Genomic DNA, 55,389 nt, shown 5'->3' on the forward strand with positions numbered 1-55,389 from the left:
CGCCCATCAGCGGGCGGTTTCGCGGATGACGTCGCCGCTGCGGTTCAGTTCCAGCCGGACGGTTTCGCCCTGCGGGTTAGTGGCGTCAACGGTGGCGCGGCCTCGGTTCTGCTGCACGGTGCCAAGGTTCGAATAACCGGCGTCCTGCAAACGCTGAACGACGGCGGCGGTGTCGAAATCGGCGCGCATCTGGCGTTCGCCCCGATCGCCGCGTTCGCCCCGGTCACCGCGCGGGCCACGGTCGCCGCGCTTACCGGCATGGTCTTTGCCGCCATGGCCGCGCATCTCGCGGCGGTCATCATCGCCGCGGGCAAAGCGCATCACCCGCCCCGCATCGTCAAACATCGCGCGGATCTTCTGGCCCGAGCCGTCAACGCCGCGCAACCCGAACCCCTGATCGCCCAAACCCACAGCGTTGATCACGCTGAACTGAGCGTAAATATCCGCGTCCCGCACGGTTTGCGGCAGAAGCTGCGTCAGGGCAAAGTCGGGCATCGCGCCCTCGCCCGCGTCAATGCCGCGCAGCGCGCCGTCGCGCGACACAATCGCGGTCACGGCGGTGTCATCGGCCAGCGTGCCGGTCAGGCGGCGGTCGCCCCGGCGGGTGGTGTCGTCGCCCGTCACGGTCAGGCCCAGCACGGTCAGTTGCGACGGCAGCGCCGTGGTTTGGCTCTGCGCCGGTGCGGGGGCCGGAATCACCGGTGCGGTTTGCGCGAATGCGGTGCCAGCAACAGCGATGATCAGGGCGGCGGTGCCTGCGATGTGTTTCATGCTCATGTCTTTTCCTTTTTCGGTTTTGGCCCTGTCTGGGCCGGACGAATCGCTTTTACGAAACGACAACCGAATGAATCGCCAATATCCTGTTAGGGTTTCGTTTGGTTTTTCGTGCCATAATGGCGGCATGTTACGCGCAATTGTGATTCTGTTGGCCGTTTTTCTTGCCCCGCCACTGGCGGCGCAGGATGGGTGGGATCATGCGTTCCGGCCTCTGCCCTTTCACGACGCGGCGGTGCGGGTGACGGCGCGGTATCAGGGGCGCTTGATTGCGGCAGCGCCCAAACCGCCAACCCCGGACGAAATGGAACTGGGCGCACAACTGGTTTACGAATTCCGCCTGCTGACCCCTGCGCGGCATCTGCTGGTGATCCGCATGGACGCCCGCGACGGGCGGTTTCTGGATGTAGCCGGTCAGGGCCAGCTTCAGGCACGACGCAAAGGAACATAAATGCGCGCTTTGATTGTTGAGGATGATCCGGTTCTGGCCGGGCAATTGGCGGATGCGATGCGCGCGGCGGGCTTTGTCACCGATCACGCGGATGACGGCGAACAGGGTGAATTTCTGGGCGCGACGGAAACCTATGACGTGGCGATCTTGGATCTGGGCCTGCCGGGGATGCCGGGATTGCAGGTGCTGACCCGCTGGCGCGATCAGGGGGTGACCATGCCGGTTCTGATCCTGACCGCCCGCGGCGATTGGAGCGATAAGGTCGCAGGTTTCCGCGCGGGCGCCGATGATTACGCCGTCAAACCCTTTCGTCTGGACGAAGTGGTTCTGCGCGCGCAAACCCTGATCCGGCGGGCGGCGGGGCATGTGCGCCCGGTCATTCCGGCGGGGCGGCTGCAACTGGACAGCCAGTTAGGGGTGATCACGCTGGACGGCATGGCGCTGAAACTGACGGCGTTTGAAGCGCGGATCATGGCCTATCTGATCCACCATCAGAACCGCGTGGTCAGCCGCACCGAATTATCCGAACATTTGTATCAGGCCGACACCGACCGCGATTTCAAATCCATCGAGGTGGTGATCGGCCGCCTGCGCCGCAAAGTGGGCGACGGCGTGATCGAAACCCGCCGGGGCGAAGGTTACATCCTGCGGTCGGGGGCCTGATGCGGTCGATCCGGGGGCGGCTGTTGATCCTTGGCGGGGTGTGGCTGGCGGTCGCGCTGATGGCCGCGTTTCTGGTGATTGCTGGGCTGTTGGAACGGTTTGTGACCGCCCGCTTTGACGCGGAAATGGAGGCGGCGGCGGATGGGCTGATGGTGGCGCTGAACGCGCAGGGTGGAGCGGTTGCGCTGACCCATTCGCCCGATGATCCGCGCTTTTCGCTGCCCTTCAGCGGCTGGTATTGGCAGGTCGCGGCGGATGACCGGGTGGTGGCGCGGTCCGCGTCTTTGCTGGATGGGCAGCTCAGCGGGCCTGAGGGGGAATACAGCGGCGGCACCGGCGCGGGGTCGGATGGTGCGGCGCTGCGGGTGCTGCGGCGTCAGGTGACGATCCCCGACAGCGACGCGGTGATTGCCCTGACCGTCACCGCGCCGCAGTCCGACATCCGCGACAGCCTGCGCCAGATTATCCCAACCTTGGCCGCAGCCTTGGCGGTTTTGGGCATCGGGCTGGCACTGGCCAGCGTCATTCAGGTGACCGCGGGCTTGCGCAGTCTGGACCGGGTGCAGGCCGATCTGCGCGCCGTGCGGGCGGGCGCGCGCGACCGGCTGGCGCTGCCCGATGTGTCCGAACTGCGCCCGCTGACCACCGAAATCAACGCCGCTCTGGATCAGAACACCGAATTGCTGACCCGATCCCGCCAGCATCTGGGCAATCTGGCCCATTCGCTGAAAACGCCCTTGGCGGCGCTGTCGAATGAATTGCCGCCCGGCGATCCGGGGCAGGCGCTGATTGCGCGGATGGATCGGCTGATCGGCTGGCACCTGCGGCGCGCACGCAGTTCCGGCGCGGCGGTATTGGGGCAACGAACGCCGGTGCGCCCGGTGATCGACGACATTCTGATGGTGCTGCGTTGGCCGATGCAGGATCGCGGCATGACCGCCGAAGTCATCTGCACGGGCGACGTGACCTTTCCGGGCGAGCGTCAGGATCTGGACGAAATCATCGGCAATCTGTGCGAAAACGCCGCGAAATGGGGGCGCAGCCGGTTGCGCATCACCGCCACGAATACAGCCCTGAAAATCGAAGATGACGGCCCCGGCCTGCCCCCCGAATCCGCCGCGCAGGCGATGACACGCGGCGCGCGGCTGGACGAACACGGCCCGCCCGGCACCGGGCTGGGGCTGGCGATTGTCGCCGATCTGGCCGCGCTTCATGGGGGCGAATTGCGGCTGGAGCGGTCCGATCTGGGCGGGCTTTCAGCGGTTGTGACATGGCCTAGGCCCAGATCAGCTTAGCCGCAATCAGCCACATGACTGCGCCCACCGCCGCATCCAGCACCTGCCACGCGCGGGGCTGGCGAAACAGCGGCTGCAACAGGCGCGCGCCATAGCCCAGACCAAAGAAAAACACGAATGACCCCGTCATCGCCCCGGCGGCAAAGACCCAACGATCCGGCATCTGCGCCGCGATGCTGCCCAGCAAAACCACGGTATCCAGATACACATGCGGGTTCAGCCAGGTCAGCGCCGCAATGGTCATCAGCGACGTGGTCAGGCTGGTGACGCTGCCCGAGGCCTCCAGCGACTGGCCGCCGCGCCACGCCGCCAGAAACGACCGCGCGCCATAGGCCAGCAAAAACGCGGCCCCACCCCACCGCATCGCGGGGATGATCCACGGGATCGCGCGTTCCAGCCCCGCCATTCCGGCGACGCCCAAGCCAATCAGAAACGCATCCGACACGGCACAGAACAGGCAGATCACAAACACATGCTGCCGCAGCAACCCCTGTTTCAGGACAAAGGCGTTCTGCGCGCCAATCGCCATGATCAGCGACAGCCCCGTTCCAAAACCTGACAAAAACGTGACCATGCGCCCCCCTATGACAATAACGGCGTTTATGCGCGTCATCGCGCGCCGGTGCAACGGGGCGCGGTCCCTTGCGCAGGCCGCAGTGCAAACCTAAATTGACGGCAAGCAAAAGGATCACGCCATGTTCGCCATTCCCGGCACCGTCCCGGTCACCATCACCCCCGCCGCCGAACGGCAGATCGCGCGCCTGATGGCGGGCAAAAACGCATTTGGCCTGCGCATCGGGCTGAAGAAAGGCGGCTGCGCGGGCATGGAATACACGATGGAGCTGGCCTCTGCCCCCGCCCCCAACGAAGAAGTCGTCGAACAGGGCGAAGCCCGCGTCATGATCGCCCCGATGGCGCAGATGTTTTTGTTCGGGACCGAAATTGATTATGAAACCGGGCTGTTGGAATCCGGGTTCAAATTCCGCAATCCGAATGTCACCGATGCCTGCGGTTGCGGGGAATCGGTGACCTTTGAACCCTTGCAGGGCAGCCGCGTGGGGTCGTGATGGCTGTTGGCGCTATCGCTGTTGCACGCGCGGGCCGGGGCTTTTAAGCCATCCCAAACCTTAGGAGGGATGACATGGCACCGCGCAAACTGGCCGCTGGCAACTGGAAAATGAACGGAGATCTGGCGTCGCTGGATCAGATTGATGCACTGGTGGCGGCGCATGGCCGCGCGGGATGCGACGTGCTGATCTGCCCGCCCGCGCTGTTGGTGCATCCGATGGCCGCGCGCGCCGGCAGCGCGATTGCAGTCGGCGGTCAGGATTGCCACGCCAAATCGTCGGGCGCGCATACGGGTGACATTGCCGCAGGTCAGTTGCGGGATGCGGGCGCGTCCTATGTCATCATCGGCCATTCCGAACGCCGCGCCGATCATGGCGAAACCGATGCCGATGTCACGGCCAAGGCGCAGGCCGCGCATGACGCGGGTCTGATCGCGATTATCTGCGTCGGCGAAACCGAAGCGCAGCGCGATTCCGGCGATACGCTGGACGTGATCGCGGGCCAGCTGACGGGCAGCATCCCGGCGGGCGCGACGGCGGCGAACACCGTGATCGCCTATGAACCCGTCTGGGCGATTGGCACCGGCCGCACCCCCACCACCGACCAAATCGCCGAGGTTCACGCCCTGATGCGCGCCCATCTGGATGGGCTGGTCGCGGATGCGGGGAATGTCAGCCTGCTCTATGGTGGCAGCGTAAAGCCCGACAACGCCGCGCCGATCTTTGCGCTGGCGAATGTGGACGGCGCACTGGTTGGCGGCGCCAGCCTGAAGGCCAGCGATTTCGGCGCGATCATCACCGCCTTGGACGCGGCCTGACCCCTAACGGCAGTTGGCGGCGTTCCCGCCGACTGCCCCAATCGCCCAGGCGTTCATCTGCCCCACCAGCGACAGCGCCGCCGCGTCAAAGGCCGGGATCAGTTGCGCCGTTGCCGTTCCCGCCGCCGGGGCGCTGACCGCGAATTGCCGCCGCGCGATGATCCGGGCATCCATTTCATTCACGATCTGCGCATTGACCCGCATCACGATGCGCGTGCCGTCTTCGCCGGTTACCGCGTTGAAATCGCTGATTTCCGTCAACATCGCGTAATCCCCCGACAGGCCCAGCGGTTCGCGCCCCACATGCGTAAACACGTCATAGGCGCCAAGGCTGCGCACCAACAGCGTTTGCAGCATCACCGGCGCGCTGTCGGACCAACGGGCATCGGGCAGATACTGCACCTGCAACGCATTGGGGCGAATCATGATGCGGTCGGTGTCCAGCACGCCGCCGGCTTTTGGGACCTCGACCACCACTTCGCCGCGGCGGCCCTGCCCGCATTGGCGCGGCGTATCGACGGGCGCGCGCAATTCAAACACATCGCGCGCGGGTTCGCCCTGCAACGCCGACAGCGCCGCGCAACCGGGCAGAGCCAGAACCAGACCAAGGGCGGCAAAGGTGGTTTTCATCAGCGGTCCTTTCAGCGGCGGAATTCAGGCTGGCGCGGGCCGGTCAGCACCTGTGACGGGTTGCGGCGCAGCGTGGTGACCAATGCATCCATATTCTGCACAAGCGCGCGAATGTCACGCCCTGCCTGTCCAAATTGCGTCAAACCGTCGCCCAGAAAGGATTGCAGCGGTGCCTGCGCGCCGTCAACCATGCGGCGCAGGCTGGCAAACGCCCCCTCGGCGGAACTGGCGGCGTCGCGCAGCTGACCCGTGATCGCGGGAATATCGGCGCTGACCTGTTCAACGGCGGTGTTCAGCGTGGCCAGCGATTGCCGCAGATCGCCGATGACCGGGCCGATATCGGTGTTCAGCATCCGATCCGCCCCGTCAAAGGCGCGCGTGGCCGAAGTCAGCGCCGCATCGGTGCCGTCCAGCGTCTGCGCCAGCCGCGCGGTCAGCGTGGACAGATCGCCCTGAATCGACTGTGCCGCCGCATCCAGATTGCGCGTCAACGCCGCCAAATCCCCCGCGACATAGGTGTTCACGGTGTCCAAAACCTGCGTCCCGGATGCCAGCGTCTGATCCAAACCGCCCGCCGTTTCGGTGACCTTATCCAATGCGGCGGTCGCGCTGTTCAGGGTATCTTGCGCGGATGCCGACAATTCTTGCATCTGATCGCCAAAGCCCTGCATCCCCGCCGCGACGCTGGACACGGCGGCGGTCGCGTGGCTGACATCGGCCAGAGCCTGATCCATATTCGCGGTTGAATTTTCGACGTTTTGTAAGATCGCCTCGATCCGGCGCTGATTGTCGTCGCCCAGAATGTGCGACAGGCGGTCGCTGACCTCGACCAGACGTTCGATGATTTGCGGGGCGTCTTCGCCCAGTGCTTGCAGGGTGGACCGGGCGGCGGGGATCACCGGGATGCCGGATGTTTCCGCGCGCAACAAGGGCGCGGTCGGAGTGCCTGCGGTGATGGCGATGTTGGCCACGCCGGTCACGCCCTGCATTTCCAGCGTTGCCTGCGAATCCGTGCGGATGGGGGTGCCTTGCCGCACCTCGACCCGGACGCGGACGGTGCCGTCGCCCGATGGCGACAGGCCCATATCGACCACCTGCCCCACCGGCAGGCCCGCAAAGCGCACCCCCGACGCGACGCCAAGGCCCGACACTTCGGGGAAATGGATGTCGTAATATTCGAACTGGCGGTCAACCTCGAACCGGGCGAACCACATCAGAAATGCCAGTAACGCAACAAAGCCCGCGATGACAAAGCCGCCGATCAGCATATAATTTGCCCGTGTTTCCATACCCTTACCCCCGTCCCGGATTGGTCTGCGCCGCCCGTGCGCGGGGACCGTGGAAATAATCGCGCACCCAAGGGTGATCGACTGTCAGCATATCGGCCATCGTCCCGGTGACAAGAACCCGCCGTTCGGCCAGCACCGCGATACGATCACAACAGACGTGCAGCGTGTCCAGATCATGCGTGACCACAAAAACCGACAGGTTCAGCGCGTCGCGCAGCGCCACGATCAGCCGGTCGAAGGCATCCGCGCCGATCGGGTCCAGCCCCGCCGTGGGTTCGTCCAGAAACACGATTTCCGGGTCCAGTGCCAAAGCCCGCGCCAGCCCCGCGCGCTTGCGCATCCCGCCGGACAAATCCGACGGGTATTTCGCATTCGCGTTCCACGGCAGGCCCGCCATGCTGACCTTAAGCTGGGCCAAGGCTGCGCGGTCGCTGTCAGACAGGCCGGGGATGGCGCGCAGAGGAACCTCGACATTTTCCTGAACGGTCAGGGCGGAAAACAGCGCGCCGTCCTGAAACATCACGCCCCAGCGTTGTTCCAAAGCCGCGCGGTCGGGGCCGGTCGTGTTGTTCACATCGACGCCAAACACGCGGACCGTGCCGCCTTCGGGGCGTTTCAGACCAACAATGGTGCGCAGCAACACCGATTTGCCGGTCCCTGATCCGCCGACCACGCCCAGAATCTCACCCCGGCGCAGGTCCAGATCCAGACCTTCATGGATCACATTACGCCCGAATTGCGTGCGCAGACCCCTGATTTCGATGACGTTTTCGGTCATATCCCCACCAAGGCAAAAAAGATCGAAAACAGCGCATCCGCCATGATCACCGCGAAAATCGCCGCGACAACAGCGGATGAGGTCATGCGCCCCAGACTTTCGGTGTCTTTGCCAACCCGCATCCCGGCGTGACAGCCGATGACGCCGATCAGCAGGGCAAAGACCGGCGCCTTAACCAAGCCCACAATCGCGTGGTTCAGGTTCGTATCGACGACCAGCCGCGCGCGGAACATCGACGGCGACACGCCCAGTTCGACCCATGACATAATCGCGCCGCCGACCAGCCCGGACAGATTGGCGACCAGCCCCAGAATGGGCAGCGTGATGATTAACGCCAGCACGCGCGGCAAGATCAGCACCCGATCCGGGTCCAGCCCCAGCGTGCGCATGGCGTCGATTTCTTCGCGCATTTTCATCGCGCCGATGGATGCCGTCAGCGCCGATGCCGTGCGCCCCGCCACGATAATCGCGGTTAACAGGATGCCCAATTCGCGCAGCATGGATATGGCGATCAGGTCCACGACGAACACCTCGGCCCCGAATTGGCGCAGTTGTGTGGCCCCCTGAAAGGCCAGCACAATGCCGATCAGAAACCCCATCAGCGCGACAATCGGCACGGCCTTCAGCCCGGTTTCCTGCGCGTGATAGACCAGCGAGGTCAGGCGAAAATCGCGCGGATGCCGCAGGGCGCGCAGCAATGCGACGATAAAACGGCCCAGATATTCAACCAGTTGCGCCAGAATCTGCATCGCGCCCGCCGTGGCGCGCCCGATCTGTTCGACCGCCAGCCGCCACCCCGGTGCGCGCGCGGGTTCAGGGTCCGGCGTGGGGATGGCGTCGCGCACACGGTCCAGAAAATCGCGTTGATCGGGCGACAGGCCGGCCAGTTCGGCCCCTTGGGCGATCAGAAACCACGCCCCCGCCGTGTCCATGCGCGACACATCCGACACATCCAACACCCGCGCCCCCGCCACCTGCGGCGCAAGGCCCGCAATGCTGCGCACGGTCAGCGCGCCCGACAGATGCAGGGCATCCCCCCGGCGCGTCAGCGTCAGGGGGGCGGAGTCATCGGATGGCGGTGCGTGATCCAAAGGCGGCCTGTCACAACGGTTTCGTCATCCTAACCCATGACAGATTAAGATAAGATTAAAAACCACTTAGCCCCGCTGATCGTCCAGACGTTCGGCCAGAGCCTCGGCGCGGGCGGCCAGTTCGGCCATGGCCTCTTTCAGGTCCGCGGGGATCACCGGAACCTCGACCCGCTGGGGGTTGGTTTGCAGGCGGTTCAGGGCGCGTTCGGCCTTATCCGCGCGTTCTTCGAGCGCGGCGAAACGGTCGGCCAGCATCAGCCCAGCCAAGAGCAACAGGCGCGGTTCGGGAACGCGCCCCGCCTGCGACAGAATTTGCTGCGCTTCGTCGTTCAGAATGGCGGCGGCGCGTTGCAGCAGACGTTCTTCGCCATCGGCGGCACCGACGCGATATTCTTTGTGTCCGATGGTGAATTCGACTTCGGCCATGGCTTACGCGCCCCCCTGTTCGTTGTGCGAATGTTCCGCAACCGGCGCGCGTTGATCGCCCAACAACCGTTCCAGTTCCACCATAATGTCCCCCATCCGCGACATCTCCGCCGCGCGCGCGGCGCGCAACGCATTGATTTCGGCCTGCATCGCCGCGCGAACATCGTCGTCGCTGGCCGAACCCTGCGCATCTGTCAGGTCGCGATTGGCGGTCATCAGGTCTTCGTTAGCAGAGGACAGTTGAGCGGCCAGTTCGACAGCCTCGGCCAGACGGGCGCGCAAATCGCCGTCATCAGTCGCCTGCATATCGGCCAGCATCGCGGCCATGCGGTTGTTTTCAGCCTCGGCCATGTCCAGTTGGCGGGTCAATTGTTCGACCACCTGCGGATCGGCGCCGGTGGTGGGATGCGGTTGCGGTGCCTGTTCCAGCAGTTGGTCGATGCGGTCAAGCGCGGCCGACAGGCGGCGTTCACTGGCGAAAATATCGGTCATTCCAATTCCCTGATCGGTTCATCGCAAAGATTGCACCCCTGCGCGCCCATGACAAGCACACAGAAAAACGGGCGGGGATGCCCCGCCCGTTTTTGTTTATATCAGTTCGCGGCGTTCGGCCATCAAGCCTTTGACTACCGCAAAGCCCGCGCCCAGCAGGACAAAGGTAAACGGCAACCCGGTGGATACGGCCATGGCCTGCAACCCAGCCAGACCGCCGCCGACCAACAGGGCAATGGCGACCGCGCCTTCGATGCTGACCCAGAAAATGCGCTGCGGGATGGGGGCGTTCACCTTGCCCCCGGCGGCGATGGTGTCGATGACCAGAGACCCCGAATCGGACGAGGTGATAAAGAACACCACCACCAACACGATGCCCACAACGCTGGTGATCGTGGCCAGCGGCAATTGCGACAGCATTTCAAACAGCTTCAGTTCCAGTGCCGCATCAACCACGCCCGTGAACCCGGCGGCGGTTTGCGCAATCGCGGTGCCGCCCATGGCCGTCATCCACATCACGCAGACCAGCGACGGCACAATCAGCACGGCGACCAGGAACTGACGCACGGTGCGGCCTCGCGACACGCGGGCAATGAACATACCGACAAAGGGCGACCAACTGATCCACCACGCCCAATAAAACGCGGTCCAGCCCTGACGGAAATTGTCGTCATCGCGGCCAAACGGATTCGACAGCGGCACGATTTCGCGCGCATAGGCCCCCAGATTGCCCAAGAACCCGCCCAGAATCGCCAGCGTCGGCCCCATGATGATGACGAACAGCAACAGCAGAACGGCCAGAGCCATATTCGCTTCGGACAGGATTTTGACGCCTTTTTCAACGCCGGTCACAACCGAAATGCCCGCGATAATCGTGATCACAACGATCAGCACGATGCGCGTGGTGTTGCCGTCACCGATTCCGAACAGATAGGACAGCCCCGCCGTCGCCTGCTCTGCTCCAAAGCCCAGCGAGGTGGCCAAGCCAAAGATCGTCGCCAGCACTGCCATGATGTCGATGACATGGCCCGGCCAGCCCCAAATCCGTTCGCCAAAGATCGGGTAAAACACCGAACGCAGCGTCAGCGGCAGACCTTTGTTATAGGAAAACAACGCCAAGGCCAGTGCGACCACCGCATAAATCGCCCATGGATGCAGGCCCCAGTGATAAATCGTCGCGGCCATGGCCAGACGTTCCGCCGCCTGCGGATCACCGGCAGCACCGCCCAGCGGCGCCCAATCGCTGCGCAGGCCATCCGCGCCCGTCACCACGCCGCCGATGGCGGTTTCATAATGGCTTAATGGTTCGCTGACGCCGTAAAACATCAGCCCGATGCCCATACCGGCGGCAAACAGCATCGAAAACCAACTGATCAGGCTGAAATCTGGGCTTGCCTCGGGTCCGCCCAAACGCACCGACCCCAGCGGCGACACAATCAGCGCCAAACACAGGATCAGCAACGCATTGCCGGACAACAGGAAAAACCAGTCAAGATTGCTGGTCAGGCCGTCGCGGATGCTGGCAAACAGCGGCTCGGACTGCCCCGGAAACATCAGCGTGATGACCGTGAACAGCACGATCCCCACAGCGGAAATCCCGAAAACCGGGTTGTGAATATCATAGGGGACGGGGCCGGCGGTGCCTTCGATATTGTCCTGACCGACGCTGTAATCGGTGTCGATAATCTCGGTCGGGCCTTCGGGTTCGGGCAGAGCCTCGACCGCTTCGGAAATGTCGGTTTGATCCGCGCCCTGCGGCGCGGTTGGTTCATGTTGTGTCATTCTGTCCCTTTGGTTTCGTTCGGATCAGGTCGGATCGGGCCACGCCATACGCAGCCGCCAAGGCGCAAAACCTGCGCGCGACGGGTAAAGAATGTTAAACCCTGCGTGATGGTTCCCCTTATCGCGGATGACGTAGCGGAACCCACCGGCAAAAGCGTGGCTTTCCAAGGGGACGCGCCGCGCCTATAACCGCGCCACCAACTGCCCGAGGTTCCCATGCGCCAAGCCACCATCACCCGCGCCACTGCCGAAACCCAGATCGAGGTCACGCTGAACCTTGACGGCACCGGCGTTTATGACAACCAGACCGGCGTGGGTTTCTTCGATCACATGCTGGATCAGTTGTCGCGTCATTCGCTGATTGACATGACCGTGCGCGCCACCGGCGATCTGCATATCGACGACCACCACACGGTCGAGGATACCGGCATCGCCATCGGTCAGGCTCTGACCCGCGCGCTGGGCGATAAAAAGGGCATCCGCCGTTACGGCTCCTGCCATCTGCCAATGGATGACACGCAGGTGCGCGCGGCACTGGATCTGTCGGGGCGGCCCTATCTGGTGTGGAATGTCGATTTTCCGACGCAGAAAATCGGCACCTTTGATACCGAACTGGTGCGCGAATTTTTTCAGGCGCTGTCCACGCATGGCGGCATCACGCTGCATATCGACCGGCTGCACGGGTTCAACAGCCACCACATCGCCGAAGCCGCGTTTAAGGCCGTGGCCCGCGCGCTGCGTGATGCCGTGGAACCCGACCCACGCAGCGACGCCCTGCCGTCCACGAAAGGCGCGCTGTGATGCAGGTCGCACTGATTGATTACGACAGCGGCAACCTTCATTCCGCTGAAAAGGCGTTGCAATTGATGGGCCGGGATGAGGGCGCGACCGTCATCGTCACCGCCGACCCCGAAGTGGCGGCGCGCGCGGATCGGATTGTTCTGCCGGGCGACGGTGCCTTTCCGGCCTGTCGCGCCGCTTTGGGTCAGGTCGATGGTATGGCCGAGGCGCTGCACGACGCCGTGCTGAACCGGGGCGTGCCGTTTCTGGGCATCTGCGTGGGGATGCAGATGCTGGCCACAACGGGCCATGAATATCGCGAAACGCCGGGGCTGGACTGGATCGGCGGGCAGGTGCGCGCCATCGACGCACCGGGGCGCAAGGTGCCGCATATGGGCTGGAACGATCTGGTCATCGACCACCCCCACCCGGTTCTGAACGGCATCACTTCGGGCGATCACGCCTATTTCGTTCACAGCTGGCAGTTCCAGGTGGATGACCCCGCGCATCGTCTGGCCTGGACCGAATATGGCGGGCCGGTGACGGCGGTGGTGGGGCGCGACAACATCATCGGCGCGCAGTTTCACCCCGAAAAATCACAGGCGGTCGGGCTGCGGCTGATTGGCAATTTTTTGCGTTGGAAGCCATGAGGAAAGGCCGGTTTGCGGCGGCGTGGGTTTTACAGCGTCGCTGCAGCGCCGCCAGACGATCTGGCTAACAACGCCCGTCCCGCCAGATTAAAGCAGGCCGGTAGCGGCAGTTGTGGGGAATGACACCATCTTCGGCCCCGCCCTCAGATTACGAAATATCACTACCGTTAGGGTTGCGGCAAATCGGGAACTTTCGTCGCCGGAAACCATAACCAAGGGCCTATTTGCGGCGGCGCGGCTTTCACGGCATCGCTGCAACGTGGCTAATAACGCCCGTCCCGCCCGATTAAGGCGGGCCAGTGGCAGCCGTCGCGAGGAATGGCACCTTCATCGGCCCCGCCAGTAGATGGCGAAATATCACTACCGGTAGGGTTTCGGCAAATCGGGAATTTTCATCGCCGGAAGCCGTAAGGGAAAGCGGATTTGCGGCGACCCGGTCGAGATGGTGACGCTCATGTCGAAACGCTCAACGCCCCCGCGGCCTTAGATCAGCCGGCCCATGAACCAATACCACCTTCCGACCGATTGGCCGCACGTACCAGATCGTCGCAGCCACCCATGGCGACACCGCGATCAACGCCGGTCCACCTTGACGCCGAACAGCAGCTTCCTTCGCAGCAACCCGCCGCGACAAAACACCGAATCAATAGATGCAAAACGCCGGGATCAGGGATGGATGACCGAAGAAAATCCCCCCTATGACGGGCATCTGGACGGTGTTCCCATCGACCGCCACGCCTTGCTTATCCCCCAACCTGCTAATCGCATTCCAAAACAACTCGACCGCTACATCCACAGGTCAATAGCAATTGCCCGAACCGCTCTCATATCTTCTGTGCATAAATATCCCGCAGGGGGTCTGGGGGATGCGACATCCCCCAGCGGTGACATCACACACCAACGGCGCGGCTTTCATCCAGACAGCCTTAGCGCAAACGAGCTGCAACCCGTCCGACCTGCCCGTCCCACATCCGTGCATTTGGTGGAGCCAAGGGGCACGGCACCTTCGGCAATATTCTTATTATGATGTTGTAAATAAATCAAAACACCCAAGACTGCCGCTGCGGGAATTGCCGGATTTTGAACATGCGTCAACCCATGCATGGGCTGCGTATATTGATTCTATTGGATAAAAAGCGATTTCACGGAGGTGAGTTTGGTGGAGCCGAGGGGAATCGAACCCCTGGCCTCGTCATTGCGAACGACGCGCTCTACCAACTGAGCTACGGCCCCATATCGTTCGTTTTACGCATCGCGACAAAGCTGTCAAGATGACGGGCGCCCTGCCCCGTCATCTGATGTTATCACGCCATTTTCCGCAGATAGGTCCATGTCGGCACGCGGGCGTTGCGGGCGACGGACCAGCTTTCGGCGTCGCCCAGATAGACAAAGCCAGAATTGGTCAGCACGCGGGCGGAACCGGGATTGTCCTGAAACGCCTCGGCGAACAGGGTGCGGGACTGGTGCGGGTTGGCGGCGACCAATGCGGCCACAGCTTTGGTCGCGATGCCGGTGTTCCAGAACCCGGCCCCGACCCAGAACCCCAATTCCGATTGCGCGCCGTCAATCCGGGTCAGCGACACCACGCCCAACAATTCGGCCAGCTTATGCGCAGACCCGTCAATCGCCCAAACATCTTCGGCGCGATCCGCAGCCAGTGAGCGGGCCACAAAACTCTCTGACGCGCCGGGCGGCAACGGATGGGGAATCGCCCGCGTTCCTTGCGCCACGCGCTGATCGGCGGTGTAATGCGCAATCAGCCCCGCATCCGACGGACGCAGCGGGCGCAGAACAAAGCGTTCGGTTTCGATAACCGGCTGATCCAGCGTCAGCCCATCATGCAGATCGTCCAACGGTGTTCCCCCTCTCATGGGTGCTGAAATGACCATGATTCCCCCCGGAATTGGCAAGGGGACCGGCTTGCGCCGATCCCCTTTAACATCATTATGTTAACAGCGGGTTACTCGGCTGCGTCGAGGCTGGCGGGCACCACCGAAATAAAGGTGCGGCCTTTCAGACCTTTGCGGAAGTTGACGTGACCATCGGTCAGCGCGAACAGCGTGTGATCGCGGCCCATGCCGACATTGTCACCCGGCCACCATTTGGTGCCGCGCTGACGCACGATGATGTTCCCGGCAATCGCTTCCTGACCGCCAAACAGTTTCACGCCCAAACGGCGACCAGCAGAATCGCGACCGTTGCGCGAAGAACCGCCTGCTTTCTTATGTGCCATGCGTTATCTCCTCAGGCTTGGGTGGCTTATCAGGCCGTTTCGGTTTCAGCGGTGCGGGTGCGTGCGCCGACAGCGGCTTTGACGCCGGTTTTGTCTGCGCCCGTTTCCAGCACGTCCGTGACGCGCAGCAGGGTCAACTGCTGACGGTGGCCACGGGTCCGCTGCGAGCTGTGTTTACGGCGGCGTTTCACAAAGGTGATCACCTTATCCGCTTTGATCTGGTCGATCACTTCGGCCTGAACACATGCGCCGTCAACCAGCGGAGCGCCAAGGGTCGAACCGACCATCAGAATATCGTTGAACTGGACTTTGTCGCCAGCGACGGCGTTCAGCTTTTCCACGCGCAGGACATCGCCCGCCTGCACTTTGTATTGCTTGCCGCCCGTTTTCAGAACTGCGAACATCGCATTTTCCTTTGTCATCCGCGTTCTGTGGCCACATCTGTGTTTCTTGGGTTGCCCCGCCGTCGAACTGCGCATCCTTTTCGGATGTTATTGAAAATAATGACCGGCCAAGGGCGTTCACCCGGCCGGTTCATGCGCATATGGCAAATCAGCATCCCAAAGTCAAGCAATTCACGCCCGCGCCTTGGGTAAATTACGCTTTATCAGCCCGGCCGACGGTTTTCGCGGGGGCGGTTCTGGCCTAATCTGCGGTCAGACATATCGCCCAAAGGTCGCCTGATGCAACGTTTTTCCTGTCCCAATTGCGGGGCGCATCTGTATTTTCACAATCTGGCCTGCCTGTGTGGCTGCGAGGTGGCGTTTGACCCCGAAGCCGCGCAGATGCAGCCTTTGACCAGCCCTTGCGCGAATCGGGACGCGCTGCGCTGCAATTGGGCGGGGGATGGTGCGCTGTGCCGGTCTTGTGCGATGTCGCAGGTGGTGCCGGTGCTGCATGTCGGCGATAACGAAGAATTATTGGCCCGCGCTGAACGGGCAAAACGCTGGGTTCTGGCGAATCTGGCCCGGTGGAATTGGTTTACCGACGCCGATACGGGCCGCCGCCCGCATTTTCTGATGCTGTCCGAAGATACCGGCGGGCGCAGTCAGCAGATCATCATGGGCCATGCCGCCGGGGAAATCACCATCAACGTGACCGAGGCCGACGCTCTGATCCGCCTGCAACGTCAACAGGATCTGGGCGAACAATATCGGTCCATGGTCGGGCATTTCCGGCATGAACTGGCGCATTTCCTGTTCGACCGGCTGGCGGTTGCAGATGGGTTTCTGGATGACTTCCGCGCGGTTTTTGGCGATGAACGCGCCGATTATGGCGCGGCGTTGCAGCGTCATTATGCCGAACCGCGCGATCCGGGGGCGGCGTTTATTACCCCCTATGCCACGGCGCATCCGCATGAAGACTGGGCCGAAACCGTCGCGCATCTGCTGCATCTGGTTGATTTTACCGACAGTTTTGTCAGCGCGGGCCTGTCCATGGCGGGGGTGCCGGATGGTTACGACCCCTATACCGACGCGGACACGCCGCATCTGCTGCTGATCGCGTCCGAGGTCGCAATCGCCGTCAATGACATCAACCGGGCATTGGACAACAACGACCTGTATCCCTTTGTTCTGACGACAGAAATCCGGGCGAAAATTGCGTTCGCGCATGGTTGGCTGCGCGACCATATTCAGCGCGGCGGGTGATTAACCCGCCTTTTCCTCAAGCGTCAGCCATTCTTCTTCGGCGGCGTCCAAGGCAGCCTGACGTTCGGCCAAAGCCTCGGTCGCCTTTTGGAATTTGGCGGGGGCGGTTGCGAACAGGTTGGGATCGGACAGAAATTCGGTCAGCTTGGCCATTTCTGCCTCAAGCCGTTCGATGATGCCGGGCAGCGCCTCAAGCCGGTGCTTTTCGGTAAAGGACAGCCCCGATTTCGCGGGCTTGGCGCGTTCCGGCGCAGCTTTCGTGACCGGCGCGGGCGCGGCCTCCACGGGTGCGTCGGGCGCGCGTTGATCGCGGTAATCGGACCAGCCACCGGCATAGACGACGGCGCGGCCGTCCCCTTCCATGGCGACGGTCGTGTCGGCCACGCGGTCGATAAAGTCGCGGTCGTGGCTGACCAGCAGCACCGTGCCGTCATAATCGCCCAGCAAATCCTGCAACAGATCCAGCGTTTCGACGTCCAGATCGTTGGTCGGTTCGTCCATCACCAACAGGTTTGACGGCTTCGCCATCAGCCGCGCCAACAGCAACCGCGCCTTTTCCCCGCCCGACAGGCTGCGCACCGGCGCGCGGGCCTGCGCGTCGTCGAACAGAAAATCCTTTAGATAGGCAACGACGTGCTTCGGCTGGCCGCGGACCATGACCTGATCGGCGCGGCCCGATACGCGCATATCCGGGTCGCCGGTCAGCGATTCCCACAGCGTCTGATCCGGGTTCAGCGCCGCGCGCGCCTGATCGAACACCGCGATTTCCAGATTGGTGCCAAGACTGACCGTGCCGTCATCGGGCGCAATTTCGCCCGTCAGCATTTTAATCAGTGTGGTTTTCCCGGCACCGTTCGGCCCGACAAAGGCCACACGGTCTCCCCGCAAAATCCGCAGATCAAACGGGCGCAGAATGACACGATCCCCGAAACGCTTGGAAATGCCGGTCGCCTCGATCACCTTTTTGCCGGATGTCGGCCCGGAATCCAAAGCCATAGCCGCCGTTCCCTGCCGCCGGATTTGCCCCGCACGTTCGGCCCGCAGCGCCGCCAGAGCGCGGACACGGCCCTGATTGCGTTTGCGGCGCGCGCTGATGCCTTCGACGGCCCAGCGGGCTTCGGCTTTGATTTTGCGGTCTAATTTGTGGCGGGCGTCGTCTTCGGCGGCCCAAGTGGCTTCGCGCCAATCCTCGAACGCCTCGAACCCCTTTTCCTGACGCCGCACATCGCCGCGATCAATCCACAGGGTCGCGCGCGTCAGACGGCGCAAAAAGGCCCGGTCGTGGCTGATCAGCACAAAACCCGCGCGGGTCTGCGACAGGTGTTCCTCCAGCCAGCCAATCGCCTGAATATCCAGATGGTTGGTCGGTTCGTCCAGCAACATCAGTTCCGGCGCCTGCGCCAACAGCCGCGCCAAAGCAGCACGGCGGCGTTCGCCCCCCGACGCGGTATCAACCGGGCGGGCGGGGTCGAACTTCAACCCCTCGGCCGCCATATCGACGCGGTATCCTTCGCCATCGGGCAGGCCCGCACGGGCGAAATCGCCCAGCGTGGCAAAGCCCGACAGGTCAGGATCCTGTTCCATATAGCCGACCGACACCCCCGCCGACAAAACCACCTGCCCCCGATCGGGTTCGACCAGCCCGGCCATCACCTTCATCAGCGTGGATTTGCCGGACCCGTTACGCCCGACCAGTGCCACCCGATCACCGGGCTGCACCGTCAGCGACAGGTTATCAAACACAGGATCGCCGCCATAGGTCAGCGAAATATCGGTCAGTTGTAACAAAGGAGCGCGTGCCATGCCTGCGCCCTAACCCAGCACCCGGCGCGTGGTCAATGGGGTGGGTCAGGACGGCGCGCCGATTTGTTCTTGACTGTTATTATCAGGAATGACACAAGGGCGCCATAACCGACCAAAGGAGTCAACAATGCGCACAGTGATCATCGCCGCCCTGATGGGCGCCACCGCCCTGCCCGTCCTAGCGCAAGAGGTGAACGTCTATTCCCACCGTCAGCCCGCATTGATCGAACCGCTGTTCAACGCCTTTACCGCCGAAACCGGGATCAAGGTGAATTCGTCCTTTATCAATCAGGGCATGGTCGAACGTCTGACCGCCGAAGGATCGCGCACCCCCGCCGATCTGGTGCTGACCGTGGACATCGCGCGTCTGGGTCAGGTCAAAGATGCGGGCCTGTTGCAGCCGGTCGAGCTGGACGCGCTGAACGTGATCCCCACCGATCTGCGTGACGCCGAACATCAGTGGTTCGGTATCACCACCCGCGCCCGCATCGTCTATGCCAGCAAAGACCGCGTGGCCGATGGCGAGGTCACCACTTACGAAGATCTGGCCGACCCGAAATGGAAAGGTCGCATCTGTTCGCGCAGTTTCACCAATGATTACAACATCGCACTGGTCGCCGCCTATCTGGGCCATCACGGCCCCGAAGCCACCAAAACCTGGCTGGAAGGCGTCAAAGCCAATCTGGCCAAACGCCCCGAAGGCAATGACCGCGATCAGGTCAAATCCATCTGGGCCGGCGAATGTGACATCAGCATCGGCAACACCTATTACATGGGCGTGATGCTGAAAGACCCGGAACAAAAAGCATGGGCGGAATCCGTGCGCATCGTGTTCCCGACCTTTGAAAATGGCGGCGCGCATGTGAACGTGTCGGGCGTCGGTCTGACCGCTCATGCCCCGAACAAAGACAACGCGCTGAAGCTGATGGAATGGATGGTCAGCCCCGAGGCGCAGCGCATCTATGCCGAAACCAACAACGAATTCCCCGTTGTGGACGGCGTCGAGCGGTCGGAGCTGGTGGCAAGCTGGGGTGAGTTCACGCAGGACAATCTGGCCCTGTCGGATATCTCGGCGCTGCGTCCGCAGGCTCTGACGCTGATTGAACAGGTCAATATCGACGGGTGATTTCCGTTGGAGAGGCTGGGGGCTTTGCGCCCCCAGACCCCCGCAGGATATTTAGGCACAGAAGATAAGCGGGCGCGTTTTTTTGCGCCCGTTTTATTTTACGGCAGCGGCGCGCAACCAGCGGTTCGTTCTGTCCGATCAGAGTGCCGCGATGTCAGCCCGGGGGCGATTGACGGTTACGTCAAGCCGCCAGATATACCGAAATTGTCAAAAAAAACCTGACACATACGGGCGTTGCGATTGGCTGACATCGGCCGCCGCGATTTCGCGGATGATCGCTGTGAACCTTGCCAACTCACGCCCTTCGATTTGCTGGAGGGATGCGGCGACCGATTCCATCAAAGCCACAGCAAAATCGCTGTTTATCTGCGAGGCATCAGCCTTTTCCAGCTGATACAAGAGTTCGACCAGCGTTCGCGTCAATGCCTGTTCCAGTGAAACTGTCATTCTGGCACCACCCTCACGGTTATGTTGCGGCATTCTGATCGCGCGAAGGGCGGGCACCCGTTTTATTTTACGGCAGCGGCACGGCGTCCTTGCCGTCGCCTGTCTGATCATTCACCGCGTCGATCAGGGGTTGCGTGATGTCGATGCTTTCCAGCGACACAAAGATCGTGCGCCGGTCCAGCACCACAGCCGCACCCCGTGCCTGCATTATGTCCCCCATCACCGGCAGCGCCGCGCGGAAAAAGGCGGCGCGGTCGGCATCGGCCCATGCGTTCAGATCCTGCACCGCCTGCGCGCGTTGACGGCGAATATCGGTGGCGCGGCGGTCGAAATCTTCGGCCAGAATACGAAATTCAGCCGGGGGCAGCAGGGGGCGGCGGGCGGTCAGGTCGGCTTCTTCGGCCGAGAGTTCGCGCGTCAGGCGGTCGTTTTCGGCGGCGATGATCCGGCTTTGCGTTTCCAGTTGCGATTGCGCGCGGATGCCCCAGGCGGAATCCAGATACAGCATATCTTCGTCAACGGTCAGGATCAGGCTGTGACCGGCCGGCGCATCGCCGGGGATTGTGGCGTCCGGCAGGTCAGCCCCTTGCGCCCAAACACCATGCGGCAGGGACAACGCCCCCGCCGCACAGAATGTCAGAACCCGAACCAGCATCAGAACCGGGTCGACAGCGTCAGGTCGAAATTCTGCCCTTTGTCGTAATCTTCTTTGCGCACCGGACGCGAGAAGTTAAACCGCAGCGGGCCAATCGGCGTCGTCCAGAACACCGATGCCCCGACCGCCGCGCGCATTTTCATGCCGTCATCGACGATATGACCGCCCGTGCCGGTGCGATTGTCCAGCCCCCAGACCGACCCCATATCGGCGAACAGACCGCCGGTGATGCCGTATTCTTCGGGCAGGCCGATGGGGAATTGCGCTTCGGACCGGATGGCCCAGTAGTAATGCCCGCCGACCGCGTCCCGGTTCGCCGCGCCCAGATCGCGCGGGCCGATGCCGTTCGGGGCAAAGCCACGGACCTGCCCGGTTCCCCGGAAACGGTCAAGAATCCACGTGTTGTAACCGCCATAGGCGTGAACCGCGCCCAGATCCAATTCGCTGCGCAGCGTGATGTCTTCGTTCCAGGCATTGCTTTCGACGCCGGCATTCAGGGTCGAGGTGATGGTTTTCGTATCCCCCCCAAGACCCGCGAAATCCTGCGAGAAGCGGAACCGATAGGCCGTGTTCGGGTCCAGCCCCAGCCGGCGGCTGTCCCAGCTATAGCCATAGCCGATGGCCGATGACAGGCGCGTTCCTTCTTCGTCGCGCAGCAATTGCGAGCTGGTGCCGGGAACATCGGTCAGGCGGTTTTGCGCTGCGCGATAGCGCAGTTCCAGACGGCCCTGTTCCGAAATCGGAAACTCCAGCGACGGGGCCAGAACGATTGACCGGGTGTTGTAATCAGAATTCAGACCTTTGGTTTCGTTATACCCGGCCTCCAGCCCGAAGCGCAGATCACGGCCCAGAAACGCGGGTTCCGAGAAATTGAAATTCGCCGCGCGGTCGCCTTTGGCCGTGGACAGGTTCACCGACAGCGCCTGACCCCGACCCAGGAAGTTCGATTCCGACAGGCTGACATTGAAACCAACCCCGGAATTGACGCCATAGGACGCCCCGAATTGCAGCGCGCCGGTGGGCTGTTCTTCGACATTGACGCCGACGATCATCTGATCGGGCGCGCTGCCCTGACGGGTATCGACCTGCGCATCGGCGAAATAGCCCAAGGCCCGGATGCGTTCCGCCGCGTTGCGGATTTCGCGCGGGTTGAACGGGTCGCCTTCGACCGTGGTAAACTGACGGCGGATCACCTGATCCAGCGTCGTGGTGTTGCCTTCGATGTCGATACGTTCCACGAAAATGCGCTGACCACGGGTCAGGGCAAAGGTCAGGTCCAGCGTCTGCGTCTGCGGGTTGCGGGTGATGCGCGGTTCCACATTCACAAAGTTCAGGCCCTGCTGGATGGCGATCACCTCCATCCGGCGGATGCTGTTGTCGATGATGGCGGGGTTAAACACCTGCCCCGACCGCACCCGGTTTTGCGCCGCAAAGGCCGCCGCATCCACGCCCGGAATTTCGGAAATCGTGTCCACCCGGCCAAAGGTGTAACGCGGCCCTTCCTGAATGTTAAAGGTGATATAGAACGCATCGCGTTCGCGCGCGATTTCCGGCGCCACGCCCTGCACCCGGAAATCGGCGTAACCGCGCGAGCGGTAAAAATCGGTCAGCAGCCGTTCATCCAGCGGGATACGGTCCGGCGCAAAGGTATCACGGCGGATAAAGTTGCGCAGGATCCCCGCCTGTTTCGTGTCCAGCACATTGCGCAAACGGCGGTCGCTAAAGGCGCGGTTGCCGTTAAAGCTGATGCGTTCGATTTCGGTCAGATCGCCTTCGCGGATTTCAAAGACCAGATCGACGCGGTTATCGCTGCGGCGGATGATCCGGGGATCAACGCGCGCGGCCAGACGGCCTTCGGACGCGTAAAGCTGGGCAATGGTCTGCGCATCCTCGATCGCTTGGGACGGTTGGTAAACGCGGCGGGCCTGGCTGCGCACGACTTCGGACAGGCGGGCGTCGCGCAGGCGGCGGTTGCCTTCGAAATTGATGCGGTTGATGGTGGGGTATTCGCTGACGCGAACGATCAGCTGATTGCCCTGCGGGATCACCTGCACCGTTTCAAACAGCCCGCTGTTTTGCAGGCGCTGCAACCCGTCATTGATCTGACCGGCGCTGACATTCTGGCCGCGTGGCAGGTTCAGATGCGACAGGATGGTGGCGTTTTCGATCCGCTGGTTCCCCTCGATCCGCACATCGTTGAACACATAGGCCGCCGCAGGAACCGGCATGGTCACAACCGGAACCGTCACCGCCAAGGCCGTCATCAGCGCAACCGCGCCCTTACCGAATTTCTGTGTCATCGCTGCCCCCATTTGTCAGCCTGCGCCCGTTCGGGCCTTGCTTTTGTTTTTCCATTACCCGCGCAGGCGCGGCCTGTCAAAACCGCATCGCCATCACGGGCAGAAAAGATCGTTCGTCAGACCAAAAAGCATCAGCGACAGCACCGCCGCCATGCCAATCATGGTCAGCACATTCAGGATGCGGTCGGATGGCGGGCGGCCGGTCACGGCCTCAAAGGTGTAAAACATCAGATGCCCGCCGTCCAAAACCGGGATCGGCAACAGGTTCAAAAACCCAATCGCCGCCGACAAAACCGCAATCCACCACAGGAAATTCGCGCCGCCCGCACTGGCCGCCTGCCCGGTGCTTTCGGCAATCGAAATCGCGCCGCCCAGATTGCAGGTGTCGATCTGACCCGTGATCATCGCCCACAGCCCGGTCACGGAACTGGCGACAATCGCCCAGGTCTGACCCACGCCAATCGACAGCGATTCCACCAGACCCGCGCGGCGGGTGTCGGGTTCGAAATAACCGCCGCCCCCCGTGACGCCGATCATCCAGCGTTGTTCAAACCCACCACCGGCGGTCGGCACATCCGATTGACGCGGGCGCAGCGTGACCTGACGGTCGCCCTGCCCCGGACGCCACAGGTCCAGAGTCAGAGGCTCGCCCTGCGTCGTGCGGACGATCTGCGACAATTCGCTGAAACGCGCGACCGGGTCGCCATTGATCGCCGTGATCACATCGCCTGCGCGCATCCCCGCCGCCGCCGCCGCGCTGCGTGGGGCAATGCCGCTGATGCGCGCGGGTTCGGGGTCCGGCCCCCAGACCGTCAGCCGCCGCCCGTCGCGGTCCACCACCCATTCATGGCGCGGCGCGGGCGGCAGGGCATCCGACAGATTGCGCATATCGCGCCAGTTTTCAATACGTTGCCCGCCGACCGACAGCACCAGATCGCCGCGCTGCAACTGGTTTTCAACGCCCGGCGGCGCGTCCACGATGCGGCCCACCCGCACCTGATCCGACGGCAGCCCCTGCACCATCGCAAAGCCGCCAAAGATCACAATCGACAGGATAAAATTAAACACAGGCCCCGCCAGCAGCGTGGCAAAGCGCGCCCAGAGCGGCGCCCCGTGCAGGGTTTGGCGGCGCAAAGCGGGATCAACCGCGCGCCCCGGCCCGGCACTCGCGGCGTTGTCATCGCCCATGAACCGGACATAGCCGCCCAAAGGCACCGCCGCCACCTGCCACAGCGTCCCCCGCCGGTCGCGCCGCGACAGCAGGCGGGGACCAAAGCCGACCGAGAACACCTCGGCCCGGATGCCGGACCAGCGGCCCACGATGTAATGACCATATTCATGCACCGTCACAATGACCGCCAAGGCAGTGATGAATGACGCCAGCGTCCACAAGGTGCCAGCGGTGCCAAGAATCACATCCGTCATGCTGCGGCCTTTCGTCGGGCAAGCCCATCCCAATGTAAAACGGTTTCCAACGTGTCAGGGTCGGTGCCGAAGCCGGGTTCCGCCGACAGCGCGGTCAGCGCCATGTCCACGCGCGCGGCCATATCCGTGAACGCGATCCGACCGGCGATGAAATCGTCCAGAGCCTGTTCCTTGGCCGCGTTGAACACCGCACCCGATGCGCCGCCCGCCGCCATCACCTCACGCGCCAGACGCAAAGCGGGCCAACGGGTTTCGCAGGGCGCGCGAAAGGTCAGCTTGCCCAGTTCCGCCAGATCCAGCGGCGCGACCGGCAGTGCGGCGCGGCGTGGCCAATGCAGCGCGTAACCGATGGCGTGGCGCATATCCGGCGCGCCCAGATGCGCGATGCTGCCGCCGTCGATATGGTTCACCATGGCGTGAATGATGGATTCCGGGTGAACCAGAACCTTGATCTGATCGCAGGAAAGGCCGAAAAACTCCTTAGCCTCAATCACTTCCATGGCCTTGTTAAACATGGATGCGCTGTCGATCGTGATGCGCTGCCCCATGGCCCAGTTGGGATGAGTCGACGCCTCGGCCACAGTTGCGGCGGCCAGCCGTTCGATGGGCCAATCGCGAAACGCGCCGCCTGATGCGGTGATGGTCACATCGCGCACGGATTCCAAACTTTCGCCGCTAAGCGCCTGAAACAGCGCGGAATGTTCGGAATCGACCGGCAGGATCGTGGCCCCCGCCGCATCCGCGGTTCCCCGCAGCAACGACCCGGCGCACACCAAGGATTCCTTATTCGCCAAGGCCAGAACCGACCCCTGCGCCATAGCGGCCAGACCGGGGGCCAGCCCCGCCGCGCCAACAATCGCGGACAGCGCCCAATCGGCAGGACGGGCCGCAGCCTCGCACAGCGCCGCATCGCCCGCCGCCGCCTCAACCCCGCTGCCGGCCAAAGCGTCGCGCAGATCGCCCAGCAATTCGGGATGCGCGGTCACGGCGATTTCGACCCGCAGGTCGCGCGCCATCTGCGCCAGACGCGGGATGTTGCGCCCCCCCGTCAGGGCCACGACGTGAAACGCATCCGCCCCGCCCGCATGGCGGATCAGATCAACGCCATTCGCGCCCACCGAACCCGTCGCCCCAAAGATCGAAACCCGCCGCATCACATCTATCCCACATCCGGCAGCGTGGTGAACAGCCCGATCAGCATGGCCGCCAGAACCGCCCCCGTCACCGCGTCGAACCGATCCATGAAACCGCCATGACCGGGGATCAGGTTCGAACTGTCTTTGACCCCCGCGCGGCGTTTCAGCCCGCTTTCGGCGATGTCGCCCATCTGACCGGCAAAGGCGACCAGCGGTGACATCCAGATCAGAGCCGCGTGGCCATGGCCCAACGACCACATCACCACACCCAAAATCGCCGCTCCGACCCAGCCCGCGACCGTGCCGGACCAGGTTTTTTTCGGGCTAAGACTAGGCCAGAATTTTGGCCCGCCCATGACGCGGCCGACGAAATACCCCGCCGTGTCGGATATGATGACAATGCCCATCAGCCACAGCACAAAGGGCAGACCAAAGGCCGTGCGGAACCCCACCAGCCCGAAACCGGCCAGCATGATCGCCGCGCCAAAGATGACCAGACCGGCCCGGTCGCGCACCAAAAACGCGCCCACCAACAGCGGCAAGACCAGCATCAGCGGCCCGCCCACGGTCAGCGCCGCGACCTGCCCCGCAAAGGCCAGCCCAGCCAGCAACAGCGACCGCCGCGCATCCGCGCCGGTCATCATCGCCAATTCCCAAAACGTCACCGCCGAAATCACGGCCATGCCCAGCACCAGCCAGATGCCCTGTGCGGTCGCCAGCAGCACCCCGATGCCCAGCAAAACCACGGTCGAGGCCACGCGGCGCGACAGATCGCCCCACTTACCCGGCTGTGCCGCCCCCGTCATACGCCGCCAAAACGCCGTTCACGCAGGCCGAAACGGTCCAGAATGGCGGCCAGATGGTCGGGCGAAAAATCGGGCCAATGCGTCGGCGTGAATTCATATTCGGCATAGGCCGCCTGCCACGGCAGGAAATTCGAGGTCCGCGTTTCCCCCGATGTGCGGATCACCAGATCGGGGTCGGGATGGTCTGCGGTGTCCAGACAGGCGGTAAAATCCGCCTCGGTCGGGGTGGCCACCTCGCCCGCAGCGATTTTTGAGGCCAGACGCGAGCTGGCGCGCAGCAATTCATCACGCCCGCCATAATTGATGGCGACCGTCAGATTCAGGCGGGTGTTGCCTGCGGTCCGCGCCTCGATCGAGGCCATCAGATCCTGCAATTTCTTATCCAGCCGGTCACGCCCGCCGATAAAGCGCATCCGCACGCCCTGTTCGGACATGCCTTTTGCCTCGCGTTCGATATAGCGGCGAAAGATTTTCATCAGACCAAGGACTTCTTCGGTCGAGCGTTTCCAGTTTTCGGTGGAAAACGCGTAAACCGTCAGCCAGTCCACGCCCAAATCCGGGCAGGCGCGGACGATCTGTTTCACACGCTCCGCGCCGCGACGATGGCCGACCAGACGCGGCCAGCCGCGTTCCTTGGCCCAGCGGCCGTTGCCGTCCATGATGATGGCAACGTGGCGGGGGCGTTCCCGGCCTGATACATTCGCGGCGGCGGTCAGCGCGGACATCAGGGGTTAAACCTGCATGATTTCGGCTTGTTTCCCTTCAAGCGCCTGATCGACCTGCCCGATCATTTTGTCGGTCAGGGACTGCACTTCGGTTTCCCAGAATTTCTGGTCATCTTCGGGCATACCGTTGGCCTTGCCCTTTTTGACCTGATCCATACCGTCGCGGCGCACGTTGCGGATGGCAACGCGGGCATGTTCGGCATATTGGGCGGCAACCTTGGTCAGTTCGCGGCGGCGTTCTTCGTTCAGTTCGGGAATGGGCAGCATGATGATGGTGCCGTTCGTCTGCGGGTTGATGCCCAGCCCGGATTCGCGAATGGCCTTTTCGACCTTACCGACCATGGCTTTGTCCCAGACGTTCACCGTGACCATGCGCGGTTCGGGGACGTTGACGGTGCCAACCTGATTGATCGGCGTCATCTGACCATAGGCATCCACCTGAATCGGATCCACCATCGAGGCCGAGGCCCGGCCCGTCCGCAGACTGGAAAATTCGTGGCGCAGACTTTCCATTGCGCCCTTCATCCGGCGTTCCAGATCGTCGATGTCGATTGTGATGTCATCTGACATAGCAGCCTGCCTTCGTCTTGAATTTTTTACGCTTGTAACCGCAACTTTGCGTGTTGCAAAGGCTTGGCCGGTCAGTTTGGCGGATGATCGCGGTTTTCCTGCGCACTTAATCGGTTCTCAATCGCGGTTAACCGGGCCAGCACCTCATCGCGATAAGCGACAGTGGCCTGATTTTCTTCGGATTGATGGGCTTCTTGCAGGGAATTGACGATCAGGCCGATGACCAGATTCATGACCGTAAACGTTGTGATTAACACAAACGGGATGAAAAACAGCCACGCCCACGGGTAAACCTCCATCACGGGGCGGACGGTTCCGGTGGACCAACTGTCCAGCGTCATCATCTGAAACAGAGAATAGGCCGAAGCGCCCATATTCCCGAACCAATCCGGGAACGCCGCGCCGAACAGCTTCGTCGCCATCACGGCAAAGATGTAAAAAATAATCCCCATCAACAGGAACACCGACGCCATGCCGGGTAGCGCGGCCAGAAAGCCTTCGACCACGCGGCGCAGGCGGGGGGTGACCGACACAATCCGCAACAGCCGCAAAATCCGCAGCGCGCGCAGCACCGACAGCCCCTGTGTCGCGGGCAACAGCGCAATGCCGATGACCACGAAATCAAACACATTCCAGCCATTGCGGAAAAAACGAGGACCACGGGCGATCAGTTTCGCCGCAATTTCCACGACAAAGATCGTCAGACAGATCGCATCCAGCGTCAAAATCAGCAGCCCGACCGCCGCCATGACGCGGGGCGATGTTTCCAGCCCCAGAATCACCGCGTTGAACAGAATCACCCCGGTGATGATGGCCTGCGCGCGCGGGCTGTGAACCGCGGCGTCGATACGGTCGCGCAGGCCCATAGCGTCAGTTATGCACGCGGGTATAGGTGCCTTTGCCTTCCAGAATCGTGCGGAACCCGCCCGGTTCATCCAGCGAAAACACGATGATCGGCAAACGGTTGTCGCGCGCCAGGGCAATGGCCGATGCGTCCATCACGCCCAGATGTTTCTGCAACACTTCGTCATAGCTGACATCGCCATAGCGTTTGGCATCGGCGTGCTTCACCGGGTCTTTGTCATAGACGCCGTCCACCTTGGTGCCTTTGAAGATCGCTTCGCAGTTCATTTCGCTGGCGCGTAGCGTCGCCGCCGTGTCGGTCGTGAAATAGGGGTTGCCGGTGCCGGCGGCGAAAATGATGATGCGTTTCTTTTCCAGATGGCGGATGGCGCGGCGGCGGATATAGGGTTCACACACCTCATCCATGCGGATCGCGGAAATCACGCGGCAATGCAGGCCCTTGGCCTCAAGCGCGGATTGCATGGCAAGCGCGTTCATCACCGTGGCCAGCATCCCCATGTAATCGGCGGTCGTGCGTTCCATCCCCTGCGCGCTGCCCTGCAAGCCGCGAAAGATGTTGCCGCCGCCGATGACCATACACACCTCGACCCCCATTTTCTGGACCGATTCGACCTCATCGGCGATGCGGGACACGGTGGGCGGATGCAGGCCAAACCCCTGCGGCCCCATCAGCGCCTCGCCCGAGATTTTCAACATGACCCGTTTGTATTGGGTCGGTGCGTTTGTTTCGTCGCTCATCCCGGTCTCCTGTGTCGTGGTGCTTTTCTTGGGCTGTTAAATGTCGCAAAAGAGCCGCGAAATCAACTGTGCGGATGGGGTTATGCCGGATCGTTTTCTGGATCACATCGACGCGGGGCGGCATCTGCTGATCGCAGGACCAACGGCCAGCGGGAAATCATCGCTGGCCTTGGCGGTCGCGCAGGCGCAAGGCGGGCTGATCGTGAACGCCGATGCGTTGCAGGTGTGGTCCTGCTGGCGGGTGCTGACCGCGCGCCCATCGGTGGCGGACGAAGCGGCGGCGCCCCACGCCCTCTATGGTCACGTCGCGCCGGGGGCGTCCTATTCCGTGGGCGATTGGCTGCGTCAGGTCGCGGCCCTGACCGGGCAGAGGCTGATTATCGCAGGCGGCACGGGGCTGTATCTGACGGCGTTAACGCGCGGCTTGGCCGAGATTCCCGCAACCCCGCCCGAAATCCGCGCGGCAGGCGATGCGATGCTGGCCGGGGGCGGTCTGGCCGCGATGCTGGCCGAACTGGACGCACCGACCCGCGACCGCATCGACACGCAAAACCCCGCCCGCGTGCAACGCGCGTGGGAGGTGTGGCAGACCACCGGGCGCGGCCTTTCCGATTGGCAGGCCGACACCCCGCCCCCGCTGATCGGCCCCGCCGACAGTCAGCGCATCGTCCTGACCAGCGACCGCGACTGGCTGGCCGACCGCATCGCCCAGCGTTTCCACGCGATGATGGCGGACGATGCCCTGGCCGAGGCCCGCGCCATGCTGCCCCATTGGGACCCATCCCAACAATGGGCGCGGGCCATCGGCGCGCCGGAACTGATCGCCCATCTGCGCGGCGAAACGACGCTGGAACAGGCCACCGAACGGGCCATCATCGCCACGCGCCAATATGCGAAATCACAACGCATCTGGTTTCGGGGCCGAATGCGCGACTGGACGCCGTGGCAGGTCGGGCCAAATGGTGTTGCGCCGCCGCATAACGGATAAAATTTGATAAGACTTTTCGGTGTGTTCCGGTTGATTTCTGAGGCCGTAAGGCAATAATCCGCTTATAACGCAGTAATAAGTGTAATGTGATATGGCCGCCTTTGAACGGGACAACTGGAACGCCGGATTCCCCTTCAGCGCCGCAAAGCTGGGGGCGCCGACGCCTGCCGGCATGGCCGATCCGGCGCTGCCCTTGCCCGGCGATGAACAGGCCAGTGTGCCGAAACCCCAACCGCTGCTGCTGCGTAACCCACTGCCCACACGCCGGATTGCCCCGCGCGCCGACCGCCTGCGCCTCTTGCCGTTGCAGGCCTTTGTCTGGGGCAGCGCCGCCAACCCGCCGCGCCCACGGACACGCCCGGAACATACGCTGATCTGGGTGACGCAGGGGCGCATCCGGCTGGACCTGCCGCGGTCGGGTCAGATGCTGAATGCGGGCGATCTGCGGTTTCTGCCCGCCGGCACCGCCTTTGCCGCGATGCCGCGAACTGACACGATGGGTCATGTGCTGCTGCTGCCGCCCAGCCTGACGCGCGCGACAACTCCGCTCCTGCCCGACCGGCTGCTGGACGCGACCGTCACCGACGCCGCCGCCTTGCACAGCAATATCCGCGAACTGGCGGGCCAAAGCGACCCCGACACCCGCGCCTGCCTGCTGAACCTGCTGGCGCTGCGCCTGTCGCGGCTGACACCCGCGCGCCCTGCCGACTCAGGCAGCGCGATCTGGACCGCAAACCGCCCGCTGGTGGATCGCTTTCTGGAACTGGCGCGGATGCATATCGGCCAGTGCCGCACGATTGCCGATATGGCACAGGAATTGGGCGCAACCTCGGCCATGCTGGATCACGCCTGTATCGCGGCACGGGGACGGCGGGCGATTGACCTGATGAACGACCTGCGGCTGGAACGCGCGGCGGAACTCTTGCGCCACACCCCCCTGACGCCCGCGCGCATCGCCGCCAATCTGGGCTATACCAGCCACGCGCATTTCACCCGCGCCTTTGTCGCCGCCACCGGCCGCACGCCCGAGGTGTTTCGCAACCAAATCAACGGCAAACGCGGGTAAACGCACCTATCTTCTGTGCTTAAATATCCTTGGGGGGTCTGGGGGGCAACGCGCCCCCAGCCTCTCGGTTCAGATCAGCCCCTCGGCCCGGAAATCATCGCGAATATCACGCAGAGGCCGGGCGCCGACATGGCCGATCACCTCGGCGGCGGCGACGCAGCCCATGCGACCGGCAACGGCCAAGGGCGCGCCAACCGCCAGGCCATAGATCAAACCGGCGGCAAACTGATCGCCCGCCCCGGTGGCATCGACCGGAACAATGCGATGAACCGGCGCGGTCACACGCTCATCGCCACGGATCAGCACCGCATCATCGCCGGATCGGGTGCAAATCACCGTGCCACAATCGGCCACAGCCTGCGCAAGCGCGTTGTCCAGATCGGTTTGATACAGCGATTCCCATTCATGAACATTGCCAATGACATAATCCATCGGCCCCGCGACCAAACGGCGGAAATCGTCGCGGTGACGATCCACGCAAAACGGATCGGACAGCGCAATCCCGGCCTTGCCGCCCGCCGCATGGCAGGCATCGGCAGCGCGCAAAAACGCCTGTTTTCCGGCGGGTTTGTCGAACAAATACCCTTCCAAAAACAGCCAGCCCGCACCCGAAAACACCGACGGGTTGACGTCATCCGGCCCCAAATCCGCCGAAATCCCCAGATAAGTGTTCATCGACCGTTCACCATCCGGCGTCACCATAATGATGCTGCGGCTGGTGGGCAGCGCGTCACCGGCAACGGGCGGATTGACAAAGACGGTCCCGGCGGCCTCGGTCTGTTCGGCATAGGACAGGCCCAGAGGATCAGCCGCGACCCGCCCGATAAAGGCCGTGCGCAGCCCCAGCATCCCAATCCCGGCCAGAGTATTCGCAACCGACCCGCCGGGGATCAACTGCGCCTTTTGCCCCGCGGCGGATTGCGCGGCGGTCAGCTCATCGGACCGTTCGCGGTCGATCAACTGCATGATCCCCTTTTCCACGCCCAGCGTTTTCAGGCCGTCATCCGTTGCGGGCGCGATCACATCCATGATCGCATTGCCAATCCCAATCACATAGGGAGTCATTCGGTTTTTTCCTCATATGGGCACAGGTCGCGGATCGTGCACACCCCGCATCGGGGCCGCCGCGCCTGACAGATATAACGACCGTGCAAAATCAGCCAGTGATGCGCATGGCTCTGAAACCGCGCGGGGACGTTATCCTCGATCGCGCGTTCGACCTGATCGACGTCATGACCCGGCGCGATGCGGGTGCGGTTGCCGACGCGGAAAATATGCGTATCAACGGCCTGCGCCGGATGGCCAAAGGCGCAGGACAACACGACATTCGCGGTTTTGCGCCCCACGCCGGGCAGGCTGGTTAACGCCGCGCGACTGTCCGGCACCTGCCCGCCATAATCGCGGATCAGAATTTCGGATAAGGCAATGACATTCTTTGCCTTTTGCCGGAACAGGCCGATGGTTTTGATATGGTCGGTCACGCCATCCAAGCCCAGCTCCAGCATCTTTTCCGGCGTATCGGCCACGGCAAACAGGCCCCGCGTCGCCTTATTGACGCCCACATCGGTTGCCTGCGCCGACAATGCGACCGCCACAACCAGGGTAAATGGGTTCACGAACTCCAATTCCGTTTCCGGCGCGGGTTCCGCCTGTTGGAACCGCGAAAAAATCGCAACTTGCTGCGCAAATGGCAGCGGAGGGGCAAGGCGTTTGGACCGGCTCATGCCACTGCTTTTGACCGCAGCCGCCCGCGAATGCAAGCGCCGGAAAGCATCGCCGGAATGTGACAATCTGTCAGCCGGTTAGGCTTTCTTTTGGCGCGGAACTGCGCGACGATTGGCGCGTTAGAATCCCGCAGGATTCAAAATCTTTTCGGTCGCGCAATGCGGCCATTTCAACGGAAGGAAAACCGGATGAAACTTCGCACCACGACGATCATTGCCGCGTCCGGCGTTCTGGCGCTGACGGCCTGCGCCGACCCTAACGCCGCCGGTGGGCTGAGCCGCACGCAGCAAGGCGTCTTGGCCGGTGCCGCAGCGGGCGCGATTTACGGCGCGACCCGTGACGACGACCGCAGCGGACGGGGCCGTGACGCGGCGCGCGGCGCGATTGTTGGCGCGGCCATCGGCGCGGTCGCGGGCAATGTGCTGGACCGTCAGGCGCAGGCGCTGCAACAATCGGTTACGAACCCGAACATCCGCATCGTCAACCATGGCACGCATTTGCAGGTCGTGATGCCGGACGGGATCCTGTTCGCCACAGATTCGGCGGCGGTGTCCGGCCCGGCGCAGAATGATCTGTATCAGGTCGCGCGCAACCTGAACCAATTCCCGAACAGCCGGGTCGAGGTGATCGGCCACACCGACAACACCGGTTCCGCCGCGCATAATATGGACCTGTCGCAGCGCCGCGCGAATTCGGTGATGGGCATTCTGGCCGCTGCCGGTGTCGCGCAAAACCGCCTGACCGCAACGGGTCGCGGCCTGACGCAGCCGGTTGCGTCGAATGACACGGCCCAAGGGCGCGCCCAGAACCGCCGCGTGGAAATCATCATCCGCCCGACGCAGTAATCCAAGGCGGGCCGGTTCGCCGGCCCCGATACGCCAAAGAAAAACCCCCGGTTTTGCCGGGGGTTTTTTGTGATCACTGTCCGTAGGTCTTAGTTCAGGCGACGCGCCACATCGTCGATGGCTTCGTCGATCCCGGCACCGCGCTGACCGGCGCCGACCTGTTTGGCCAACACTTCGGACGCGGCGGCAACCGCAACCGCAACCGCACGATCACGCACCGCACGAACGGCGTCGTTTTCGGCGCTGCTGATCTGATCTTGCGCGGCTTGCAGGCGACGCTCGATCGAGGTTTTCAGATCGGCCTTGGCTTTCGCGGCCTGCGCCTCGGCCTCGCGGCGGGCATTGGTCACGATTTGGTCGGCTTGGGTGCTGACCTCACGCTGGCGGCGTTCGTAATTGGCATAGATTTCCTGTGCTTCTTCCCGGATGCGGCGCGCTTCGTCCAGATCCTTGCGGATACCGTCGGCGCGTTTGTCCAGCAGGTTGCCCAAGAGTTGCGGGATTTTGAAGTAAACCAAAATCCCCACGAACACCAAGAACGAAATCAGGACGATAAAGTCCGTATTCCGCAGCGAAAAGAACGGGCCGCTGGCCGCAAATGCGGGACCGGCAGCAACGGCACCGGCGCCAACGATGGCAAAGAAACGCGTCATTGCAGCACCTCTTTCATCCGGTTGTCGACCGCGCTGTCGATAGCCGCCTGATCGACGGTGCCGCCAAAGCTGCGCACCAGTTCAGCCGTCACATCGCGCGCCACGTCATGCGCATTGGCAACCGCGGATTCACGAATTTCAGCAATCCGCTTTTCCGATTCCGCCGCACGGGCGGCGATTTCGGCATCTGCCTTGGCAATCGCGGCGTCCAGTTCGGCCTGAATTTCGGCACGGTTTTTGCCGACGATCTGCTGCGCCTCGGCGCGGGCATCGGCCAGTGCCTTGTCATAGGCCGCCTCGGCTTCGCGGGCCTTCAGCTTGAATTCTTCTGCGGCCATCAGATCGCCGGTGATCGCACCCTGACGGTCCGAAATCACGGCGCCAATACGGGGCAAAGCGACCCGCGACAGCACCAGATACAGAACCACCAGCGTAATCACCAGCCAGAAGATCTGGTTGGCAAAGGTGGTCACATCCAACTGCGGCAGACCGCTGGCCTGCGCCGCGTGATCCGCGACAGCCGCCGGTTCGACCCCATAGGACGCGGCATGGCCTGCCCCATGTGCCGGTGCGGTTTGATCCACAGTAATGACGCCCTGAGGCGTCGTTTCGACCGCCGTTGGCGCGGTCGCTTGCAACAGGCTGCTCATATCCTACCCCATGGCCTTGAAAGTCACGAAGGGGCGGGGGCAATCCCCCACCCCGCCGCAAGGATGGCGTGGGATCAGACCGCGAACATCAGCAGCAGTGCGACGAGGAACGAGAAGATCCCCAGTGCTTCGGCGAATGCCATGCCGATGAACAGCGTAGCGGTTTGGCCAGCAGCGGCCGAAGGGTTACGCAGAGCGCCTGCCAGGAAGTTGCCAGCCACGTTGCCCACACCCAGGGCAGCAAAGCCCATGCCGAATGCGGTCAGACCAACGCCGATATACTGGCCCAGTTCTCCGATATTGCCCGTCATATTATCTCTCCTTGCGGTTGGAAGTTTGGCAATTTGGTTAATGCGGCGGGTGCCGCGCGGGGTTGCAGCCGTCAGTGCGACGGGTGCAACGCATCTTTCAAGTACACACAGGTCAGGATGGTGAACACATATGCCTGAACAAAGGCGACCAGCACCTCGAACGCATACATACCGACCACGGCAACCACGGCCACCGGGGCAACAGCGGCAATCGCTGCAAAGCCCGCAAAAACTTTGATCACGGCGTGACCTGCAATCATGTTGCCAGCCAGACGAATGGACAGGCTCAGCGGGCGCACGAAATAGCTGATCACCTCGATCACCGCCAGGATCGGACGCACCGCCAAGGGGGCCGAGCGGATCCAGAACAGATCAAAGAAATGCACGCCGTTGGTGACCAGACCAATCACGGTCACGCCCACAAACACCGCCATGGCCAGCACCGCCGTCACCGCGATATGCGAGGTCACGGTGAACGCCATCGGCACCAGACCCAGCAGGTTGGCGAACACGATGAACATAAACAGCGTCAGGACATAGGGAAAGTAACGCAAGCCGTCTTTGCCCGCGATGTCCACGATCATTTTGTGAACCAGACCATAGGCCAGTTCGGCAACCGACTGCGCGCGGTTCGGAACAATGGCGCGGCCACGGCTGCCCAAAACCAACAGCGCAATCGCCGCCAATGCCGTCAGGAACAACCACAGCGTGACATTCGTGGGGGTATACCAATGCACCGCGCCGTCACCGAACAACGGTTTGACCAGAAACTGGTCCATCGGATGAAATTCAAGACCGCCACTATTTTCTGCCGCCACGATCAGTCCCTCTCATCATTCTCCGGCGCGGGGCCGGATTTTCTGTCAATTTCGGACGCGGTTCGCATCATCGTTTTGACGCCGGCCGCAAGACCGAAGAAAATAAACAGGACCATCAGAAACGGCTTGGTGCCGAACAGATAATCCAGACCGTAACCGATTGCCAAACCAAGCCCCAGCCCGGTCACCAATTCCGTTACCATGCGCCAGGCCAGATTGGCCTGTTCGTATTTCGCCCCGATTCCGGGTGCGTCCGGGGTGCGCGCCAATTCGGCCAGACGTTTTTCCAGATCGCGCAGGCGGGCATCGTCCCGATCTGCGCCATTCTGGGGCCTGTCCGCCATATCTCACGCCCCCGTGTTCGTTGCCGGTTGTCTAAGGGCATCCGCCGCCTAAGTCAACCGAAACAACCCCACCCGCAAGGTATTGTTTTTACGTTAACTTTCTGGAAACCAGTTTGTGCAATGATCCTTGCAATCCGGATGACGCCCCGTCATTATTCAACCGGTTAGTTGACCTTTACGCCCCGCAATAGCTTGATGACCTCCTCCGACACCGCGCCTTTGGATCAGATTTTCGCCGCACTGGCCGACCCCACCCGGCGCCGCGTGCTGGCTATGCTGTTGGAAGATGACATGGCCGTCAGCGACGTGGCCGCGCCGTTCGATGTCAGTCTGGCGGCGATTTCAAAACATCTGGCGGTGCTTGCAGGCGCGGGCCTGATCCGGCAAGAACGGCGCGGACGGATCACATGGTGCAAACTGGACCCGGACGGGATGCGCGCGGCGTCCATCTGGATGCAGGGCTTTGGCCAGTTTGACCCCGTGGATCTGGATGATTTCGAACGGTTCCTGCAAACCGAATTAGGAGAGCGTGATGACCCCTGACATCCTGTGCATCGGCGCGATGCTGTGGGACATTATCGGACGCAGCGAACGCCGGATGAAGGCGGGCCACGACGTCCCCGGACGCATCCGCCACATCCCCGGCGGGGTCGCGCTGAATGTTGCGATTGCCGCCGCTCGGTGGGGGATGCGCCCCGCGATCCTGTCCGCCGTGGGCCGCGACCCCCAAGGCGACGCTCTGATCGCGCAGTCGCAGGAACTGGGCGTGCTGACCGATTTTCTGGCCCGCGACACCGGCCTGCCCACCGATTCCTATATGGCGGTCGAGGATGTGAACGGCCTTATCGCCGCCATTGCCGACGCGCACAGTCTGGAACAGGCGGGCGATGCGATTCTGGCGCCGCTGTCGGATGCGCTGCGGGACTGGTCGGGGCCGGTGGTGCTGGATGGCAATTTGACCGAAAGCTTGCTGGCCCAGATCGCGCAGGATCCCCGTCTGGCGCGCGCCGATCTGCGCGTGATCCCCGCCAGCCCCGGCAAGGCCGAACGCCTGTCGCCGCTGATCGACGCGCGGCGCGGCTGTTTTTATCTGAACCGGATTGAGGCTGAAATTCTGGCCGGTCACCCCTGCCCCGATGCCGCCACGGCGGCGCAGGCGGTTCTGGCCCGAGGCGCGGCGCGGGTGTTGGTCACCGATGGCCCCTTTACCGTCGCGGATGCGGTTGCGGGCGAACCGATCCTGACCGAAACGCCGCCCAGCGTCACAGTTGCGCGCGTCACCGGGGCGGGCGATTGCTTTCTGGCCGCCCATCTGGCAGCAGAGCGGGACAATCTGCCGCGCGATGCGGCCCTGCGGCAGGCGGTTCAGGCGTCGGCCGCGCATGTTTCTGGAAAGGATGTCCCGTGACCCACGCAGCCCCCCTTACCTTTGCGCCCGAAGTCGCTGACGCTTTGGATGCTGGCCGTCCCGTCGTGGCCTTGGAATCCACGATCATCACCCATGGGATGCCGTTCCCGCAAAATTTGGACATGGCGCGTCAGGTGGAACAGACGATCCGCGATGCCGGGGCAACGCCTGCGACGATCGCGGTAATGGGCGGACGCATCCATATCGGGTTAACTGACGACACGTTGCAGGAACTGGCCCGCACCCCGCAGCATATGGCGATGAAGGTCAGCCGCGCCGACATCGCCGTCTGCGTCGCCGCAGGCCGGACCGGCGCGACCACCGTTGCCGCGACGATGATTTGCGCGCATCTGGCGGGGATTCGGGTCTTTGCCACGGGCGGCATTGGCGGCGTGCATCGCGGCGCGGAAACCAGTTTCGACATCAGCGCCGACCTGCACGAATTGGCGCAAACACCCGTGACCGTGGTGGCCGCCGGGGCCAAGGCGATTCTGGACCTGCCCAAAACATGGGAGGTCTTGGAAACGCTGGGCGTTCCCGTGATTGCCTTTGGTCAGGACGAAGTGCCGGCCTTTTGGTCGCGCATGTCGGGGATCCCGGCGCCGTTGCGGATGGATCACCCGGATCAAATCGCGGCGGCGGCGGATATGCGCGCCCGCATGGGTCTGCGCGGCGGGCAGCTGATCGCGAATCCGATCCCGGCCCATGCCGAAATCCCGCAGGACCAGATCACCCCGGTCATCGAACAGGCCCTGACCGAGGCTGACGAACAACGCATCGCCGCCAAGGCCGTGACGCCGTTCCTGCTGCAACGCATCTTTGAACTGACCGATGGCCGGTCGCTGGACAGCAACATCGAACTGGTTCTGAACAACGCCAAACTGGCGGCGCAGATTGCGGCGTCGATGGTGGCCTTGGGCGCCCGCAATGCGGATGCGGTGACGATGGGTTAACCAATAACGGCGATGCTGGCGGAACATCGCCAGCATCGCGCGCGGTTATCCCTGAAACACGCCGTCGGTCAGGTCCAGACTGCGCTGAAACATCTCACCCATATTGCAGCTGTCACAGTCGTTAATCTTATTGGCGTGATCGGTCAGGAATTGATCTGCTGCCTTTTGCCCCGCCTCTTTCATTTGCAGCAACAGACGTTGGTTCGGCATCAGTTTCGACCGCGCCGACAGGTCCGTCATCAACGCATCATCCATGATCATATGAACAAGGATGTTCTTCATCGCGCGGTCCTTCAGCCGGTTTTCCGCATGCAGGCGTTTGACGAAATGGATCGCGCGCAATTGCGACAACAGCGAGCTGTTAAAGCTGACCTCATTCACGCGGTCGGAAATCTCAACCGGGGTGCGGGGCAGACATTCGCGGATCATCGGATTGATCGCCACCACGACAATATCGCGGGGGAACCGTTCAGGATAGAGCGGGAACAGCGCCGGATTGGCCGCATAGCCGCCATCCCAATAGGATTCGACTTGGCCCGTTTGCGGGTCGTGAATCTCAACCGCCTGAAACAGCGTCGGCAAACAGGCCGACGCCATCACCGCATCCGGCGTCACCCGGTCGCCGGTGAACACCCGCACCCGCCCCGTGCGCACATTGGTTGCGGCAACAAACAATTCCGGTCCGCGGCTGGTCGCAAAGTCAGGATGCGGCAATTCCCGCAGCACCGCGGCCAGCGGATTGACGTAGAACGGGCCGTAATCATAGGGGCTGAACAGCCGCGTCACCTGTTCCAGCCATGCGGCGGGGGAAAACGCCTCGGCCATGCGCTGAAAGGGGCGCGTGGTTGGCATCAGCGAATTCATCCATCGGATCATACGGTTATCGCTGACCGCGCCGACCTGATTCCACAGGCTGTCCAGATTTTCGCGCGCCGCCTGACGCCCGCCACGACCCTTGCCGCGCGCCAATCCGGCCTTGAGCGCGGCGCCGTTCAGCGCACCCGCCGATGTGCCGCTGATCCCGGCAATATCAAGCCAAGGTTCATCCAGCAGCCGGTCCAGCACCCCCCAGGTAAAGGCACCATGCGCGCCGCCCCCCTGAAGCGCCAGATTGATCGACTTTTGATCCATAATATCCCCGTTCTTTGCAGTTGCAGCATCACCGGGATGTGAACGGAAAGCAACCGCGTTCCGTTCCAAATTATTTGCGTCCCGCGGCCGCCGGTGGCCAGCCCCCAGCCCGTCCATGGGGCGGACGTTCGTCGGGAAAAAAGTTCACTGAACCTTTTTCTGACCCTTCTTACCCCGGGATATTTCAGCCAAGATGAACGTCAGTCGTCAGCCTGCGCCTCGGCCCGGCTTTTGCCGGCGACATCCATGGCCAGCGTGGCCGCCATAAAGCTGTCCAGATCGCCGTCCAGAACGCCTTGGCTGTCGCTGGTTTCTTCGCCGGTGCGCAGATCCTTAACCATTTGATAGGGATGCAGAACATAGGACCGGATTTGGTTGCCCCAGCCCGCATCGCCTTTGGCGTCGTGTTGGGCCTGAATGCTTTCGGTGCGGCGGCGCAATTCCATTTCATACAGGCGCGATTTCAGCGCGGCCATGGCGTTTGCGCGGTTCTGGTGCTGCGATTTTTCCGAACTGGTCACGACGATGCCGGTCGGGATGTGCGTAATCCGCACCGCCGAATCGGTGGTGTTGACGTGCTGACCGCCCGCGCCGGACGACCGATAGGTGTCGATGCGGATTTCATTGTCCGGCACCACGATTTCGATATTGTCATCGACGACCGGATACACCCAAACCGAACTGAACGAGGTGTGCCGCCGCGCCGCGCTGTCATAGGGGCTGATGCGCACCAGACGGTGAACGCCGCTTTCGGATTTCAGCCAGCCATAGGCGTTATGGCCGCTGATCTTATAGGCGGCGCTGCGAATCCCGGCTTCGTCCCCGGCGCTTTCGGACATCAATTCAACGTCATAGCCCTTTTTCTCGGCCCAGCGGACATACATCCGGGCCAGCATCGACGCCCAGTCACAGCTTTCAGTGCCACCTGCGCCCGCGTTGATTTCCAGAAAGGTGTCGTTCGCGTCCGCTTCGCCGTTCAGCAGGGCTTCCAGTTCTTTTTGCGCGGCCATGTCGGCCAGTTCTTTCAGGTTTGCCTCGGCCTCGGCCACCAATTCGGGGTCGCCTTCGGCCTCGGCCAGTTCGACCATTTCGGCATTGGCCGACAGATCCGCGTCAATCCGGCGATAGGTTTCGATCGCGTCCGACAGCGCCTGACGTTCGCGCATCAGTTTTTGCGCGCGGGCCGGGTCCGACCACAGGTCGCCTGCCTCGATCATGGCGTTCATTTCTTCCAGCCGGTGCGGCGCGGTCTGCCAATCCATGCGCTGCCCCAACAGGGCCAGAGAGCGGCGGATAGATTCAATGGTGGCTTGCGTTTCGGCGCGCATCGGTTGTTTCCTTGGGTCGGGCGTCAGATTTGCCGTGATAACCCGCGCAGGCTGCGCGGGCAACCGGTCTAATACAGGCCGCCCGAACTGAGCGTGCCAAAATCGGTCTGGCGCGGGATGACGCGCCGTTCGCCGGTGGATGTCGTGATCTGGGTCGATGCCCGCGAATCCGCCTCTGCCTGCCAAGGCAGCACCACCGGCCCGTCGCCAAAGCCTGACACGATGAACGGAACCTGCCAGTCGGGATCGGTGCCGTCGCGGAAATATTCGGCGATCACATTCGGACCCGACGCATTATCCGGCAGGCGTTGCCCGGTGATGCGGTCGATTTTTACCCAGAACCCGCCCGGCGGCACCTTGAACGCGCGCCCGCCATATTCCGCCACAGCCTGTTGCATAAACGCGTTAAAGACCGGCACGCACAGCGTCCCGCCAAAAGCCCCCGGCCCCAGACTGCGCGGCGTGTCAAAGCCCATGTAACAGCCCGCCACGATATTGCTGGTATAGCCGACAAACCACACATCCTTGGCGTCGTTCGTCGTCCCGGTTTTCCCCGCGACCGGCACGCGCAGATTCACGCCGCTGCCTGAACCGCGCTGCACCGCGCCTTCCAGCATCGAGGTCAGCTGATAGGCCGTCACCGCGTCCATCACGCGTTCGCGGTTGCTGTCGATCACCGGCCCCTGCCCCGCAGGCAGCGCCTGCATCCCGCAGGTTTCGCACACACGCCGGTCGTGGCGATAGACCGTGCGCCCGCGGCGGTCCTGAACGCGGTCAACCAGCGTCGGTTCCACCCGTTCGCCGCCATTGGCAAACATCGCATAGGCCGCGACCATCTTAAACAGCGTTGTTTCCTGCGCGCCCAGACTGTTGGCCAAAAACGGCGATAGCCGGTCGTAAACCCCGAATTTTTCAGCGTAATTCGAAACCACGCCCATGCCGACATCGTCCGCGATCCGAATGGTCATCAGGTTGCGCGATTGTTCAATGCCGGTGCGCAGCGGCGTGGGCCCGTAATGGCGACCCGATGCGTTTTTCGGTTCCCACAACCCTTGCGGCGTGTTGATGCGGATGGGTTCGTCCACCACAATCGTGGCGGGGGTATAGTTGTTGTCCAGTGCCGCCGCGTAAACAAAGGGTTTGAAACTGGACCCCGGCTGACGCTGCGCCTGCGTGGCGCGGTTAAACACCGAGGATTGATAAGAAAACCCCCCCTGCATCGCCAAAACGCGACCCGTATTCACGTCCATAGCCACGAAACCGCCCTGAACTTCGGGGACTTGGCGCAGGGTCCAGCGGATAAAGCTGCCGTCGCTGTCGCGGGTCATGGCGCGGACCAGAACCACATCGCCGACATCGACCAGATCACCCGCACCGCGCGCGCGATCAGCCAGCCGGCCGTTTGGCAGGCGTTTGCGCGCCCATTGCGCATCTTCGGCCGGGATCCAGTTGCCGTTGCCTTGTTCGGCGATCCCTTCGATCCCGATTCGGGCGCGGCCGCCTTCGATTGCCAGAACAACAGCCGGACGCCAGCCGGGAATGTCGCGCGGCAGTTGCAGATCCCACAGCGCGCCGCGCCAAGCGGCTTCGTCCCGCAGGGACTCGGGCGGCAGCACCTGCCCCGTGCCGTTCCAAACGCCACGTTCGCGGTCGTATTTTTCCAGTGCATCTTGCAGCGATTTGGCGGCGGCGGCCTGCAAATCTTCGTCCACGGTGGCGCGGATGGTCAGGCCGCCGCCAAAAAATTCCTCACGCCCGAATTCGCGGCTGAGCTGGCGGCGGATTTCGTCGGTGAAATAATCGCGCGGCGGCAGGGATTCCTGAAACGACGGGAAATCGCCATTTTGCACGCTGCGCAGCGGCAGGCGGGCCTCGGATTCATAGACATCTTGGGTAATAAACCCGTTTTGCCACATTTCGCGCAGAACATAATTGCGGCGCGCGGTCACACGTTCCTTGGCCCGGACGGGGTGATAACGGCCCGGCGCCTGCGGCATGGATGCCAGCATCGCGGCTTCGTGCGGGGCGAGTTCCGACAGCGATTTGTTGAAATAAGTCTGCGACGCGGCGGCCACGCCATAGCTGTTCTGACCCAGGAAAATTTCGTTCAGATACAGTTCCAGAATCTGATCTTTGTCCAGCGTTTCTTCCAGACGCGCGGCAAGGATGATTTCTTTGATCTTGCGTTCAATGCTGCGGTCGCTGGACAACAGGAAATTCTTCATCACCTGCTGGGTGATCGTAGATGCGCCGCGCACGCTGTCGCCACGGCTGGTCACAGCCTCGACCCCGGCGGCGGCGATGCCGCGCAGGTCATAGCCGGGGTGATGATAGAAATTCTTATCCTCGGCGCTGATAAAGGCTTGTTTGACCAGTTCCGGCACCTCGGCATAAGGCACAAAAACGCGCCGTTCTTCGGCGAATTCGTCGATCAGTTCACCTTCGCCGGAATAGATTCGGCTGATGGTTTTCGGCGTATATTGCGCCAGCGTTTCATGGCTGGGCAGGTCGCGGGAAAACACCCAGAACAACCCACCCACAACCACCGCACCGAAGAAAACCCCGGTGACGATCAACGAAAACAACGCCCCAAAGAAGGACAGAACACTGCGCAGCACGAATTATCGCCTTTCCATTAACGGCCCCGCTATAACCGCCGGGGGGGCTGCGGTCAAAACAACACTGCACCCTCACATATCTGTGTTTGTTTAAGACCGGGTTAACGGCGCAACAAATCCGCCCGCGCCTGTTCGTCGCGGGACCAGTTCAGGACGGCCTCGGACACGGCGACGGCCATACGCGCGCGCCAGTCGGGGTCGGTCATATTGGTCAGATCGGCATTGTCCGAGATGAACCCCAATTCCAACAAAACCGACGGAATATCGGGCGATTTCAACACCGAAAAAGCCGCGCCCTGCACGGGGCGGCCATGCAGACCAATCCCCATCAGCGCCATGCGCGACGTCAAATGCCGCGCAAAAGTTTCGGATCGCGGTTGCGTATCGGTGCGCGCAAACCCCATCAGCGCCGTGGCCAATGCGTCATCATGGCCCGACAAATCCATCCCCGCCAGCAAATCGGCGCGATCATGCCGTTCGGCCAATTGCCGCGCGGCCTGGCTGTTGGCGTTCGGGTTCCAGGTGTAAACGGTCGCACCCGCCGCCTGCCCCTGCGGCAGCGCGTCGGCATGGATCGACAAAAACAGATGCGCCCCCGCCTGACGCGCCGCCGTCATCCGGTTTTCCAGCGACACAAAGCGGTCATCGTCGCGGGTCATTTTGACCGTAACGCCTTGATTTTCCAGAACAGCCCGCAATTCATGGGCAAAGGTCAGGACCAGCTCCGCCTCGGTCACGCCAGCGGCCTGCGCGCCGGGGTCAAAGCCGCCATGCCCCGGATCCAGCATCACGATAAACCCACCCTGCCGCGTCACATCGGGCAATTCGGCCGGGTCCGGCAAGCCGCGCAGCGCCGCCGTCGCAGACGGACGCGGCGCAAAGTCGCGTTCGGACACCGGCGCCAAGGTGATGCGGATTTGCGGCGCAGCGCCGGTTATTTGTGTTGCCGTATCAATGTGATACGTCCCCGGTAATTCCACAACCAGCCGCGACCAGCCGCGTTCCGGCACGCCCCAGCGAATCGCGGGCGACAGGTCCGCGCCGAACATCTGCGCCACATCCTGACCGGCCAGATCGACGCCCTGCATATCCACGACCAACCGCGCCGGATCACCCACCACGAACACCCGATACGGCACCGGATCAGTCAGCGCCAAGGTCAGTTCCAAAGGCGCACCACCAAACCAGCCGCGCCCGGTTTTGACCAGCGACGACCCGCCCAGATCCAACCGGGCGGGGTCCGCCGCCGCCATGACGGGCAGCAGCATCAGGATCAGCGCCAGTATCCTCATCTGCAGGACATATATTCGGTCAGGCGGCGCAAGCCTTCGGCAATGTCGGCCGTCGCGCGGGCATAGGAAAAGCGCAGCGTCTGACGCCCGCGTTCGGGGTCAAAATCCAGCCCCGGAGTCACCGCCACCCCGGCATGTTCAAGGATTTCGGCGGCAAACTGAACCGAATCATCCGTCAGATGCGACACATCGGCATAGATGTAGAACGCGCCTTCCGGCGGGGCGATACGGTCAAAGCCCGCTTTGGGCAATTCCTGCATCATCAAGCGCCGGTTTTCGGCGTAAACGGCGCGGTTTGCGTCGGCCTCGGATTCGCATTGCAGGGCGGCAAGCGCGGCGACCTGACTGGCATGGGGCGGGCAGATGAACATATTCTGCGCCAGCCGTTCCACCGTGCGCAGATGCGACGGCGGAACCACCATCCAGCCAATCCGCCACCCGGTCATAGAAAAGTATTTGCTGAAAGAGTTTATGACGAAAACCTCATCCGTGACTTCAAGCGCCGAAGCACAGCGTTCGCCATAGGACAGGCCGTGATAAATCTCGTCCGAAATCACCGCCATATTGCGCGCGGCGGCGGCATCGGTCAGGGCGCGCAGTTCATCCCGCGTCAGAACCGTGCCGGACGGATTACCGGGGGACGCCAGAATCAGCCCCTGCGCGTCCGGCAGATCACCGGGGCGCGGCTGATAGCGGTCCTCGGCGCGGGTCAAAATCCCCATGGGTTCCAACGACATCGCTCGCAAAATCTGGCGATAGCTGGGATAACCCGGATAGCCCATGGCGACGCGATCGCCCGCATCAAACAGCGCCGAAAACGCCAGAATAAACGCGCCGCTGCTGCCCGGTGTGATCACAACCCGCGCCGGGTCCAGATCGACGCCATACCAGCGGCGATACAGGTCCGCGATCCCCTGCCGCAGTTCCGGCAGGCCAAGCGCGACCGTGTAACCCAAGGGCTGTTCCAAGGCCGCCGCCAAGGCGCGACGCGCGCCCGCAGGGGCCGGGGTTCCGGGCTGGCCGACCTCCATATGAATAATGTGGCGGCCCGCAGCCTCGGCATTCGCTGCCGCCTGCATCACATCCATCACGATAAAGGGATCCACCTGCCCGCGTTTCGATTGTCTCATGCGCCCACCTTTTTTGCGCGTCATAACGCAGGCGGGGCGCGTCGTCACGCAGCTTTCATAACGGTTTGCTTGCCATCCCCGCCCGCAGGGGCCAAGTTGCGCAAAAGTGACCAAAGGACCGACCATGAAACGCCTGATCGCCGCGCTGATGCTGACCGCGACCCCCGCCATTGCCTTGGATTTGTCGGCCATGACCGACACTGAAAAAACCGCCTTTGGCGAGGCGGTGCGCGCCTATCTGATGGAAAACCCCGAAGTGTTGATCGAATCCATCAATGTTCTGGAAACCCGTCAGGCCGAAGCGGCGGCGCAGACCGATGTCGCACTGGTCGCGGCGAACCGGGATGCGTTGTTTGATGATGGTCACAGCTGGGTCGGCGGCAATCCTGACGGGGATCTGACGATTGTGGAATTCATCGATTATCGCTGTGGCTATTGCCGCCGCGTGAATGACGATGTTCATACATCGGTTGAGGATGACGGCAATATCCGGCTGATTTTGAAGGAATATCCTATCCTGGGTCAGGACAGCGACACCGCGTCGCGATTCGCCATTGCGGTGCAGCAGATTGCGGGCGATGACGCCTATCTGGCGGCGCATCATGCGTTGATGGAGATGCGCGGCACGCCGTCGCCAACGAGTTTGGGCGCGATTGCGCGCGATATTGGCGTGGACGGGGATGAGGTTCTGAACCGCATGAACACCGAAAGCGTGACGGATGTTCTGCGCGCCAACCGCCAATTGGGCGACCGCATGAATATTCGAGGAACGCCGACTTTTGTTATAGGTGACACTATGTTGCGCGGGGTTCCTCATGCTGGGATTGCCGAGACGATTCAGGCCGTGCGGCAGGGGATGTAATCCGCGCCGCGGCGTTTGCCCGTGCGGGCGGATGCCTCCGGCGGGGATATTTACGCACAGAAGATAGGGGCGCCGCCTATGTCGTCAGCTGGGCGATCAGCGCGCGCAAGGTGGCCGCGTGGTCGGCGGGCGGTGCCATCATCGCGCGCAGATACAGCCCGTCAATCATCGCGCCAATCGCGTCGGCTGTGGTTTCGGGGGCCGCGTTGCGGGGGCGTAACGCGGCAATCAGATTCGATCGCAGGCGGCGGTGATAGACCCGCAGCAGTCGCGCCGCATCCGCGTTCACATGTGCGAGTGCGTAAAAATTCAGCCATGCGCTGATCGTGTCGCGGTCAAAGTGTTCGGGCGCAAGGCTGGCCGTGATAATCGCGTCCAGCCGCCCATCCGGCCCCGCCCGACGCAGCGCCGCGCGCACCGATTTCCCATAATTTGCAAGGATATGGCGCATCGCCGCCAGAAAAATCTGATCCTTGGACCCGAAATAATGATGCGCCAAAGCAGGCGACATTCCGGCCCTTCGCGCGATCTGGGCCACCGTCACATCCAGCGTTCCGGCGCGCCCGACCTCGGCTATGGTTGCGGTGATCAGGGCCGCTTTTCGGATTGGCGTCGCGCCGATTTTTGGCATATGATCCCCGCTAAGCCGTGGATAAACCACGATTTTTAATTGACTGGTCAATCAAGAAAAGGATTTGCCATGACCCTGACCCGACTGTCCGCCGCGCTGATTTCCGCTGTGACGCTGGCCCTGCCCGCCCATTCGGCCGAGCCGGAACAGTGCCGCACCGTCACCTTTTCCGATGTTGGCTGGACCGATATTACCGCCACCACGGCCCTGACGACAACCGTTCTTGAGGCTTTGGGGTATCAGACCGACACCCGTTTGCTGGCGCTGCCGGTGACGTTTACGGCATTGGCGACCGGCGATATTGACGTGTTTCTGGGGACGTGGATGCCGACGATGGCCGCGGATGTCGCACCCTATCTGGATACCGGCACCATCGACCGGGTGCGCGTGAACCTGACCGGGGCGAAATACACGCTGGCCACGAATAAGGCCGGGGCCGATCTGGGGATTCGGGATTTTGCCGATATTGCGGCGCAAAAACAGGCGCTTGATGGCAAGATTTACGGCATCGAGCCGGGCAATGACGGCAACCGCCTGTTGCTGGAAATGGTTGCCATGGATCAGTTCGGCCTTGGCACGTTCGAGGTGATCGAATCCAGCGAACAAGGGATGTTGGCGCAGGTCGCGCGCGCCGATACGGCTGGTCGCCCCGTGGTGTTTCTGGGGTGGGAACCGCATCCGATGAACAATCAGTTCGAATTAACCTATCTGACCGGAGGGGATGATCTGTTCGGTCCCAATCTGGGCGGGGCCGAGGTTCAGACCGTCAGCCGCGCAGGCTATGTCGCGGAATGTGAAAATGTCGGGCGGTTGCTGCACAATCTGGAATTTACGCTGGACGCCGAAAATCAGGTGATGGCGCGGATTTTGAACGATGGTCAGGATCCGGCGGCGGCGGCCCGCGATTGGCTGCGTGACAACCCCGATGCCGCCGTCGCGTGGCTGCATGGCGTGACCACGGTGGACGGCAACGACGCGGAAACCGCGCTGACGGCGGCACTGGCGCGTTAACGTGTTAACCGAACTGACGACTTGGATCACCGGGACCAAAATCCCGGTGGGCCGCACCGCGAAATCAGGCTTTGACTGGCTGAACGCGAACTTCAGCACCGGATTTGACGCGCTGTCATCGGTGATGGAGGCGCTGATCGGCGCCATTCTGACCGCGCTTCAGGCGCCGCATCCGTTGGTTTTCACGGCGATTGCGGTCGGGCTGGCCTTTGCGATGCAGCGGCGGCTGACCACTTGCCTTTGGGTGATGTGCGGGCTGTTATTCGTTTTGAATCAAGGCTATTGGGCCGAAATGTTGCAATCGCTGACTCTGGTTCTGGCGTCCTGTCTGGTCTGTATGGGCGTGGGGGTGCCGATTGGGATTGCCGTCGCGCATCGCCCGCGTCTTTATGCGTGGATGCGGCCAGTGCTGGATCTGATGCAGACGCTGCCGACCTTTGTTTACCTGATCCCGGCGATTGTGTTTTTTGGCATTGGCATGGTGCCGGGGCTGCTGGCGACGGTGATTTTTGTGCTGCCTGCACCCATTCGGTTAACGCAAATCGGCATCAGCCAGACCCCCGTGGCCCTGACCGAGGCCGCGCGCGCCTTTGGCGCAACCCCGCGTCAATTGCTGTGGAAGGTGGAACTGCCCTATGCGCTGCCGCAGATCATGGCGGGGCTGAACCAGACGATCATGTTATCGCTGTCGATGGTGGTGATCGCGGCGCTTGTCGGGGCCTCGGGGCTGGGCGTGCCGGTGGTGCGCGCGCTGAACACGGTGAACACGGCTTTGGGTTTCGAATCTGGAATGGTGATTGTCGTTGTGGCGATTGTGCTGGACCGGATGTTGCGGATCAGGGGGCGTAAGTGACCGAAAACGCAGTCGAATTTGATAATGTCAGCATTGTTTTCGGCAAAGCCCCCAAACAGGCCCTGCGTCTGATGGATGAGGGATTGCCGCGCGACGTGATCAAGGCCGAAACCGGGCAAATCTTGGGCGTTCATGACTGTTCGCTGTCGGTCGGCGTGGGTGAGATTGTCGTGCTGATGGGGCTGTCGGGGTCGGGGAAATCCACGCTGCTGCGGGCGGTGAATGCGCTGAACCCGGTCTGTCGGGGGCAGGTGCGCATCCGGCGCGGCCGGCAGATGGTGTCGGTCAGTCACGCCAAGTCACGGGAATTGCGCGATATTCGGCTGCGTGATGTGTCAATGGTGTTTCAGCAATTCGGCCTGCTGCCATGGCGCAGCGTGCGCGAAAATGTCGGCTTGGGGCTGGAATTGGCGGGCCTGTCCCCGCGGGCGCGACGCGATGCGGTCGATCAGCAACTGGCGACGGTGGGCCTGACCGAATGGGCGGATCGCAAGCTGGCCGACCTGTCCGGCGGGATGCAACAACGAGTCGGTCTGGCGCGCGCCTTTGCGACCGAGGCGCCGATTTTGCTGATGGATGAACCCTTTAGCGCGCTTGATCCGCTGATCCGCACGCGGTTGCAGGACGAATTGCTGGAACTGCAATCACGGACGGGGCGCACGATTATCTTCGTCAGTCACGATCTGGACGAAGCGTTTAAGCTGGGCAACCGCATCGCGCTGATGCAGGGCGGGCGGATCGTGCAGACCGGCACCGCGCATCAGATCATCAGCGCCCCGGCAACGCCCTATGTCGCTGATTTCGTTGCGCATCTGAACCCGCTGAACGTGCTGACCGCCGCCGATTTGGCGGAACCCGGCGCGGCGGATGGCGCCCCCCTGCCCGCGGATTTGCCGCTGCGTCAGGTCTTGGGCCGGTTAGCGGATACCGACGCGCTGCCGGTGGAAACCGGCGGGCGCGTGACGCGGGCAGCGGTCCTGCGCCGCTTAGCTGGATAACAAATCGCGGTGATAACGGACCAAAAACGCCAGTCCAATTGTGAACAACACCAGCGACAGCGCAAAAACATAGAGCGGGCTGACATAATCCGCCGCATATTGCGGATAAAATGCGGCTCTCATTTGGCCAATGACGTGAATAAGGGGGTTCCACCACAGCCAGTTACGGAACGGCTGCGGGATATTGTCGAACAGAAAAAAGATACACGACACGATAAACAAAGGTCGCATCGCCACCGACCAGATTTGTTGATAGGACGGAAAAGCCGCAAACAGAAAACAATTCAGCGTGCCAACCCCCGCAGCCAAAGAAAACCCCATCAGATACGATAACGCAATTTTGATGATTTGCGGGTCGGTTCGGGTCTCCATCGACAGATAAATTCCAGCAAAAACGATATAGCCGACCATAAGCTGCGTCACGATATTCAACGCCAGCCGGGCAATAAGCGCATCCATAAACGTAACCGCCGGATAGGACAGCAGCTTTTTAGAATAATTAATAGAATTCCCGACTTTTGCGGAAATTGTCAAATAATACATAAACGGAACCATGCCCGTGGCATAAAAAATCGCAAAATTTGTTCCGAGTGGCGGCGAACGAAAGCCCATCGAAAAAATCACCGTCAACAGCGCGATCCCCGCGACAGGTTCCGCCACAGCCCACAGGTAACCACCCGCCGACTTGCCGTAAGTTGTTGACATTTCGCGCAGAATCAACGCGCCAATCGCCCGAAAGCTGGCATAGCTGCGTTGCCGATGGACAGGGCGCAACTTTGGCGCGGCGCCCTTACCGGGCTTGGCTTGTGTCAGCATGTCGGGCATATGCGTGCCTTGCAATCCTCACGTCATGTTCAGTGCTTTGCACTGGCGCAATTTGCGTATCTTATGTATGAGATGCGGGATAATTTCAACCAACAAAGGGTGGGTGGTCATGTCCGATACGGCTAATCCAGAAAAGCCTGTGGCAAAAGCGGCGGCGTCCGCATCGTCTCTTGCTGCAAAACCCGCACCCGAAAAAAAGCCAACGAATAAGGCAGCGTCACCGTCAGGAGATGCGAAAAGCAAAACAACATCGTCGTCGGGCGATACAAAGCCTGCCGCTGCAAAAAAGACGGTTCCGCCGAAAAAAACGGTCACGCGCCCCAAATCGACTAAAGCCACCGCGCCGCTGCCGCCAGTGGCCTCGCCCGTTGAAAAGGCACAACTGGCCCGGCGTCACGTCGGTTTGGGGGTTGCATTTTTTGTATGTGTTCTTTTGCCTGTGGCTATTAGTGGTTGGTATTTATTTAATCGCGCGGCGGATCAATATGCATCTTATGTCGGATTTTCGGTTCGTAGCGAATCCGGATCATCCCCTGCCGACTTAGTGAGCGGCCTGGGATCAATTGTCGGGGCATCCACAAATTCGACAAGTGACACAGATATTCTGTATAAATTCATCCAAAGTCATGATTTGGTCGAACGCGTTAATACGCGAATGGATTTGCGTCATATTTGGTCAAAGGCTCCTGACGATCCTGTATTTGGCTATCGTGGCCACGGCTCGCTTGAGGATCTGGTTTTGGAATGGAACCGCAAAATTCGTATTTATTACGACTCGGGGATGATTGATCTGCGGGTGTTGGCATTTGATCCGCATGATGCTCAACAAATCGCGCAGGCTATTCTGGAAGAAAGCGGTTTATTGGTAAACCAATTGAACGATGTTGCGCGCGAAGATACGCTGCGTTATTCGCGTGACGAATTGGAACGCGCGCAAGAACGGCTGCGTCAGGCTCGGCAGGAAATTACGCAGTTCCGAAATCAATATCAATTGGTTGACCCAACAGCAGATGTTCAGGGTCAGGTCGGCGTGGTCAGCAGCCTGCAACAGCAATTGGCCGAACAATTAGTATCCTTGGGAATGCTGCAGGCGAATGTTCAGGCGCGCGATCCGCGAATTGACCAAACAAAATTGCGTATCGATATTATCCGCGAACAAATCGAGGCTGAGCGTCAGAAATTTGGCTCGGACACCCAAGACGGGCAAACGCTGTCGGAATTGGTCGGGAAATATGAAATTCTTGCCGTTGACCGCGAATTCGCCGAACGCAGTTATACCGCTGCTTTGGCTGCGCATGATTCCGCACGGGCCGAGGCTGCCCGGCAGTCGCGTTACGTTGCGCCTTATGTCCGCCCAACTTTGGCGCAAACACCTGAATTTCCCGAACGCAGCCGTTTGTTGTTTATCATTGCGGGCTTTTTGATCGTCATGTGGGTTATTGGCGTTCTGGTCTATTACAGCCTGCGGGATCGCCGATGATTCGCCTGCAAAATCTGACAAAAACCTATTATCTGAATAGACAGCGCAAGACGGTGTGCGACAATATCACCGCTACATTTCCCAGTGGCGTCTCGGTGGCGCTGTTGGGGCGGAACGGAGCGGGGAAATCATCCCTTTTGAAAATGATCGCTGGCACGATGCTGCCGACATCGGGGCAAATCCTGTCGTCAGGTTCGATTAGCTGGCCGGTTGGTTTTGCGGGTGCGTTTGCGGGTGATTTAACCGGTGAACAAAATTGTCGTTTTGTCGCGCGTATTTACGGCGTTGATACCGACGAACTTATTTCTTTTGTTCAGGATTTTGCCGAACTGGGCGAACATTTCAAACTGCCCTTTCGGACCTATTCATCCGGAATGCGGTCGCGTTTGGCCTTTGGCGTGTCGATGGCCATTCCCTTTGACACCTATCTGGTGGATGAGGTGTCGGCGGTTGGCGACGCGGCGTTCAAAAAGAAATCTAATCGGGTTTTTAACGATCGGATGCGGAATGCCGGGGCGATTTTTGTGTCCCATTCCATGAGCATGCTGCGCAAGAACTGCGAAGCGGGTGCGGTGCTGGAAAACGGAAAACTGCATTATTTCCATGACATAGAAGACGCGATCGACATGCATCTGACCAATATGGACCGTCTGGCCGCGAAATAAGACGACATTGTGACACCCCCGGCGCGGGGGCTGGACAGGCACGACACAACCCCTAATCTGCGATGCGTTAATGTTTAACCGGAGGCAGGGGCGAGCCATGAAGGTCATTATTCTGGGCGGTGACGGGTTTTGCGGATGGCCCACGGCGCTGCATCTGTCGGCCCGCGGCCACGATATCATCATCGTTGACAACCTGTCGCGCCGCAAAATCGACGTTGAATTAGAGGTGTCCTCGCTCACCCCGATTCGGCCTTTGGGGGAACGGGTCCGGGCGTGGCAGGAACTGACCGGTCGCCATATCCGCGTTGAAAACTTTACCGTGGGCGAACATTATCATCGGCTGTTGACGCTGTTTCAAGATGAACAGCCTGATGCCGTGATCCATTTTGCCGAACAGCGGGCTGCGCCCTATTCGATGAAGTCCAGCTGGCATAAACGCTATACCGTGAATAATAACCTTAACGCGACAAATGACGTTTTGGCCGCGATTGTCGAATCGGGTCAGGATATTCATCTGGTGCATCTGGGGACCATGGGGGTTTACGGATACGGCACCGCCGGAATGAAAATCCCCGAAGGTTATTTGCGCGTGACCGTGGACACCTCGAACGGGCCATCGGAACAAGAGATCCTGTATCCCGCCAATCCCGGCAGCATTTACCATATGACAAAAACGCAGGATCAGTTATTCTTTTTCTATTACAATAAAAACGATCAGGTTCGAATTACCGACCTGCATCAGGGGATTGTCTGGGGGACGCAAACGCAGGAAACTCGGCTGGATGATCGCCTGATTAATCGTTTCGATTATGACGGCGATTATGGCACCGTTTTGAACCGCTTTCTGATGCAGGCGGCGGTGAATTATCCGTTGACGGTTCATGGCACCGGCGGGCAGACTCGCGCCTTTATTCATATTCAGGACACGTGCCATTGTGTTGAATTGGCGCTGTTAAACCCTCCGGCGCGGGGGGATCGGGTTCAAATCCTTAATCAAATGACCGAAACGCATCGTGTGCGTGATTTGGCCAAGATGATTTCGGATCAGACCGGCGTTGATATTGCTTATCTGAAAAACCCCCGGAATGAGGCTGACGAAAACGATTTGCATGTCGCGAATGACCGGTTTCTGGGCTTGGGGCTGGACCCGATCCGCCTGCAAGATGGCCTGCTGGCCGAGGTGCAGGACATCGCCCGCCGCTATGCCGACCGCTGCGACCGCGATAAAATCCCCTGCGTGTCGCAATGGCGCCGGGAACCGGGGGCCTGATCGCGGAATTTTCGCGCCCCCAGCGAACCCGCGCCCGCCCCGCGCGTTATCATCGCAACGAAAGGAGACCC

Annotated in this window: 59 protein-coding genes and 1 tRNA gene; 22 read left to right on the forward strand and 38 right to left on the reverse strand. The window is 61.8% G+C overall.

Annotation, left to right across the window (positions count from 1 at the left end; genetic code table 11):
* Positions 1-6 precede the first annotated feature (6 nt).
* On the reverse strand, positions 7-777 hold the full coding sequence (locus Q4G20_RS02705; RefSeq protein ID WP_303341792.1) for a hypothetical protein: 771 nt from the start codon (positions 775-777) through the stop codon (positions 7-9).
* Positions 778-901: 124 nt separating this feature from the next.
* Here Q4G20_RS02705 and Q4G20_RS02710 point away from each other — a divergent pair, with 124 nt between their 5' ends.
* From Q4G20_RS02710 to Q4G20_RS02720, 3 genes are read left to right on the forward strand one after another with little or no spacing between them, the layout of a single operon-like run.
* Positions 902-1,225 (forward strand): PepSY domain-containing protein, encoded by a 324-nt coding sequence (locus tag Q4G20_RS02710; protein WP_303341793.1) that lies wholly within the window; start codon positions 902-904, stop codon positions 1,223-1,225.
* Positions 1,226-1,888: a response regulator transcription factor gene (locus tag Q4G20_RS02715; RefSeq protein ID WP_303341794.1), complete on the forward strand. Its 663-nt coding sequence runs from the start codon at positions 1,226-1,228 to the stop codon at positions 1,886-1,888.
* Positions 1,888-3,183, forward strand: coding sequence for an ATP-binding protein (locus Q4G20_RS02720; protein WP_303341795.1), 1,296 nt, complete (start codon positions 1,888-1,890; stop codon positions 3,181-3,183). Before Q4G20_RS02715 ends, Q4G20_RS02720 begins: the two co-directional genes overlap by 1 nt.
* On the opposite strand, the gene Q4G20_RS02725 is transcribed toward Q4G20_RS02720, so the two are convergent.
* Positions 3,164-3,757, reverse strand: a complete 594-nt coding sequence (locus Q4G20_RS02725; protein WP_303341796.1) for a LysE/ArgO family amino acid transporter — start codon at positions 3,755-3,757, stop codon at positions 3,164-3,166. The genes Q4G20_RS02720 and Q4G20_RS02725 overlap by 20 nt on opposite strands.
* A gap of 121 nt (positions 3,758-3,878) precedes the next feature.
* On the opposite strand from Q4G20_RS02725, the gene Q4G20_RS02730 reads away from it, so the two are divergent.
* Positions 3,879-4,250, forward strand: a complete 372-nt coding sequence (locus tag Q4G20_RS02730; RefSeq protein ID WP_303341797.1) for an iron-sulfur cluster assembly accessory protein — start codon at positions 3,879-3,881, stop codon at positions 4,248-4,250.
* Positions 4,251-4,324: 74 nt separating this feature from the next.
* The gene (gene tpiA, locus Q4G20_RS02735; protein WP_303341798.1) at positions 4,325-5,068 is read left to right on the forward strand and encodes a triose-phosphate isomerase; all 744 of its coding nucleotides are present in this window, start codon (positions 4,325-4,327) and stop codon (positions 5,066-5,068) included.
* A 3-nt stretch (positions 5,069-5,071) separates the two neighbouring features.
* On the opposite strand, the gene Q4G20_RS02740 is transcribed toward tpiA, so the two are convergent.
* From Q4G20_RS02740 to Q4G20_RS02770, 7 genes are all read right to left on the reverse strand, one after another.
* Positions 5,072-5,698, reverse strand: coding sequence for an ABC-type transport auxiliary lipoprotein family protein (locus Q4G20_RS02740; protein ID WP_303341799.1), 627 nt, complete (start codon positions 5,696-5,698; stop codon positions 5,072-5,074).
* Positions 5,699-5,709: 11 nt separating this feature from the next.
* The gene (locus Q4G20_RS02745; RefSeq protein ID WP_303341800.1) at positions 5,710-6,987 is read right to left on the reverse strand and encodes an MlaD family protein; all 1,278 of its coding nucleotides are present in this window, start codon (positions 6,985-6,987) and stop codon (positions 5,710-5,712) included.
* 4 nt (positions 6,988-6,991) lie between these two features.
* The gene (locus Q4G20_RS02750) at positions 6,992-7,765 is read right to left on the reverse strand and encodes an ABC transporter ATP-binding protein (RefSeq protein WP_303341801.1); all 774 of its coding nucleotides are present in this window, start codon (positions 7,763-7,765) and stop codon (positions 6,992-6,994) included.
* Positions 7,762-8,775: an ABC transporter permease gene (locus Q4G20_RS02755; RefSeq protein ID WP_303341903.1), complete on the reverse strand. Its 1,014-nt coding sequence runs from the start codon at positions 8,773-8,775 to the stop codon at positions 7,762-7,764. The genes Q4G20_RS02750 and Q4G20_RS02755 overlap by 4 nt, the downstream gene beginning before the upstream one ends.
* Positions 8,776-8,922: 147 nt before the next feature.
* The gene (locus tag Q4G20_RS02760) at positions 8,923-9,282 is read right to left on the reverse strand and encodes a cell division protein ZapA (RefSeq protein ID WP_303341802.1); all 360 of its coding nucleotides are present in this window, start codon (positions 9,280-9,282) and stop codon (positions 8,923-8,925) included.
* A 3-nt stretch (positions 9,283-9,285) separates the two neighbouring features.
* Positions 9,286-9,774 (reverse strand): hypothetical protein, encoded by a 489-nt coding sequence (locus tag Q4G20_RS02765; RefSeq protein ID WP_303341803.1) that lies wholly within the window; start codon positions 9,772-9,774, stop codon positions 9,286-9,288.
* 96 nt (positions 9,775-9,870) lie between these two features.
* Positions 9,871-11,556 (reverse strand): BCCT family transporter, encoded by a 1,686-nt coding sequence (locus Q4G20_RS02770; RefSeq protein ID WP_303341804.1) that lies wholly within the window; start codon positions 11,554-11,556, stop codon positions 9,871-9,873.
* Between the two features lie 216 nt (positions 11,557-11,772).
* Here Q4G20_RS02770 and hisB point away from each other — a divergent pair, with 216 nt between their 5' ends.
* Together hisB and hisH are read left to right on the forward strand one after the other, a co-directional pair.
* Positions 11,773-12,357 carry an imidazoleglycerol-phosphate dehydratase HisB gene (hisB, locus tag Q4G20_RS02775; protein WP_303341805.1) on the forward strand — a complete coding sequence of 195 codons (585 nt, stop codon included), beginning with the start codon at positions 11,773-11,775 and terminating at the stop codon, positions 12,355-12,357.
* A complete protein-coding gene (gene hisH / locus Q4G20_RS02780) occupies positions 12,357-12,986 on the forward strand; it encodes an imidazole glycerol phosphate synthase subunit HisH (RefSeq protein ID WP_303341806.1) in 630 nt (209 codons plus the stop codon). The genes hisB and hisH overlap by 1 nt, the downstream gene beginning before the upstream one ends.
* Before the next feature lie 1,157 nt (positions 12,987-14,143).
* Here the strand turns inward: hisH and Q4G20_RS02785 are convergent.
* The 4 genes from Q4G20_RS02785 to rplU form a co-directional block, all read right to left on the reverse strand.
* Positions 14,144-14,219, reverse strand: a tRNA-Ala gene (locus tag Q4G20_RS02785).
* Positions 14,220-14,290: 71 nt separating this feature from the next.
* A complete protein-coding gene (locus Q4G20_RS02790) occupies positions 14,291-14,830 on the reverse strand; it encodes a GNAT family N-acetyltransferase (protein WP_303341904.1) in 540 nt (179 codons plus the stop codon).
* 116 nt (positions 14,831-14,946) lie between these two features.
* Entirely contained in the window at positions 14,947-15,219 is a 273-nt protein-coding gene (gene rpmA, locus Q4G20_RS02795) for a 50S ribosomal protein L27 (protein WP_303341807.1), read from the reverse strand.
* A gap of 29 nt (positions 15,220-15,248) precedes the next feature.
* Positions 15,249-15,623 (reverse strand): 50S ribosomal protein L21, encoded by a 375-nt coding sequence (gene rplU, locus Q4G20_RS02800; RefSeq protein WP_303341809.1) that lies wholly within the window; start codon positions 15,621-15,623, stop codon positions 15,249-15,251.
* A 279-nt stretch (positions 15,624-15,902) separates the two neighbouring features.
* On the opposite strand from rplU, the gene Q4G20_RS02805 reads away from it, so the two are divergent.
* Positions 15,903-16,868 (forward strand): putative zinc-binding metallopeptidase, encoded by a 966-nt coding sequence (locus tag Q4G20_RS02805; RefSeq protein ID WP_303341810.1) that lies wholly within the window; start codon positions 15,903-15,905, stop codon positions 16,866-16,868.
* Here Q4G20_RS02805 and Q4G20_RS02810 read toward each other — a convergent pair whose 3' ends face one another.
* Positions 16,869-18,671, reverse strand: a complete 1,803-nt coding sequence (locus tag Q4G20_RS02810) for an ABC-F family ATP-binding cassette domain-containing protein (RefSeq protein ID WP_303341811.1) — start codon at positions 18,669-18,671, stop codon at positions 16,869-16,871. It lies immediately after the preceding gene.
* A 127-nt stretch (positions 18,672-18,798) separates the two neighbouring features.
* On the opposite strand from Q4G20_RS02810, the gene Q4G20_RS02815 reads away from it, so the two are divergent.
* Positions 18,799-19,797 (forward strand): Fe(3+) ABC transporter substrate-binding protein, encoded by a 999-nt coding sequence (locus tag Q4G20_RS02815; RefSeq protein WP_303341812.1) that lies wholly within the window; start codon positions 18,799-18,801, stop codon positions 19,795-19,797.
* Positions 19,798-20,004: 207 nt separating this feature from the next.
* Here Q4G20_RS02815 and Q4G20_RS02820 read toward each other — a convergent pair whose 3' ends face one another.
* From Q4G20_RS02820 to pyrH, 10 genes are all read right to left on the reverse strand, one after another.
* Positions 20,005-20,277, reverse strand: a complete 273-nt coding sequence (locus Q4G20_RS02820; protein ID WP_303341813.1) for a hypothetical protein — start codon at positions 20,275-20,277, stop codon at positions 20,005-20,007.
* Positions 20,278-20,311: 34 nt separating this feature from the next.
* A complete protein-coding gene (locus Q4G20_RS02825; protein WP_303341814.1) occupies positions 20,312-20,899 on the reverse strand; it encodes an OmpH family outer membrane protein in 588 nt (195 codons plus the stop codon).
* The gene (gene bamA / locus Q4G20_RS02830) at positions 20,899-23,199 is read right to left on the reverse strand and encodes an outer membrane protein assembly factor BamA (protein ID WP_303341816.1); all 2,301 of its coding nucleotides are present in this window, start codon (positions 23,197-23,199) and stop codon (positions 20,899-20,901) included. The genes Q4G20_RS02825 and bamA overlap by 1 nt, the downstream gene beginning before the upstream one ends.
* A 93-nt stretch (positions 23,200-23,292) precedes the next feature.
* Positions 23,293-24,624, reverse strand: a complete 1,332-nt coding sequence (rseP, locus tag Q4G20_RS02835; protein WP_303341817.1) for an RIP metalloprotease RseP — start codon at positions 24,622-24,624, stop codon at positions 23,293-23,295.
* On the reverse strand, positions 24,621-25,778 hold the full coding sequence (dxr, locus tag Q4G20_RS02840) for a 1-deoxy-D-xylulose-5-phosphate reductoisomerase (RefSeq protein WP_303341818.1): 1,158 nt from the start codon (positions 25,776-25,778) through the stop codon (positions 24,621-24,623). Before dxr ends, rseP begins: the two co-directional genes overlap by 4 nt.
* 5 nt (positions 25,779-25,783) lie before the next feature.
* A complete protein-coding gene (locus Q4G20_RS02845) occupies positions 25,784-26,566 on the reverse strand; it encodes a phosphatidate cytidylyltransferase (protein ID WP_303341819.1) in 783 nt (260 codons plus the stop codon).
* On the reverse strand, positions 26,563-27,291 hold the full coding sequence (gene uppS, locus Q4G20_RS02850; RefSeq protein WP_303341820.1) for a polyprenyl diphosphate synthase: 729 nt from the start codon (positions 27,289-27,291) through the stop codon (positions 26,563-26,565). Before uppS ends, Q4G20_RS02845 begins: the two co-directional genes overlap by 4 nt.
* 6 nt (positions 27,292-27,297) lie before the next feature.
* Entirely contained in the window at positions 27,298-27,861 is a 564-nt protein-coding gene (gene frr, locus Q4G20_RS02855) for a ribosome recycling factor (RefSeq protein ID WP_303341821.1), read from the reverse strand.
* A 71-nt stretch (positions 27,862-27,932) separates the two neighbouring features.
* Positions 27,933-28,727, reverse strand: a complete 795-nt coding sequence (locus Q4G20_RS02860; protein WP_303341822.1) for an ion transporter — start codon at positions 28,725-28,727, stop codon at positions 27,933-27,935.
* Between the two features lie 4 nt (positions 28,728-28,731).
* On the reverse strand, positions 28,732-29,463 hold the full coding sequence (pyrH, locus tag Q4G20_RS02865) for a UMP kinase (protein WP_303341823.1): 732 nt from the start codon (positions 29,461-29,463) through the stop codon (positions 28,732-28,734).
* Positions 29,464-29,545: 82 nt separating this feature from the next.
* Between pyrH and miaA the strand changes: the two genes are divergently transcribed.
* Positions 29,546-30,451, forward strand: coding sequence for a tRNA (adenosine(37)-N6)-dimethylallyltransferase MiaA (gene miaA / locus Q4G20_RS02870; RefSeq protein WP_303341824.1), 906 nt, complete (start codon positions 29,546-29,548; stop codon positions 30,449-30,451).
* A 91-nt stretch (positions 30,452-30,542) separates the two neighbouring features.
* Positions 30,543-31,517, forward strand: a complete 975-nt coding sequence (locus Q4G20_RS02875) for an AraC family transcriptional regulator (RefSeq protein ID WP_303341825.1) — start codon at positions 30,543-30,545, stop codon at positions 31,515-31,517.
* A 69-nt stretch (positions 31,518-31,586) separates the two neighbouring features.
* Here the strand turns inward: Q4G20_RS02875 and Q4G20_RS02880 are convergent, their stop codons facing one another.
* Complete coding sequence (locus Q4G20_RS02880) at positions 31,587-32,582, reverse strand: adenosine kinase (protein ID WP_303341826.1); 996 nt, start codon at positions 32,580-32,582, stop codon at positions 31,587-31,589.
* Positions 32,579-33,241, reverse strand: coding sequence for an endonuclease III (gene nth, locus Q4G20_RS02885; RefSeq protein ID WP_303341827.1), 663 nt, complete (start codon positions 33,239-33,241; stop codon positions 32,579-32,581). Before nth ends, Q4G20_RS02880 begins: the two co-directional genes overlap by 4 nt.
* Positions 33,242-33,430: 189 nt before the next feature.
* Between nth and Q4G20_RS02890 the strand changes: the two genes are divergently transcribed.
* Positions 33,431-34,087 (forward strand): OmpA family protein, encoded by a 657-nt coding sequence (locus tag Q4G20_RS02890; protein WP_303341828.1) that lies wholly within the window; start codon positions 33,431-33,433, stop codon positions 34,085-34,087.
* An 89-nt stretch (positions 34,088-34,176) separates the two neighbouring features.
* On the opposite strand, the gene Q4G20_RS02895 is transcribed toward Q4G20_RS02890, so the two are convergent.
* The 5 genes from Q4G20_RS02895 to Q4G20_RS02915 all read right to left on the reverse strand — a co-directional run bounded on the left by Q4G20_RS02895 (position 34,177) and on the right by Q4G20_RS02915 (position 36,863).
* Positions 34,177-34,740 (reverse strand): F0F1 ATP synthase subunit B, encoded by a 564-nt coding sequence (locus Q4G20_RS02895; RefSeq protein ID WP_303341829.1) that lies wholly within the window; start codon positions 34,738-34,740, stop codon positions 34,177-34,179.
* Positions 34,737-35,390 carry a F0F1 ATP synthase subunit B' gene (locus Q4G20_RS02900; protein WP_303341830.1) on the reverse strand — a complete coding sequence of 218 codons (654 nt, stop codon included), beginning with the start codon at positions 35,388-35,390 and terminating at the stop codon, positions 34,737-34,739. The genes Q4G20_RS02895 and Q4G20_RS02900 overlap by 4 nt, the downstream gene beginning before the upstream one ends.
* A 74-nt stretch (positions 35,391-35,464) precedes the next feature.
* Positions 35,465-35,701 (reverse strand): F0F1 ATP synthase subunit C, encoded by a 237-nt coding sequence (locus Q4G20_RS02905; RefSeq protein WP_303341831.1) that lies wholly within the window; start codon positions 35,699-35,701, stop codon positions 35,465-35,467.
* Positions 35,702-35,772: 71 nt separating this feature from the next.
* Positions 35,773-36,480: a F0F1 ATP synthase subunit A gene (locus Q4G20_RS02910; RefSeq protein ID WP_303341905.1), complete on the reverse strand. Its 708-nt coding sequence runs from the start codon at positions 36,478-36,480 to the stop codon at positions 35,773-35,775.
* Positions 36,481-36,521: 41 nt separating this feature from the next.
* Positions 36,522-36,863 carry an AtpZ/AtpI family protein gene (locus Q4G20_RS02915; RefSeq protein WP_303341832.1) on the reverse strand — a complete coding sequence of 114 codons (342 nt, stop codon included), beginning with the start codon at positions 36,861-36,863 and terminating at the stop codon, positions 36,522-36,524.
* A 195-nt stretch (positions 36,864-37,058) separates the two neighbouring features.
* On the opposite strand from Q4G20_RS02915, the gene Q4G20_RS02920 reads away from it, so the two are divergent.
* Genes Q4G20_RS02920 through Q4G20_RS02930 form a run of 3 tightly spaced genes read left to right on the forward strand, consistent with a single transcriptional unit; the run spans position 37,059 to position 39,224 of the window.
* Positions 37,059-37,406 (forward strand): helix-turn-helix transcriptional regulator, encoded by a 348-nt coding sequence (locus Q4G20_RS02920; RefSeq protein WP_303341833.1) that lies wholly within the window; start codon positions 37,059-37,061, stop codon positions 37,404-37,406.
* Complete coding sequence (locus tag Q4G20_RS02925; RefSeq protein ID WP_303341834.1) at positions 37,396-38,271, forward strand: PfkB family carbohydrate kinase; 876 nt, start codon at positions 37,396-37,398, stop codon at positions 38,269-38,271. Before Q4G20_RS02920 ends, Q4G20_RS02925 begins: the two co-directional genes overlap by 11 nt.
* The gene (locus Q4G20_RS02930) at positions 38,268-39,224 is read left to right on the forward strand and encodes a pseudouridine-5'-phosphate glycosidase (RefSeq protein WP_303341835.1); all 957 of its coding nucleotides are present in this window, start codon (positions 38,268-38,270) and stop codon (positions 39,222-39,224) included. The genes Q4G20_RS02925 and Q4G20_RS02930 overlap by 4 nt, the downstream gene beginning before the upstream one ends.
* Before the next feature lie 45 nt (positions 39,225-39,269).
* On the opposite strand, the gene Q4G20_RS02935 is transcribed toward Q4G20_RS02930, so the two are convergent.
* The 5 genes from Q4G20_RS02935 to Q4G20_RS02955 form a co-directional block, all read right to left on the reverse strand.
* Complete coding sequence (locus tag Q4G20_RS02935; protein ID WP_303341836.1) at positions 39,270-40,355, reverse strand: patatin-like phospholipase family protein; 1,086 nt, start codon at positions 40,353-40,355, stop codon at positions 39,270-39,272.
* Positions 40,356-40,555: 200 nt separating this feature from the next.
* Positions 40,556-41,683: a peptide chain release factor 2 gene (prfB, locus tag Q4G20_RS02940; RefSeq protein WP_303341837.1), complete on the reverse strand. Its 1,128-nt coding sequence runs from the start codon at positions 41,681-41,683 to the stop codon at positions 40,556-40,558.
* A 68-nt stretch (positions 41,684-41,751) separates the two neighbouring features.
* Positions 41,752-44,301 (reverse strand): penicillin-binding protein 1A, encoded by a 2,550-nt coding sequence (locus tag Q4G20_RS02945; protein ID WP_303341838.1) that lies wholly within the window; start codon positions 44,299-44,301, stop codon positions 41,752-41,754.
* A 101-nt stretch (positions 44,302-44,402) separates the two neighbouring features.
* Positions 44,403-45,593, reverse strand: coding sequence for an N-acetylmuramoyl-L-alanine amidase (locus Q4G20_RS02950; protein WP_303341840.1), 1,191 nt, complete (start codon positions 45,591-45,593; stop codon positions 44,403-44,405).
* Positions 45,590-46,723, reverse strand: coding sequence for a pyridoxal phosphate-dependent aminotransferase (locus Q4G20_RS02955; protein ID WP_303341841.1), 1,134 nt, complete (start codon positions 46,721-46,723; stop codon positions 45,590-45,592). Before Q4G20_RS02955 ends, Q4G20_RS02950 begins: the two co-directional genes overlap by 4 nt.
* Positions 46,724-46,847: 124 nt before the next feature.
* On the opposite strand from Q4G20_RS02955, the gene Q4G20_RS02960 reads away from it, so the two are divergent.
* The gene (locus tag Q4G20_RS02960; RefSeq protein ID WP_303341842.1) at positions 46,848-47,585 is read left to right on the forward strand and encodes a DsbA family protein; all 738 of its coding nucleotides are present in this window, start codon (positions 46,848-46,850) and stop codon (positions 47,583-47,585) included.
* Positions 47,586-47,661: 76 nt separating this feature from the next.
* Here Q4G20_RS02960 and betI read toward each other — a convergent pair whose 3' ends face one another.
* Positions 47,662-48,216 carry a transcriptional regulator BetI gene (gene betI, locus Q4G20_RS02965; protein ID WP_303341843.1) on the reverse strand — a complete coding sequence of 185 codons (555 nt, stop codon included), beginning with the start codon at positions 48,214-48,216 and terminating at the stop codon, positions 47,662-47,664.
* A gap of 69 nt (positions 48,217-48,285) precedes the next feature.
* On the opposite strand from betI, the gene choX reads away from it, so the two are divergent.
* Genes choX through choV form a run of 3 tightly spaced genes read left to right on the forward strand, consistent with a single transcriptional unit; the run spans position 48,286 to position 51,078 of the window.
* A complete protein-coding gene (gene choX, locus Q4G20_RS02970) occupies positions 48,286-49,227 on the forward strand; it encodes a choline ABC transporter substrate-binding protein (protein ID WP_303341845.1) in 942 nt (313 codons plus the stop codon).
* Between the two features lies 1 nt (position 49,228).
* The gene (gene choW, locus Q4G20_RS02975; RefSeq protein ID WP_303341846.1) at positions 49,229-50,080 is read left to right on the forward strand and encodes a choline ABC transporter permease subunit; all 852 of its coding nucleotides are present in this window, start codon (positions 49,229-49,231) and stop codon (positions 50,078-50,080) included.
* Complete coding sequence (gene choV / locus Q4G20_RS02980) at positions 50,077-51,078, forward strand: choline ABC transporter ATP-binding protein (RefSeq protein WP_303341847.1); 1,002 nt, start codon at positions 50,077-50,079, stop codon at positions 51,076-51,078. Before choW ends, choV begins: the two co-directional genes overlap by 4 nt.
* Here choV and Q4G20_RS02985 read toward each other — a convergent pair.
* Positions 51,067-51,903, reverse strand: coding sequence for an ABC transporter permease (locus Q4G20_RS02985; RefSeq protein WP_303341848.1), 837 nt, complete (start codon positions 51,901-51,903; stop codon positions 51,067-51,069). The genes choV and Q4G20_RS02985 overlap by 12 nt on opposite strands.
* Positions 51,904-52,012: 109 nt before the next feature.
* Between Q4G20_RS02985 and Q4G20_RS02990 the strand changes: the two genes are divergently transcribed.
* From Q4G20_RS02990 to Q4G20_RS03000, 3 genes are all read left to right on the forward strand, one after another.
* Complete coding sequence (locus Q4G20_RS02990; RefSeq protein ID WP_303341849.1) at positions 52,013-53,383, forward strand: hypothetical protein; 1,371 nt, start codon at positions 52,013-52,015, stop codon at positions 53,381-53,383.
* A complete protein-coding gene (locus Q4G20_RS02995; protein WP_303341851.1) occupies positions 53,380-54,048 on the forward strand; it encodes an ABC transporter ATP-binding protein in 669 nt (222 codons plus the stop codon). The genes Q4G20_RS02990 and Q4G20_RS02995 overlap by 4 nt, the downstream gene beginning before the upstream one ends.
* Positions 54,049-54,145: 97 nt before the next feature.
* A complete protein-coding gene (locus Q4G20_RS03000; protein WP_303341852.1) occupies positions 54,146-55,318 on the forward strand; it encodes an NAD-dependent epimerase/dehydratase family protein in 1,173 nt (390 codons plus the stop codon).
* Positions 55,319-55,389 lie beyond the last annotated feature (71 nt).

Origin of the sequence: Paracoccus sp. (in: a-proteobacteria) (assembly GCF_030538495.1) — a bacterium.
Lineage (GTDB): Bacteria > Pseudomonadota > Alphaproteobacteria > Rhodobacterales > Rhodobacteraceae > Paracoccus.

Bases quoted from the DNA above. Each gene is read 5' to 3' on its own strand.
- Q4G20_RS02875 (WP_303341825.1), top strand. From the start codon at position 30,543: ATGGCCGCCTTTGAACGGGACAACTGGAACGCCGGATTCCCCTTCAGC.
- frr (WP_303341821.1), bottom strand. From the start codon at position 27,861: ATGTCAGATGACATCACAATCGACATCGACGATCTGGAACGCCGGATG.
- Q4G20_RS02990 (WP_303341849.1), top strand. From the start codon at position 52,013: ATGTCCGATACGGCTAATCCAGAAAAGCCTGTGGCAAAAGCGGCGGCG.
- Q4G20_RS02730 (WP_303341797.1), top strand. From the start codon at position 3,879: ATGTTCGCCATTCCCGGCACCGTCCCGGTCACCATCACCCCCGCCGCC.
- Q4G20_RS02995 (WP_303341851.1), top strand. From the start codon at position 53,380: ATGATTCGCCTGCAAAATCTGACAAAAACCTATTATCTGAATAGACAG.
- rplU (WP_303341809.1), bottom strand. From the start codon at position 15,623: ATGTTCGCAGTTCTGAAAACGGGCGGCAAGCAATACAAAGTGCAGGCG.
- Q4G20_RS02950 (WP_303341840.1), bottom strand. From the start codon at position 45,593: ATGAGGATACTGGCGCTGATCCTGATGCTGCTGCCCGTCATGGCGGCG.
- uppS (WP_303341820.1), bottom strand. From the start codon at position 27,291: ATGTCCGCGCTGACCGCCGCCGCGAATGTATCAGGCCGGGAACGCCCC.
- betI (WP_303341843.1), bottom strand. From the start codon at position 48,216: ATGCCAAAAATCGGCGCGACGCCAATCCGAAAAGCGGCCCTGATCACC.
- Q4G20_RS02925 (WP_303341834.1), top strand. From the start codon at position 37,396: ATGACCCCTGACATCCTGTGCATCGGCGCGATGCTGTGGGACATTATC.
- Q4G20_RS02815 (WP_303341812.1), top strand. From the start codon at position 18,799: ATGCGCACAGTGATCATCGCCGCCCTGATGGGCGCCACCGCCCTGCCC.
- Q4G20_RS02915 (WP_303341832.1), bottom strand. From the start codon at position 36,863: ATGGCGGACAGGCCCCAGAATGGCGCAGATCGGGACGATGCCCGCCTG.
- nth (WP_303341827.1), bottom strand. From the start codon at position 33,241: ATGAGCCGGTCCAAACGCCTTGCCCCTCCGCTGCCATTTGCGCAGCAA.
- Q4G20_RS02860 (WP_303341822.1), bottom strand. From the start codon at position 28,727: ATGGGCCTGCGCGACCGTATCGACGCCGCGGTTCACAGCCCGCGCGCG.
- Q4G20_RS02805 (WP_303341810.1), top strand. From the start codon at position 15,903: ATGCAACGTTTTTCCTGTCCCAATTGCGGGGCGCATCTGTATTTTCAC.
- Q4G20_RS02910 (WP_303341905.1), bottom strand. From the start codon at position 36,480: ATGGACCAGTTTCTGGTCAAACCGTTGTTCGGTGACGGCGCGGTGCAT.
- Q4G20_RS02880 (WP_303341826.1), bottom strand. From the start codon at position 32,582: ATGACTCCCTATGTGATTGGGATTGGCAATGCGATCATGGATGTGATC.
- tpiA (WP_303341798.1), top strand. From the start codon at position 4,325: ATGGCACCGCGCAAACTGGCCGCTGGCAACTGGAAAATGAACGGAGAT.
- Q4G20_RS02960 (WP_303341842.1), top strand. From the start codon at position 46,848: ATGAAACGCCTGATCGCCGCGCTGATGCTGACCGCGACCCCCGCCATT.
- pyrH (WP_303341823.1), bottom strand. From the start codon at position 29,463: ATGAGCGACGAAACAAACGCACCGACCCAATACAAACGGGTCATGTTG.
- Q4G20_RS02825 (WP_303341814.1), bottom strand. From the start codon at position 20,899: ATGCTGGTTCGGGTTCTGACATTCTGTGCGGCGGGGGCGTTGTCCCTG.
- choX (WP_303341845.1), top strand. From the start codon at position 48,286: ATGACCCTGACCCGACTGTCCGCCGCGCTGATTTCCGCTGTGACGCTG.
- hisH (WP_303341806.1), top strand. From the start codon at position 12,357: ATGCAGGTCGCACTGATTGATTACGACAGCGGCAACCTTCATTCCGCT.
- Q4G20_RS02750 (WP_303341801.1), bottom strand. From the start codon at position 7,765: ATGACCGAAAACGTCATCGAAATCAGGGGTCTGCGCACGCAATTCGGG.
- Q4G20_RS02745 (WP_303341800.1), bottom strand. From the start codon at position 6,987: ATGGAAACACGGGCAAATTATATGCTGATCGGCGGCTTTGTCATCGCG.
- Q4G20_RS02710 (WP_303341793.1), top strand. From the start codon at position 902: ATGTTACGCGCAATTGTGATTCTGTTGGCCGTTTTTCTTGCCCCGCCA.
- Q4G20_RS02920 (WP_303341833.1), top strand. From the start codon at position 37,059: ATGACCTCCTCCGACACCGCGCCTTTGGATCAGATTTTCGCCGCACTG.
- Q4G20_RS02935 (WP_303341836.1), bottom strand. From the start codon at position 40,355: ATGGATCAAAAGTCGATCAATCTGGCGCTTCAGGGGGGCGGCGCGCAT.
- Q4G20_RS02985 (WP_303341848.1), bottom strand. From the start codon at position 51,903: ATGCCCGACATGCTGACACAAGCCAAGCCCGGTAAGGGCGCCGCGCCA.
- hisB (WP_303341805.1), top strand. From the start codon at position 11,773: ATGCGCCAAGCCACCATCACCCGCGCCACTGCCGAAACCCAGATCGAG.
- Q4G20_RS02760 (WP_303341802.1), bottom strand. From the start codon at position 9,282: ATGGCCGAAGTCGAATTCACCATCGGACACAAAGAATATCGCGTCGGT.
- dxr (WP_303341818.1), bottom strand. From the start codon at position 25,778: ATGCGGCGGGTTTCGATCTTTGGGGCGACGGGTTCGGTGGGCGCGAAT.
- Q4G20_RS02890 (WP_303341828.1), top strand. From the start codon at position 33,431: ATGAAACTTCGCACCACGACGATCATTGCCGCGTCCGGCGTTCTGGCG.
- Q4G20_RS02895 (WP_303341829.1), bottom strand. From the start codon at position 34,740: ATGACGCGTTTCTTTGCCATCGTTGGCGCCGGTGCCGTTGCTGCCGGT.
- Q4G20_RS02705 (WP_303341792.1), bottom strand. From the start codon at position 777: ATGAGCATGAAACACATCGCAGGCACCGCCGCCCTGATCATCGCTGTT.
- bamA (WP_303341816.1), bottom strand. From the start codon at position 23,199: ATGACACAGAAATTCGGTAAGGGCGCGGTTGCGCTGATGACGGCCTTG.
- Q4G20_RS02765 (WP_303341803.1), bottom strand. From the start codon at position 9,774: ATGACCGATATTTTCGCCAGTGAACGCCGCCTGTCGGCCGCGCTTGAC.
- Q4G20_RS02770 (WP_303341804.1), bottom strand. From the start codon at position 11,556: ATGACACAACATGAACCAACCGCGCCGCAGGGCGCGGATCAAACCGAC.
- Q4G20_RS02820 (WP_303341813.1), bottom strand. From the start codon at position 20,277: ATGCCGCAACATAACCGTGAGGGTGGTGCCAGAATGACAGTTTCACTG.
- Q4G20_RS02810 (WP_303341811.1), bottom strand. From the start codon at position 18,671: ATGGCACGCGCTCCTTTGTTACAACTGACCGATATTTCGCTGACCTAT.
- rseP (WP_303341817.1), bottom strand. From the start codon at position 24,624: ATGACGGATGTGATTCTTGGCACCGCTGGCACCTTGTGGACGCTGGCG.
- Q4G20_RS02955 (WP_303341841.1), bottom strand. From the start codon at position 46,723: ATGAGACAATCGAAACGCGGGCAGGTGGATCCCTTTATCGTGATGGAT.
- prfB (WP_303341837.1), bottom strand. From the start codon at position 41,683: ATGCGCGCCGAAACGCAAGCCACCATTGAATCTATCCGCCGCTCTCTG.
- Q4G20_RS02740 (WP_303341799.1), bottom strand. From the start codon at position 5,698: ATGAAAACCACCTTTGCCGCCCTTGGTCTGGTTCTGGCTCTGCCCGGT.
- Q4G20_RS02900 (WP_303341830.1), bottom strand. From the start codon at position 35,390: ATGAGCAGCCTGTTGCAAGCGACCGCGCCAACGGCGGTCGAAACGACG.
- rpmA (WP_303341807.1), bottom strand. From the start codon at position 15,219: ATGGCACATAAGAAAGCAGGCGGTTCTTCGCGCAACGGTCGCGATTCT.
- Q4G20_RS02725 (WP_303341796.1), bottom strand. From the start codon at position 3,757: ATGGTCACGTTTTTGTCAGGTTTTGGAACGGGGCTGTCGCTGATCATG.
- Q4G20_RS02715 (WP_303341794.1), top strand. From the start codon at position 1,226: ATGCGCGCTTTGATTGTTGAGGATGATCCGGTTCTGGCCGGGCAATTG.
- Q4G20_RS02905 (WP_303341831.1), bottom strand. From the start codon at position 35,701: ATGACGGGCAATATCGGAGAACTGGGCCAGTATATCGGCGTTGGTCTG.
- Q4G20_RS02845 (WP_303341819.1), bottom strand. From the start codon at position 26,566: ATGACGGGGGCGGCACAGCCGGGTAAGTGGGGCGATCTGTCGCGCCGC.
- miaA (WP_303341824.1), top strand. From the start codon at position 29,546: ATGCCGGATCGTTTTCTGGATCACATCGACGCGGGGCGGCATCTGCTG.
- Q4G20_RS03000 (WP_303341852.1), top strand. From the start codon at position 54,146: ATGAAGGTCATTATTCTGGGCGGTGACGGGTTTTGCGGATGGCCCACG.
- Q4G20_RS02720 (WP_303341795.1), top strand. From the start codon at position 1,888: ATGCGGTCGATCCGGGGGCGGCTGTTGATCCTTGGCGGGGTGTGGCTG.